This is a genomic window from Ferroplasma sp., from assembly GCF_031200575.1.
Lineage (GTDB): Archaea > Thermoplasmatota > Thermoplasmata > Thermoplasmatales > Thermoplasmataceae > Ferroplasma.
This window is the reverse complement of the sequence record NZ_CP133597.1, coordinates 688,581-746,251: the sequence shown is the minus strand read 5'-3', so window position 1 is coordinate 746,251 and position 57,671 is coordinate 688,581. Positions and strand designations below refer to the sequence as shown.

Below are 57,671 nucleotides of genomic sequence, written 5' to 3'. Positions count from 1 at the left end.
AAATCAATGCCTATTATTTTACTCATTTTTTATCACCTTTTTGAAACAATTACCTTTGATGTCCGTATGACATCCCCATTTAGTGTATAACCTTTCTGAACCTCTTCAAGGATAGTTCCGTCCTCTCCCTGATCCAGAACTCCCACGGCCTCTTCTATATTGGGATCATATTTATTTCCCTTTGCCTCAATTACATTCAGACCGTGTGCCTGAAGTACCTTAAGGAGCTGGGATTTAACAGGTTCCAGTTTCGGGTCATGGGCTATACCTGCATCCAGGGTGTCAAGAACAGGCAGGAGTTCTTTGATAAGTTCACTGCTTGCATTTTTCCTTATGTTACTGATCTCTTTCTCCTTGTATTTAGAATAATTTTCCATTTCAGTTCTCTGACGTACATAGAGGTTTTTGTAATCATTGAGATCGGCCATGGTACTATTGTACAGATCTTTATATTTTTTCATTTCTTCCCTGTCCTTCATTTTATTTCTCTTCCTTACCTGTTCTATATCGAATTCAAGGGGCCTGCTATATTCTTTATGGTTCATCATAAGTATATTTGTTCTTCTATATAAATATTTTCTATATAAATATTTACTTTTTTGGTATTATTTATTAAGAGGTACGCCCATAAAATGTTCGTACCCCCTATTATTTACAGGATGCCATAACCCCTTATCATGCATTACATTTATCCCATTATATGTTTCGCCTATATTGTGAACCTCAATATGTTCAGCATCCATGGCGTGTATAAAGCCCTCAACATCCTCATTATCAACGGTGAACAGAAGTTCATAATCCCCACCGAATGAAAGTGTTATATCCTCAACTGAAAAACCAGAAATCCTGGAGGCTTCTTCAACAGAATGCGCCACAGGAATTTTTTCCATATAAATCCTGAATCCAGTCCCAAAATCCCTGTGCATCTGGTAAATGGACGCATAAATGCCGTCGGATAAGTCCATCATAAATTTTGCCCCGTTTTTGCTTATTTTCTGTGCTTCTGAGATTCTGGGCTCGATATCCAGCATTTGCCTGATTCCATATTCTTTATCTGTTCCGTACTTATAATAAATATAACCAGAACCGGCTGAACCTAGTGAATTGGTAACGAACAGTTGCTGGCCAGGTCCTATGTACGACCTTCTTCTTATAAGATCTGGTACCTGCCTGCCAACTATTGTTCCTGAGGCAGTGAAATCATCACCTTCCTTGGTGTCTCCACCCAGTATTATTCCGCCATACCTGGAAAGCTCGTATTTGGCCCCACGGTAAAATTCTTCCAGATACTTGATATCGTATTCAGGTGAAACGGAAATTGATATGAGCATGCCCTCGGGTATTCCCGCCATAGCAGCTATGTCACTCAGATTTATGGCTGCAAAGAATTTTCCTGCCAGAAAGGGAGGAGTTCCATCTGGAAGATGGGTTGCACGTGTAATAAGATCAGTTGATAAAAGAAGATCTGTATCACCACATTTCAACACCGCACAGTCATCTATATCACGATCTTTGCCTGCGAGTATGTCTATAATTTCCCGTTCCCCGAGGTTCATTAGCTTCAATGAATTTGTTATAAATCCTGGCAATTTAAAGTTTGTTATTGCCTCAGCAGCTGCCTATATGAATTGGTGCCATGAGCTTTCAGCTTAAGTGTTAAATTGGAAAATATTTATACATGATAGACATGCTCTATCATAGGTGATGAAATTTATCAATGAACTGGATAATCTAAGGGATGAGATTTACCTCAATTCAAAGAAGATACTGGAATTGCTGGAAAAAAGGAGAGAGCTGGCCGGGAAAATAGGCGAGATTAAGAATTCCGAAAACATGGATATAAGGAATAGGGCTAGGGAAATAGATATACTGAAAACGCTTTCCCGGGACCCTTTCGAGGAATTCGTACTCAATGTTCTTTTCGAATTTTCCATACATTATGAGAAGAGAGGGACTGCGCAGGATATTAAATTTAATTATTCTGATTATGGAAATGGATTAAAGTACATAAAATACAGCGGCAACCACAGTAATCTTATTTTTCTCCTTTCAAAGATACTGAACCCGGGGTCCATAATAAAATGCATGGATGTAGTCATATCCAATATGATGGCACAGGCAGGGCACCACATTGTAGATTATATTGAAAAGCCAGACATAGTAATTAACCTCAATAGCGGGATTCCACAGGATATTGAAATAGCAACGGATTATATTTTGATATCAGAAAGATTTATGATAAATATAAACAGCATATACAAAATTGTAATCGAGTGATATGAGAATTCTTATAATAGGGTATGAGGGAAGACTTGGTAAAACACTGATGCAGATTTTTCCAGGTTCGGCAGGCGTCGATAGGGATAATATGGATAATCTAGAACAGGAACTTGGTAGGGCCCAAGTTGCCTTTCTCGCTGTACCACTGAAGGCAACTCTTGATATTATAAATATGTATCCAGACTACGGTGGATTTGTTGACCTGACATCTGTGAAATCCCCACTTAAGGCATTCTCTAAAAAAATAACAAGTATGCACCCCATGTTTGGCCCATCATCCTATATGACAAACAGAGACATAATCTTTATAAATGATATATCTCCGGCTGGATCGCTGGAGGCGATGTGTGATTTGTTTACAGGATATAACATGATATCGGTAACCGCTGATGAGCACGATAAACTTATGGCTGAGCTGCTGGTGAAACCGTATATACTATCATATATTGCAGATTCCCAAGAAATGAAGATGGAAACAAGTTCTCATAAAAAATTGCTTGAACTATCAGGAATAAAATATGCTGAAAATCAGGATATAATGCTGGATACTATAAAATTTAATAAAAATACACAGTCCATAATAGAGGAAGTAGAGGAAAAACTGCGCAATATTAAAAAGTTAATAGGTAATGGAAGATGATGATAGTCTTTTTAACAGGGCATCGTAATCCCCCTGGAAAAACATTCTGTCCTCAAGCTCGACCTGATACCTGTATTCCTCAAGATCAAGGGAATTATAATAATCAGCAAGCTTTGTAAAATCATGATCCAGGGAACCCTGAACTATGAGGTCCAGCAATTCCCTGTCATAACTATCATTATGCACTCCCCTCTCCCTGTTTCCACCTGTTGGATAGGAAAGCACAGGATAACGGGAACCAAGCTGTATTAGCAGCATTGCCAGTGAATACAGTCTTGGGGGTCTGTAAAGGCCTTTCTTCCAGAGCCTTTCAACAAGTGTGTTTTTCTGTATGTTCATTGGATTTATTGATATATCAGTTGAATATGGTGCCACAATTTCCACGGACTTTATTATATCTTCGATGGCCATTTTTTCCGAAATAAATGGTGGCTTGAACAGGAGGTATGTTCGCAACTCTATTTTTTCCCTGTTAAGAATTGTTGCAGCATCTATGAATTTTTTCAGCGTGCTTCCCTTATTTACGGAATATTTCATTATATAATCGTCGGCGCTTTCAAGACCTATGGCAATACGGAGATCCATTCCTGCCTTTTTGAATGGTTCAAGGGTTTCCGGCCTGATATATTCAGTTCTGGACTCCACAAGCAGTTTATCAACCTTATTCTTCATCCTTTCGATGAAATAATCCCTAACAGGGGGATGAACCTCATTAGGATCAAGAAAGCTTCCTGAGGTAAAAATTTTTAAGACCCTGGTATCCTCCAGTGAATCATACAGTGTATCTATCTGATGCATCAGATTTTCGTCCACAATCTCTGGGGATGTATCATTGAAATACCCACACATGGAGCATGCAGTAAATTTATACCATGCACAGCCGGTAGTCCTGAAGATACACACAACTGTCTTCTCCGGATACCCTCTCAGTCTATCAAGCTCCTTCCATATGGACACCGGTTTGTTAACATCGTTTTTCCGGTTATTCTCATGCATAAGACCTTTAATGTAAAGTGAATAATCTCTTACTACCATCCTATATAATATTGATAATACGTATATGAGTGTTATTATGATATTATAACTAAAGCGGTGTTTTAAAGACCAATGTAAAAAATTATATATTATCTTAAAATGAACCTAGAAGGGCTCGTAGTCTAGTGGTATGATGTCTCCCTGACACGGAGAAGGTCACCGGTCCGAATCCGGTCGGGCCCATTTTATGGATTGGCATTGTGTGGATAGATATTCCATGGATTTTTATTGCTTATAAAATATGGGAGATTTATTTTATCTGGCACATTCATCTTTAAATTTATTCATGAAGATGCATGGGTCACCGGAGCTATGGTAACAGGGGTGAATTTATATTTCGGTGTTCCAGTTTCATCGTCCAGTTCTGCGTCCACAACATAGTTTATGTCAGCATTATGCATATATGAAAATACAACTCCTGGGATCACATCTTCTGTAATTCTTGCTGATATTTCAAGCTGCCCAACCCGGGATTTCAAAAGTACCATGGAACCGTCACTCACGCCGTATTTTTTTGCATCGACAGGATTTATCCACAATGTAGGGACATACTTCTGCATACCCGGAATCCTGTTTATGACCTCGTCTGTGTTATACCTTGTAACAGTTCTTCCGGTAGAGAGTATAAGATCACTGCTTTCTTCCTTTGCAACAACAGGAATGAATTTTGCCTTTCCATCAGGAAGTGAGAACTTTTCACTGTACAGATGGAGTTCTCCATGTGGATATCTTGAATTTTTGGAGTAATCCTTTACATCATTAATATCTACCCCGGAATATATTTTGGAAACTTTTTTCATTTCTTCAAAGTTTGCTTCAGGGGAGGAATCAAAGGAAAAACCAGCTTTTTTGGCTATTCTTGCAATAATTTCACCGTCGGGCAATGCCTCACCAGGAGGATCAACTGCCTTGAATCTCCATTTCACAAGCCTGTCAAGGCTCGTAACCGAACCATCCTTTTCTGCCCATGCTGCGGCAGGGAATACTATATGGGCGTAATCTGTATTCTCTGTCATGAATATATCCTGGACGACAACCAGTTCCAGGGATTTAAGAAATTTCTCTATTCTAGCCTTATCTGGCAGGCTTCTTACGGGATTGTAGCCCATGAGAAACAGTGCCTTTATCTTTCCGTCATTTCCATAAAATGCCTCAGGTATATTTGTCCCCTTGCAAACAGGTGGCCTGAATCCCCATACTTTGGATAATTCCTCGCTATTTGCCTCATTCAATGGCCCGTTTGGGAACGTATCAGGTTTTATCAGGTCGCCGGAACTTTGAACGTTTGTCTGCCCCCTGTAAACTATAATCCCGGTTCCCTCCCTTCCAATGTTGCCGGTTAACAGCACAAGGTCTATATATGATTTTATACCCTTTGTGCCAGTTGACTGCGTCAGACCCAGGCCCCATGAAAAAATGGTCTTCCCACCAGAAACAAGGTCGGCAAATTGCCTTATGGTTTCTTTCGGGATTCCTGTTTTCTCCTCTGCAAGTTCAAGGGTATAGGATGAAACTGCAGCCTTATAGGATTCAAAATCATCTGTCCTTGCATTTATAAAATCATTGTTGATAAGGTTGTTCTGTATGAGGTAGTTCCCAACTGCATTGAAAAGGAAGATATCTGTCCGTGGTTTTATTTTTATATGTACGTCTGCAAAAACGTCAGTCCTAGTAGTTCTTGGGTCTATTACTATAATCCTGGCACCATTTTGCTTTGCCTCAACAAAATACTGTGATAGCACCGGATGGCTATCCGTAATCGATTCTCCGGCGATAACTATTACATCTGCCTTTGGGATTTCAGTTACAGATGTTGCACCTGCCCCTATTCCAACCATTTCCTTGAGTGCCTTTGCTGATGGGTCGTGGCAAACCCTGGCACAGGAATCCACATTGTTCGTCCCCAGGGCCCTTCCAAGTTTCTGGAACAGGTAAACTTCTTCAAGGGTATTCTGGCAACCCCCATAAAATGCCACTGAATCTGGGCCATACTTTGCCTGTATTTCTTTTATTTTTTTCACAACCAGATCTAATGCACTATCCCAGTCGGTTCTCTCCAGGTTGCCTTTATTTCTCACCAGCGGATAATAAATTCTGTCCCACATGGTTAGAGCTTCATGTGCCGCTGCTCCCTTACCGCATATATGGCCATGGCTAACCACATGTTCTGAAACAGGTTTTACAGCTGTAATGATGTGATTAACAGGTAACAACTCTAATCCGCATCCCACACCGCAAAAAGGGCATATAGATTTCATACTTAATTCAAACAACATCCATATTTAACCCTATACATTTTAATGAATATATTGAATAATTAATTCCAAGAGTATCTGGAATCAGAGGCGGCAGGTATCACGTTTTAGGTTCTCCACAACAGTACTTTGTCTTCCATGATTTATTACCCAGCATTGCCACATCATTATTCTATATTTTTATATTGAATGGTTGTTAATAGACATGTACAGTATTTTCAAGTATCAGTGTTCTGTACTGTTTGTACTAATTTTTTATTAATATCTCTGTATAATATATCTTAATCATACGTTTTAATTAACATGAGAATAATAAAAACATGGTGAATAAATGAACAAAAAATTATTAGTATTAATGGTTGTGCCTATTCTTGTGGCTATGGGAGGAACATTCGCTTTCTCTGCATTCTCCGGGAGTTCGAGCATAGCTGTTAACGGAACGGCAGGACATTTGGACTGGCAGAACAATGTTCATCTTGTTGGAACAAATGCAAACAACACTGTAATAACCGTGCAGGGACCTAACGGAATTACAACAACAATAGGACAGGGGGCTGATGTCCATAATAGCAACGGGAATTATAATCTGAACCTTGGAACAGCAAGCTATACAACAGCAACAAGCGGTGACGAATATGTTATAAATGTAACCAATTTTGCCCCAGGCGAATACGTTATACTAAAAGCTGTGATAACCAACACTGGAACTGTAGGAATCATAGTTACAGACCCACCAAGCCCACCACCTCCACCTCCACCCACATTAATGAATACAACACCTCCAAGCCACACGATGCCATCTACAGGAGTTTCAATGTATTCTTATAACAACACAACATCATCTGACAAACAGTATAACCCGAATGGACAGCCCATAACTGCTACCGGCGTATCTGAGACAAACTTCATGAGCGCCTTGAAGATGGATACTGGCTATGTATATAATGTGACTGAGGGAACAGGATTCGGAACATCTCTTAGCCCCGGTGGTACGGCAACAATGTATATATACTTGGGATTGGGGAATTCAAATGGAAAGGATGTCAACTATTACCAGGGATCAGATATTTCATTGAATATAGACCTGAATGTAATGTCTGATCCGTAAATTCTTTTTATATTTAAATTAACCTTATTTCTTTTACGATAATATATAAATGTCCCTTATAAATTATTTTATTAATAAAGATTCAATCTCTGATTTGACATTAAGGGTCTTTGCTGATAGTTCTTGGCAGATCATGGCACATGAATCCACATTATTTGCGCCCATTACCCTTCCAAGTTTCTAAAGCAGATTTTACCGCAATAATTATGTTATAAATCGGTAATAATATTCTGCATGATAATATTCCAGGTTAACAGAATTAGCACCAGATAATTACAGTATCTTTATTCCATACATTTTGTATTAATTATTTGTAAATATCTGTATTCCAGATAAAAGTATCCCACTTTTTAATTATTAATAAATAAATAGAATAATTAAGAATGGTGTATTTATGAATAAAAAGATATTGGTATTAATGGTTGTTCCGATTCTTGTGGCCATGGGAGGAACATTCGCTTTCTCTGCATTCTCAGGAAGTTCAAGTGTTGATGTTAATGGAACTGCCGGGCATATAGGCTGGCAGAACACGATTTATCTTGTAGGAACCAATGCAAGTAACACTGTTATCACAGTAGAGGGAGCCAATGGAGTTAAGAACATGGTAGGACAGACCTCGGAGAACTATAATGCCAGTGGGAATTACAGTATAAATCTTGGTACAGATACATATAACGCGGCTTTAAGTGGGGGTGAATACACCTTAAATATATCAAATTTGGCACCCAATGAATATGTTATATTAAAATCAGTCGTGAAGAATACCGGGACAGTAGGGATTATAGTTACTGGATCCTCAACCGGGCCCGTATCTATGAATTCATGTCCAAATACAAATAATTGGTGGTACAACAATTCGATGAACGGGAATTGTTGCGGAATGCAGGGTAATTACGGCAACGGATGGAGCGGCAATTCCGGGTATAATAATAATGGAATTACGCCGTGGTGGGGAATGCCCAGCTGTTGGAGTGGAAATAATAATAACCAATTCATGTCACATAATGTCCCGAGAAATGCATTCATGAAGGATCTTTACATGGATAATGGATATGTATACAACGTAACTGAGGCAAATGGGTTCGGAACATCACTCAGCCCGGGCGGCACAGCAACTATGTACATATATCTTGGACTGGGAGATTCAAATGGAAAGGATGTTAACTGCTGCCAGGAATCATCTGTTTCAATAAATATAGACCTGAATGTTGTATCTGACCCTTAAATTTTATTCTTAAATTAACCTTATTTCACTGACTCTAGGAAGCAGGTTTTTCTTATACATTATATTATAGAAAAATTCCAGCCCGGATTTGACATCATCAAGTGATACATTATATTCTTTTACATCTGCGCCTATTGTGCCCTTGATTACTTCGAGGCTTATATCTGAATTCTGGACCTCCCTCATGATCTTTACATCCACAGGCAGTATCTCATCCATATGTGACTCTGCATATTTTTTGCTCCTGTTGTATAAATTCTTGAACTTCAAAGCGTATTCCTCTCCTATCTCTGAGTTTATCACCACCGTTCCCATGGGCATGGGCTTATTTCCTGAGAGTTCTTTCCACATATCCCACATACTGGCCAGCCGGTGAGGCTCAACCCCCATTTTCCTTAGATCGTACATTGCCTTCAGTTCATGCACTGCAACCATAACCCCTCCCTCCTGAACCATTGCATTTACCTCATCAAGGACCCTGTGGACCACTACAAGTTTTTTATATCTGCCTATGAGCAATTTATAAAGATTGAAGGCGGTAGTATTTAAACCATGTACAATAATCTTTGAATCCATGATTTCATCCATATTCATATCTTTCATAGCCAGTACTGGCATCCCTGTTATTCCATCCACTGCCGAGGCGACTGCTGTTGAGAGGATGAAATAATCCCTCTGTATGTACGGATACAGTGCAGCTGAGGGCACGGAGATATCGACCTCTTTTTTAACAATTTTATCATTGACCTCCTGAACTGTAGGTATGAACTCAAATTCCAGTTTGAAATCATCGCTTTTCACCTTCCCTTCTATCATGGGTATAAATGGGTAAAGATCACCTGAATCTGCCAGAGCGCCTATACGTATAGTTTTCATAGATGAACATCTAGAAATATTATTTAAACAATTTTAAAAAATTATTTGAAGTAACATGAATTATTATCAAGTACCTGGTGATAACCGGACTATAATCCAGCTCCAATAAATCATCCGCATGATTTTTATATTTAATCGGATTATATATTTATGTTAAAAATAGCATTAACCCAGCTGAGGCCGGTTGCAGATAAGGACATCAGCCTCAGAAATATAGAGTATTATTCCGGCATTGCAGCCTCCAATTCTTCAGAGCTTATTGTATTCCCTGAGTATTATATGTTTTATTCACCGTACAGGGACGCGGTTATAAAGAACTCAGAGTCACTGAACGGCAATTATGTGAGAAGGCTTAAGGAAATCTCACAGAACAACAGGATCAGCATTATTGCTGGAATTAATGAGGTTTATGACGGGAACTATTACGACACAGCTGTATTCATACAGGATGGTGAGCTATCTAATTACTACAGAAAATCCCATTTATACGATGCTTTCGGATACAAGGAATCAGATATTTATACCTATGGGAACGGGCCATTTAAAATCTCGAGAGTGGGAGGCGTTAATTTCGGAATGTTAATCTGTTACGACATAAGGTTCCCTGAGGTTTTCAGGAATTATTCCATGAACGATGCAGATATAATTATACTTATCTCTGCATGGTTTGCAGGAACTATGAAAGAGGAGCAGTGGCTCTCTCTTGTTTCTGTTCGGGCTCTTGAGAACACAGTTTATCTTGCTACATCCAATATGGTCGGTGGGGGATTCACAGGGATATCTTCATTTACAGATCCTATAGGTGCTATCAGGGCCCGCGCTGCAGAGGATGAAGATATTGTATATGCCACGGTTGACCTTGAAAGAATTGCGGCTGTAAGGAAAAAAATGCCTGTTCTCAGGCAGAGAAGGCCTGAGCTTTATAAACTGTGACATACATGAGATATGTAATAATGAGGAGGGAAATTTCCAAATACCTGGTTTCAAAAATATCATGCGATCATCTATTTAAAAAGATAGAGGGCCTTGAAGACCAGGAAATCGTTCTTGATTTCCTTCTTGTATACTATGTGAGCAATGAATTCATTGATGCATATATAGCCAACCGGGCAATGTCCACAAAAATAATAATTGAAAAAAATATGCCAATGACCATGAAAAAACTACTGGATAATGCCTTTCTTAACTAATATGCCAGTTTTGAATCCGCAATGTGTGCAGCTACCATCTGGATTCAAACCTATAATTTCTGAGTTGAAGAGCTGCCTTTTAATCAGGAGCGCCCCGCATTCAGGGCAGTATGTATTTTCATAGTTCTGTTCCCTAACATTGCCAAGGTAAACATAATGCATGCCCATGTGCCTTGCAATGTCATAATGTTTTTTCAGTGTATCAAATGGGGTTGCAGGCAGGGACAGTTTATAATCCGGATGGTATCGCAAAAAGCTTATTGGAGTATATTCACCGCCTATGTCCTTTATTTTTGAAATCATTTTTTCTGCATCTTCAGTATTGTCCCCTATCTGGGGGATAACCAGGTCTGTTATTTCAGTGTGTATGCCATAATCCATGGAAGATTTTATAGTTTTATAAATTAAATCAGGGTGCAGTACAGATATGTATCTATTATAGAATTTTTCATCAGCATTTCCCTTGAAATCAACAGTCATGGCATCCAGGAATTCAGATGCCATTTGCATGGATTCTGGTGTTTCATAACCATTTGTCACGAATATATTGAAGATCCCATACCTGTGTGCCAGAATTCCCACATCACGGGCAAATTCCATAAAAATAGTGGGTTCATTATATGTATACGCTATGCCGTCCACATGCAATTTTCTTGCCTCTTTTACTATTTTCTCCGGAGTCATATATTCGCCTACAACAGTTTTTCTCTGGCTCATTTCGTAATTCTGGCAGTATTTGCAGGCGAAGTTACATCCAGATGTCCCAAAGGAAAGGATTCTGGAACCGGGATACATATGCAAAACAGGCTTCTTTTCTATAGGGTCTATGTTGTATCCAAAGGGATAATTGTAAACGTCGAGGTTTAAAACACCATTCCTGTATGTTCTTACCCCACAGAAGCCACTCTGACCCTCCTTTAAGTAACAGTATCTCTCACAGGCTGTGCACCTTATTCTGTCACCACTTCTTTCATATAAGCTGGCTTCCATATATATTTAATCGCATTCCTAATATATATACTATATCAAGTTCAGGTTCTCTGGCAATTACATATTCCTGGTTAAATTACTATTTATAGGCTATCATGGATGCGTAGCCTACAACCCTGCTATGGCCTGACCCATAATCACCGGAATTGCTATGATTCAGAAGTGCGATTTTCCCCTTCATCTGCCTGGTGACCATCATTAATATTGCAATTGCACCGTAGCCGCAGGCAGATATGCCGTATTTTTTCAGATCCTCATAATATTTTCTCACATTTAATTCTTCTATGTCCTTGATTATAATACTATCCAGTTCATTGTTCTTATCGTACTGATTATAATGGTTTAGATCTGAACTTATGAGCAGAAATGGTTTTTCCTCCAGCGTCTCTATGGTTTCTGCTATATTTCTGGCTACGGGCTGCCCCTGGTTTCCCAGAATTATGGGGGAAAATGAGAAATTAGAATTAAATATATACTGGAGAAACGGAATCTGAACCTCAATGGAATGCTCTATCATGTGGGCTTCCTTATCATCCCTTATAATATTTGATTTGAGAAGTATTTTACCTGAAAGTGCGGAATTGACCCTGGCGTATCCCATTGGAGTATTCCAGTACCCGTCCGGATAAATTGCTGGATAGGATGGGTACCCAGAATGATTGGGCCCTATAATTAAAAAATCCCGTTTCTTGCAATTTTTGATTATGTTGTAAGCATATGCTGCTGTTCTGCCCGAGTATATATAACCTGCGTGAGGGACTATGGCGCCTATTAATCTTTTGTAATTTATAACAGGAGGTTCTATGTCCATATAACTGGTTATATCGTTTTTTAGTTGTTTGTAATCATCCGGGTAAAATGCCCCGGCAACATAGGGGTCCCTGGTATTATCCATATATAAGGATTACTATGATTTATATAAATTTTATATAAAGGTTAGAAAATGTTATAAAAATGCATTTTAATGCAATAATCCTGTTACATGCACTAAAAATCTATATAGAAGAAATGCGTAGCATATTCAACCATGATGCAGGATGAATTCATTGAAAGTTTGAATGATGAGGATGGAAAGATTCTGGTAAATATCGCAAAGAGTGCCATAACTGAGAATGAAAAGGATCAGTGCAATATTCCTGAAAAGCTTCAAAACAAGGCGGGTGCCTTCGTAACACTTAGTGAAAATAAAAGCCTCAGGGGGTGCATAGGATATTTGAGGCCAGTAATGCCACTTGCAAAGGCAGTAGAAAAGGCAGCGTGGAATGCGGCATACCGTGACCCCCGGTTCAACCCCATGGGTAAGGACGAGATCGGGCGAATTTCTATAGAGGTAACAGTAATCGGTGAATTAAAAGAGGTGAAGTATGATGAAATTCGTTCTGCCACCCCGGGCAAATATGGCATTTACATAGAGAATGGAATATATTCAGGAACATTGCTTCCACAGGTAGCTATTGAAAATAGTATGAGCATGGAAGAATTTATAATGGAAACCTGCAGAAAAGCAGGGCTTGGAAAGAATTGCTATAAAAATTCCTCAATTTATGCCTACGGTGCAAAAATATTTAGATAAAAATTATAAAGGTAAGCCTAACTTACACAAAATTTATTTTTTCTGAATAAACATGTTCTGTTAATTTTCTAAGTTCCTCTGTTCCATAGAATACAGATTTCATGACAATAGCATCCCTATAAAATTTCTCCACACCGAAATCCTTGAAATACCCATATCCACCATGGGTATTAACTGAATATCTGGCTATCTCCACAAGATGCTCCATGGCAAAGTTAAATGTGTAGTATGGGTCAGTCCTGCCGTAAAGTGAATTTCTCAGAATAGATTCTACAGACCTGAATCTTGCCAGCCTGAATGAAACCGGCTCGAAATCCCTGAGCTGGTTGCCGAATGCCTTCCTCACATTTGTGTAGTCTATGGCCTTCTGAAGTGCTCCAGAAATCATGCCCAGCGCAATAGCTGATGCGGCACCGTATGATTTTTCCATTATCTCTGCTATTCTACTGTTTTTATCCAGTATCTGAATGCTGTTGTCAAGATGCAGGTCACCGAACCTCAACCCGCGGAATCCCATGAAATCTCTTGAATCTGACTTGAACGGACCGGAAATCATGGATGTGTTATCTGCGAATACAATAAGTTTCTCGGCATCCGACCCAAGTATGTTTTTCAGTGTTCCCTTTGCTTTCCCGGATTCAGATTCAACACTGCCGGTTTTATTGATAAAATCCACGGCAACGCCTATTTTTCCTGTAGATGCATCATTAAGCGTATCCTCTGCTGAAGTTCCTTTGACTGCAGGATAGTACATAGAATTTAAAATAAATATCTTCATTGCCACAGATGGGGAATATTTCGCTATCTCCTCCAGGATAATTTCATATGATGTTTCATCCAGCCCAGATCCTGAGTATTTATCCGGTATAGCAGACCCCAGAAATCCCTGGGATGCAATTAAGTCCGTTAGTTTTTCTGTTATTCCTTCTGTTTCTATTTTCTTTTCGTCCAGGTTTTTTTCACAGAATTCCACTACAGTCTCCCTGAGTATATTGTTTTCCTCTTCCATTTTATTCACCCTTTAATATGTATCTTGCAATGACGAGTTTCTCAATTTCGCTTGTGCCTTCCCAGATTTCCATGATTTTCGCATTTCTGAATATTCTCTGTATACTCTCATACAGTGATTTATTACCCAGTATTTCCATTGCCTCTTCAGCAGCATATACTGCAGTTTCGCTGCTGTATGCCTTTGCCATGCTTGTGAGTTCGGGCTTGGGCTTGAATTCAAACAGATATGATGCTGCATTGTATGTCATCTGCCTGGATGCCTCTATTCTGGTACCAACATCTGACAGCCTGAACATGGAATCCTCGTCCTTCACGTTATTTTCCTTTATATAGGATTTAATCTTATCAAAGGCCCCCCTGGCTATACCTATGGATTGTGCAGCAACATAAATTCTGCTTATGTTGAAAAACATCATGATATAATAAAAGCCCTTTCCCTCTTCACCTATAAGGTCATCCTCTGATAGCTCTATGTTATTGAACTGAAGTTCGGCAGTGTTGGTAGCCCTTACACCGAGCTTATCTTCCAGCTTTGTGGCACTGAAGCCCTTAGATTTTGTATTGAGAAGGAATGTGCTCAGCCCATGATGCGGATTTGAATCCTCTGATGTCCGTGCAAGTATGACCAGATAGTCAGCTATTGCGCCATTGGTTATGAACATCTTGGAACCATTGAGTATATACTTATTCCCCTGTTTCTTTGCTGTGGTCTTCAGGGCTGCAACATCGCTTCCTCCGGATGGCTCTGTTACACCAAGCCCGAGTATGTACTTTCCACGGTATACATCGTTCAGGATTTCCTTCTGCCTGTCATTGCCGAATAACATGATAACCTCACTGCCAAAATATGGAGTTGTGAGAGCTATGCCGAGACCAGCATCAACCCTGCAGAGTTCCTCTATGGCAATCAGCACCTTGGCAGGGTTCTGCATATCCACAATCCCAAGTGACAGTGATTTTTTGCGAAGGCCATCCGGATAGGATTCCTTTCTATCATATTCAGCAGCCACATCCTCAGTAAATTCTTTCAGGGCAAATTCCCTGATTTTCTCCCTATAATCTTCCAGTTCCTCAAACATATTTAAACACGCTCCAGTAACATTGAATATCCCTGCCCACCGCCAACACATAGTGTGGCTATGCCGAGATCTTTCTTTTTATCCTGCAGGGTTCTTCCCAAAGTGCCTGCAAGCCTGGCGCCAGTAGCCCCCAAGGGGTGCCCTACAGATATTCCACCACCGTGGATATTTACCTTTCCAAGATCAAGGTTGAATGAGTGTACTGCATTCAAAACCACAACTGCAAAGGCCTCGTTTATCTCCCAGTAGTCTATATCATCCGGCGAAAGCTTATTTCTTTTCAGAACCTTTTCGGTTGCCGGAACAGGTCCCTCACCCATTATGGTGGGATCAACCCCAGCTGCAGCAAAATCTACTATTCTGGCCAGAGGTTTTAATCCGTATTCTTTCACCTTCGATCCTGACATCAGCATAACCATGGATGCACCGTCATTCAATGATGATGAATTAGCAGCCGTTATTATGCCATTCTCCCTAAATGCAGGTTTTAGGGATTTTATCTGTTCAAGTGAAACATCTTTCCTTATTCCCACATCACGGTCAATTACCGTTCCGTTCACAGTAACCGGCATGAGTTCTCCCTGCATAAAACCGTCATCATATGCCTTTGCTGCCCGCTTATGTGAATTATATGAATATTCATCCATCTCATCTCTTGATATTTTTCTCAGTCCTGCAAGCTTCTCTGCTGTGAGTCCCATATTATAGGATACATTCATGTTGAATTTAGAATATTTTGGATTGACCATTAGTTCCATATTTGGCTTTATGAAGGGATTGTCTATGCCAAGTGGTACATGGGTCATGTGCTCCATTCCACCAGCAATTGCAATGCCTGCTTTTCCGGTCATTATTTCCATGGAGGCAATGCCGGTTGCATTCAATGATGAGGAGCATGCACGATCCAATGACATGGCCGGAACAGATACTGGCAAATCAGCAAGCAGTACAGGGTGCCTGCCTCCATATGTCCAGTTTTCTCCAGCCTGGAATGCACATCCAGTTATAACATCCTCTATCTCTGCGGGATTAATCTTCGTCTCCTTCACCGAGAGCTTGATCAATTCCGACAGCATTTTGTCCATTCTTAAATCATTGTAAACATCCTTTTCCGGGTCTCTGGGCCTTGCCCTTGAGAACGGAATTCTTCTATAATCAACTATATACACATCTTCCATATTTTTCACTCCAATTTTTTTCTTAGAACCTTCTTATCTATTTTTCCGGTTCCTGTTTTTTCAAATTCATCCACAAATATGTAATCATCAGGCAGCCAGAATTTGGCTATTCTCCCTGTTTCAACATATTTTTTCATTTCATTCTCTATGTCCTCCCTGCTGGCAGTTCCCTTTATGAACGCAACAGGGCGCTCCCCCCACTTTTCGTCAGGCTTCTTTGTAACTGCGACCTCCCCAACGCCAGGAACAGTGCTTATAAGGTCTTCAAGGACCATGGACGGTATGAATTCCCCTCCTGATTTAACTGCATCGCTTTCCCTATCAACGATTTTTACGTATCCATATTCATCCATTGTTGCAAGATCACCTGTATGCAGCCAGCCATCCTTCCATAATTTTGAAGTTTTTTCCTGATCTTTTATGTAACCCTGCGTTAGCCATGGTGCCCTGACAATTATTTCCCCAATCTCCTTATTGTTTTTTTCCACATCCTCTCCATCTGAGACAACACGCAGATCAACGAATGGTACAGGTATCCCGGTTTTTCTTCTGTATTCCTGTTTCTTTTCACTGCTGAAGTCCATAATATCGTTGCTATAATTGGCCAGTGTCAGGATGGGCCCGGTTTCAGACATTCCGTAACCTGTTACAACTGTCATGCCCAGCGATTCTGCAGTTTTTGCCAGACCCTCGTTCAGTGCGGCACCTCCAATCACTGATTTCAGTTTAAGCTTTCCAAGTACTTCAGGGCCACGTTTTGCCTGCAAAAGTAGATAAAGTATGGATGGCACCATGGCAGAATTTGTGACCTTTTCCCTCTCCATGGTTTCTATTATTCTGTCCCATTCATATTTTCCGGGAAGGACGTATTTTATTCCTCTCATAATGGTGAAATATGGTATTCCCCATGCGTGAACATGAAACATGGGAACAAGAGGTAGCATGACTGCTGTGCGTTTGAGGGCTATGGGCTCGTCTGATAATGCCACAGAGGAAGCCAGACTATGAAGCACCAGCTGTTTATGGGAGTAGTAAACGCCCTTTGGCAGGCCGGTAGTTCCAGATGTGTAGAATAATGTGGCCATACTATTTTCATCCGGCTCCACCTCTTTATACTCTGCATCCTCCAGCAGGCTATCCGCATAATATACATTATTGAGGTCGTACTTCTCATGCCCTTTTTCAGAATATACTATAAATCCTTTGATAAAGTCAAACATGTCCTTGTACTGCAGAATAAGTGGCATGAAATCAGCGTTGACCACCAGGTAGGAATCCTCAGAGTTTTTTACCGTATAATAAAGCACCTCGGGTGGATACCTTATATTGACCATATGAATTACCGCACCGATCATTGGGATTGAGTAGTAGCAGTACAGATAGTTTATGGTATCATAATCCAGAACGGCTATTCTATCTCCTGGTTTTACACCAATCTTCCGTAGATTTGCTGCAAAATTTTTTACATTCTTGGCGAATGATTTGTATGTCAGGGTATTATCCCTGTACACTATTTGCTGATCTCCATTTGACCGGACAGCACTGTCCAGAAGATTGTTTATAGTCAGCTTAAAGTCTACCATAGGTTATGATAATCAATTATATTATAAGTTTTCCCATTACAACGTTAACCTTGTTTTAAGAAGCAAATTAATTTACCATATAACATCAGATATTAAGAATATGCCTGTTCATACCAGGTAGATGTGACTATAATATATGATAAGAGCATTAACGGTATTATCAGTAAAGTATGAATGAAAAAGACTTTAAAGTTAAAAAATATGTATTGTCATGATTAAGCAGGTAGCAGTTATAGGCGCCGGAGTCATGGGCCATAGCATAGCAGAAGTTTTTGCGCTGAACGGATATGATGTGAATCTTGAGGATTTTTACCCAGAGGTAATAGAAAAAGCTAAGGCCGGGTTAAATAATAGCCTTGATAAGCTTGTTGCTTCCAAAAAGATAGATAATGCTGGTAAAAAATCTGCACTTGACCACATAAAATTTTTTAACAGCATCCAGGAGGCAGTTAAAAATGCAGATTTATCCATAGAGGTTGTTCCAGAAGTTTATGACATAAAAGTCAAAGTTTTGAAGGAGATATCCGAAAACACAGACAGGATTATAGCATCCAACACATCTAATATCAGGATAACTGAAATGGCAGGAGAGGTAAAAAATCCAGAAAGATTCCTTGGAATGCACTTTTTTAACCCACCAATACTGATGAAGCTGGTTGAGGTTATCAAGGGGGAGAAAACATCAATGGAATATGTCAATGAACTGTATGAGCTCTCCAAGAAAATAGGAAAAATACCTATTAAGGTCCTGAAAGATCAGGCAGGTTTCGTTGTAAACAGGATATCAGCCCCAGAAATGCTGCTGCTCTGCAATGCTTATGGAAATAAGGTGGCAAAGCCTGAGGCAATAGATAATTATTTCAAATCCCAGGGGCTTCCAATGGGCCCATATCAACTATTTGACTATGTTGGGCTTGATACTGTTGTTGATTCCCTGAAATACTATGGTAAGGAGCTTTCTCCTGATTACGGGAAATGCCATGCATTCGACAGCCTGATAGAGGCCAAAAAACTTGGAGCAAAGACCGGTGAGGGCATATATAAATGGGAAAACGGGAAGGCAGTTATACCACCTTCCGAGGAAAGCGACAAAATCAACCTGATGGACATGTTTGCACTGGAAATCAATGAGGCGACGAGGCTGATTGAGGATGGAGTTGCAACACCTGATGATATAGAGGCAGGAGTCAAATATGGTCTCAACAGGCCCTTCGGACCCATTACAGTTGCCAATGGATTGAGCAATGATGAGGTACTTGAAACACTGGACCGGCTGCAGAAACAGTACGGCCTTGAAGTATTCCAGCCATCAAATACACTGAAGGCACATAAACTGAGGGAAGCTTTCAATAAAAAATCTGAGGAGATAAAAAAAGAGGAAACTACAGGAATCCTGGATTATAAAATAGATGGAAAGGTAGGAATAATTACACTCATGAATGGAAAAAATAATCTCATGAGTTTTGAATTGCTAAAAGCACTGGATCATCAGCTTAACCTCATAGAGGAGAAAAATAATGTTAATGTTGTTATCATAAGGGGAAATGATAGGGCATTTTCAGCAGGCGCAGATCTGTCACAGTTTATTAGCAATCCTTTTATGTTCATGAAAATAGCAAGCACAGGGGAGCACATATTTGACAGGATAACTGGGATGAATAAAATTTTCATAGCTGAACTAAAGGGATATGTACTGGGAGGCGGATTTGAACTTGCACTGGCATGTGACATAAGAACTTCTGTCCCTGATTCTGTTATCGGATTTCCTGAAACTTCCCTGGGGCTTATCCCCGGATATGGAGGAAGCCAGAGGCTCCCCAATCTTATAGGCATTTCCCGTGCCATGGACATGATTCTGTCCAGCGAAAGGATTACTGGGCAGAAGGCCTATGAATACGGCATACTGACAAGGCTGTATACTGAAAATATTGAGGAAAACACCATGAAGCTGGCAAAGGAGCTTTCTGAAAAAATCTCACCGGCTTCAGTTTATGTTGCCAAACGCCTGATATACAGTACAGCAAAAATAAACCTTGACGAGGAAGCACTTTCCATGGGAATGCTATATGCTGGTAACGACCTGAAGGAGGGAGTAAGGGCATTCCTTGAGAAGAGGAAGCCGGATTACAAGGGAAATTAACCGCCCTTATTAACATCAATCGGTTTGCTGCCTTCCGGTTAAAAACAGCAATAATTAATATTTATAATTTTAATTCATATGCATGTCCCTACACCCTAATATATACAAAGGAAGAATCAATGATGATGCCGGGGCAGTAGAGCTCAAAATCAGGGAAAGCATAAAAGATTCGTCATTATTCTTCAGATTTTTTACAGGCAAAAGAATTCTTATTTCCTTTGATTTTTACAGGCATAATATAGAAAAAAATATTCTGGAAAGGCAAATTAACGGATCCCCGGATAATTATGCTGATTTCATTTATTATGCTGCCGCCAGGGAATACTCCATGCTTATATACACCAGAAAACACAGGAATAATATAAAAAAACCATCTAGATTCCAGGGAATCTTATCCAGTGATAAAAGAAGAATCCGCATGGCTACAGTATTTTTGCTTCCGGCAATCTTAAAATCCTTTCCACTACTATTTGAATTATCAATGAATTATTATAAGAATTTTTCACCTGATTCTGACTTCGCATCACTATTCATCTCAAAGGCAGGACATATTCAGGTTGACAGTGATACCTGCAGACGTTTTTTTATAGAGGTTGTGCGAACTGCCGAGCCTTCCGGACCATGGATAAGGAGGATGAGATCCCTCTCATATGAACTGTATGGTGATAGTATGGATTACATGGAGGTATTTGCACTTTACATAGCCTATGCTCTCTATAAAAAATCCGGTTCAAATATTTCCAGGGCCCTAAGATCAGCCTACTGTAATTCACCACTTGAGATATGCGGCATTGTCATGGAGAGACAGGAAGAAATAGAGAAATACCTATGGATTCAGCCCTGATTACCATCCATATTATATCGAGAGAGAATTTTCAGGGAATCGGCTATAACATCAACAGATTTATAGAAATCCCTGATATTAATAACCTCATTCTGCGTGTGTGACAGCCTCGTGTCACCGGGGCCATAGGTAATAACCGGTATGCGCCACAGGTTTCCCAGATTGTTCATATCCCCTGATCCACTCTTGAATATGAGTCTGGGCGACATATTATTTTTTGTTATTGCCTCCTTGAAGGATTTCACAAGAGGGCTTTTAATATCAGAAATATAAGGTTCTGTCCTGTTTTCAATATTGAATGAGTAATCTTCCACCAGTATGTTTTTCATGTCTGATTTTATTTCTGCTATCAGGTCATTTTCAGAAATTGATTTGGGATATCTTATATCAATATACATGGATGCATGTTCCGGAGTCATGTTATCATATTCGCCCCCCTGAAACCGTGTTATCCCGGCAGTAATAGAGTTGAAATCCTTATTTTTGCCGTATTTTGACCTCAGGGCAAGCCAGAAGTCCATGAGCGAGTCTATGGCATTTACCTCCATCCAGGCCGAACTGGCATGATGGGTTTCAGTTCTTTTATCAATTTTCAACAATATTCTGCCCTTGTAGCCTGCAGTTATGTTCATAGCACCTCCTGGTTCGCCGAATATGGCGTAATTATAGCCCGAGTAATTTTCCATTATGGTGTTTATTCCCTTACTGTCGCTCTCCTCCCCTGAGGCTGCAGATATGAGGATCTTTCCATTGAAACCATTATCCATTGCCCTTTTTGCACCGAGGATCAGTGCCAGAAGTGATGATTTGGCATCAACTGCACCCCTCCCATAAAAAAGGTCTCCATCCCTCCTCACAGGAAGGATTCCAGGGACAGTGTCCTCATGCCCGCAAATAAATACCGCTGGTTTACCATTTCCATTAACTGACACCACATTCAGCTGACTGTCTATCACAGGGTCCTGGAAACCCAGGTCATCCATGTAATCCCGGATCAGCCTGGAAACCTCTCCCTCACTTCCACTGGGCGAGTACACATTAAGCAGCTCAATAAGCATATCTTCAGGTTTCATTTTTTTGCCTCTGATATAAGGTAATCAGAAATATAATCAGGTATATTGATTCCGGTTACCGGAACGGTGTTTTTGAATTCAGTGTTGCCGTTTACCTCATTGACAAAGTATCCATCTCTGGACTCAAGGATGTCTATTCCATAAATGCCTGAACCAAGGGCATTATGCACCTTCTCCACTATATCTTCAATTTCGGGTGTAATTTTCAATGGCTCTGCCCTGCCTCCCAGTGCAGTGTTGGTCCTCCAGTCTTCCCCGGATCTGTACCTGTAAATTCCAGCAACGGCCCTGTCATTTACCAGAAATACCCTTAAATCCCTGTTAAAATCGTTTATGTACTCCTGTGTATAATTGACCTGGTATATAGGATACATATATTCCTTATATTCTGACACGTCCATGGCAGCATAGTAATCATTCAGGAGAGATATCATCCTGCCCCAGCTCCCGGTCACCGGTTTGGTTACCGCCCTCCCATTGAAATCTGATTTGAATGATTCGAGGAATTTTTCATTGGTAAATGAAACAAAAGTTTTAGGAATTCTGACCCCGTGCTGTGAAAGCACTGTAGATGTGAACATTTTGTTTCCGGTTATAATTGTGGAATGGAAATCATTCATAATTTTGTTTCCTGTAAACTCAACATATGCTGTGGAATGAAGGTTTCTGTAATATCCTGTACTTCTCTGCAGGGATATATCGCCGAAATCATAGTTCAATTTTTGCAGGTCCATATTAATGTCCTTCACGTTAAGGAGCTGAACATCAACATTTTTATCCTGCATTGATTTAAGTATTGCCCTTTCCTCCCACCGCATAATGTCAAATAGCATTGTAATTTTCATGATGGGACCTCCTTCCCTGCAGAAAGTATTACCTCCGACATGATAGAGGCAGCTTCCTTGAGTTCCTCATCAGATATTACATAGGGTGGCAGCATTCTCAGTATATTTATTCCTGAATACAGGGGAAGGACACCACGATTGATCAGTTCCATTAATACGGGCAGGAATTTTATCCTGAGTTCTATGGCATCCATTAATCCGAGTCCCCTTATTTCCTTAACTATCCTGGCATCGACAAGCCCTGATCTTAATTTATCTCTGAATATTTCTCCTTTTCTCGCAACATTTTCAATCATTGCACTGTCAAGCTGTTTAATCACAGCACTTCCGGCAGCCATAGCCAGTGGGTTTCCACCGGTTGTTGAAGATTGCTCGCCTTTTGATAGGTTATCCATGAATTCCGCCTTCCCTGCAGTAACAGATAGTGGCATACCACCACCTATGCCCTTTCCTATGGTTATAATATCAGGTTTAATGTTAAAATGCTCGTGTGCCCACATCTTCCCTGTTCTGCCCAGTCCGGATTGTATTTCATCAGCCACCAGAATGATGCCATTTTTTTCTGTTACGCCTCTAAGTTCCTGTACGTATTCTTTTGATGGGATATTTATACCACCCTCTCCCTGAACAGGTTCGAAGAACACAGCGGCGATATCAGGATCTTTCTCCAGTTTTTCCAGATCATCCATACTGTTATATCCTATGAATTCAACGTTCTTCATTAGCAATGGCTCAAACGCCTTTCTATATTTTTCTGAGTATGTGATTGATAGGGCTCCGGCTGTTTTACCATGGTATGAACTGGTCATTGCTATTATTTTATGTTTCCTAGATGATTTTATTACAGTTTTTATTGCTGCCTCTACAGCCTCGGCACCGGTATTGCCCAGGTAAAATTTATCCAGGCCAGATGGAACTATGCCGGTTAGGTCCTTTATGAATTCCTCCCTTGCAGGTGTGTATTCCGATGCATGTGCTATGGATATTGTATCGAACTGCTTGCATACGGCCTCCTTCACCGGCATATTGCCATATCCGAGAATTGCAACTCCGTAACCACCCATCATATCTATATAGCGTTTCCCATTGATATCATGGAGAATGGCACCACTGCCATTCAGAATATTCACAGGCAATCTCTGGTATGTATTTGCTATATGATCGTTTTCATAATTCATTATATATCACCGTTCCATTTTCCATATTATGGTAAGGGCTGGAAATTGTCACCTTCCTGACGCCCATTTCCAGTGCCTCTATGGAAGCCATCAGTTTTTTGTCCATTCCAGTCCCAATAAATTTAAGGATGCTTTTTATATAGGCTGTGTCCGCCCTTTCAATTATTTTATCCCCGTAGTAAAGGCCATTGACATTCGTAAGAAATGTCAGTGTATCTGCTTTTAAGGACCCTGCAATGTAGGCTGCAGCCCTGTCCGCATCAACATTAAGATAGCTGCCACTGCCCAGTGCTATAGGTGAAATAACAGGTATGTAGCCTGCCTGCATTATACTTTTTACAGGATCGGGATCAGCGGATTCTACCCTCCCTGTGTATCCTCCATCAATTACCATTTTTCTATTATTTTCGTTCAAAATTATCAATTTTTCCTTTCTCCTGGCCCTCAGGATGCCATTCAGGGTGACTGCCCGTATTCCGTGCTGATTAAGATTCAGAACTATTTTCTGATTGATCAGGTTCATCGCCATGGTAAATATTTCCAGTGTGCTTTTATCCGTATATCTGCTCCTTATTCCCTCCGGGGAGGTTACAAACCTGGGACGATAGTTGAAAGAATCCGCATGTGCATCAAGGTAGTTGCCCCCGCCATGCACTATTGCCACCGGGTCATCAACCTGTTCTATAATAGTATATAAATTATCATTTTCAAGGAATTTTTCCAGTATGCTTCCGCCAATTTTTATGATTTTCATATTTCACACCGGGAATAATGATGGGGCCATTAATGATTCATATTCAGGGAAACCATTCATGATGTTCATTGACTGTACTGCATTTCCTGCTGCACCCTTTATAAGATTGTCAATAGCTCCGAATGAAACAATCCTTTTAACGTACCTATCCAGGGCAAATCCTATATCCACAAAGTTTGAACCCACCACTGTTTTCGGGTCCGGATATTTATAATTGCTCTTCCTGTCCATAATTAGCCTTACAAATTTTTCATTTCCGTAGAATTTTTTAAGCAGTGCCCATAGAGATATTTCATCCTGATACGCATATATGCTCGATGTGGTGAGTATTCCCCTAACCATATTCACTGAATGGGCAGAAAGAGCAATTTTTACCTTCTTGCCTGATGCATATTCCAGCTCCTGCTCTATTTCAGGGGTATGCCTGTGGCCCACTGGTTTGTAAGCCCTGACAGAACCGAACCTTTCAGAAAATACCTTGGATTCATCCAGGCCGGATCCAGAGCCGGATGACCCAACCTTTGCATCAACATTTATAATATTGCTGTCAGTATCCAGTGAGAGAAACGGAGCAATGCTGTAAATTGAGGAAGATGCTATGCATCCCGGGGTTGCAATGAATTTGGCATTTTTGATCTCTTCCCTGTGGAGTTCTGGCATCCCGTAAACAAATTTTTTGATTATATCGGGATATCCATGATCATACCCGTACCACTGCCTGTAGAGGGTATGATCCTTTAATCTGAAATCTGCACTCATATCAATGATTTTCACGCCTGTTTCCACCAGATCAGGGACATATTTAATTGATGTCCCATGTGGAAGAGCAAGAAATATCAGATCCACCTTTCCTGCCATATCTACCGGAGAAATGTTCTCAAATTTCAGATCGGTCAGGCCGTAAAGGTCTGGATGGACTCTCGAAATTTTCTCCCCGGAATGGCTTGTAGAAGAAACAGAGACAATCTCAACGTTGTTATGGCCTACCAGTAGCCTGATAAGTTCCCCCCCAACGTATCCGGAACCGCCGACAATGCCAACTTTGAGCAATTTATTCTCCCCAGTCCTCACCCACATTTTCTGCGGGTTTAATTTCCACAGTTCCGGCGTTTATGGATGATATTTCATAGCTCATACCACATGACCCGCATTCAAGAAGTTCTCCAACCATTGAATCATCGGGCACGCTAATTTTTTCTCCGCATATTTTACACTTTGTTTCCATTTTTTGTCACCTTTTATTATATATTACAAACAAATAGTAATTATTTATTATTAATAAATATTTGTTTGTTATAATATTATTTTTGATATCTAAAGTTTGTTTTAAAACTATGATATCATTAACAGTTAATTATAACATAGTATTTAAAATCTACGAATATTGCAATTTTAGTATGAATTTCGTAATAATTACCGACCTATTTTTATGTTAGCATCATTGTTAAATATACATTTCATGTTATTGTTCATAATATATTTTTTAACCAGATAACATCAAAAAATTATTGTCAGTATGAAATTAATTTTTATAAGATTATTTTCTGAGATATGAATCAGTACCGTTAATCCAGTCGGATCTTATGGGGCTAAAAATATCAATATCCAGTGTGTCCTCAAGCGCTACTGCACTGTGTTTCGTATTTGATGGTATAATTAATACCTCTCCCGCTCCCACATCAATGTCCTTACCATCAACGGTTAGGCGTAACCTTCCTTTCATTATCCATGTTACCTGCTCATTTTCATGGGAGTGCTCTGGAACAACACTTCCCTTCTTTATATCTAACTGGGCAACCATTACACGGTTTCCATAAATCATCTGGCGGGAGAATGTATCAGATAGTTTCTCCCTCTTCACTGTATCCCATTTATACTTTCTAGCCTCTGCCATGCTAATACAAGACACTGCTGCATATATATTTTTGTACATATGCAGAAAATAGACCTATATGGATTTAACTGCGCCACCGTCTATCTGTATATTTGTCCCGCTGATGTATGAAGCAAGCCCAGAACACAGGAAGGCAACGAGATTGCCAATTTCCTCAGGATTCCCGAATCTCCCAAGTGGTATTTCAGCCCTGAGTTCTGCTTCAATTTCCTCTGTTTTTTTCCCGGAGTTTACTGACCTTTTTTCTATTATATTTTTCAGCCGCTGAGTGTAAAAATATCCCTGTGATATTGAATTTACAGTGATATTATATTTGCCAAATTCCATGGAAAGAGTTTTGCCTAGTGCAACAACAGCGGATCTTAATGAGTTTGATATGGCAAAATTCTGTAAGGGATTCTTGGTTGTCATTGATGTTATATAAACGATTCTGCCATCCCGGGATTTGATCATATCTTCAGCACACATACCGGACATTCTCACTGTGGATTTCAGAATCATTTCTATGTTATAGTCCCAATCTGAATCGTTCAGATCCATAAATGGATCAACCCTCGGGTCTCCATAATTCATCACAAGGAAATCTATCTTCCCGTATTTGTCATGCGCTGAATCCACAACCCGAACAAGATCGTCTTTCTTTGACAGGTCGGCTACTATGGCGTTTATTTCAGATCCTGATTCTTCCATAATTGCAGTTTTCAGTCTTTCAACCTTATCTCTGTTTCTGGAGAATGTGGTTATATTTGCACCGTATTTTGTAAGCACTGATATTACGCCCTTACCTATACCCGTACTGCCTGCACACACTATCCCATTTTTACCTCTGAGCCCCTCCATATAAATGTAATATAATGATCTAAATTAATATATCGAAAATAAAAATTACAAACAGGGAATTATACTTTTTAGATCATGGGCTGGAGGCCAACTGCTTTAGCCAGTAGGGATGTCATTTATTCAATTTCCAGTGCAACGACACGGGCCATTGATCCGCTTGCTCCGGCAATTTTCAGGGGTAATGCAATGATAAAGTATTCCTTGCCTGGCGTCAGCTGTTCCAGGTTGTTAAGGTCCTCAATGAAGGCCATGTCCCTGGCAAGAAGTGCCTTATGAACGCGAAAATCAGCATGGCTGTATGGATCTATACCCAGAGAATCGATTCCGATTAACCGGGGATGGTGGTCAATCAAAAAGTCCACTGCATCTTCCGAGAAACCAGGAAAATTATACTGGAACTCTATTGAATATGCACGTTTTTTTGACCACCCGGTATTAACAAGTATTATATTCCCATCGTATTCAGGTTTCCATATCTCTTCCAGGGCTGATCTGTGAATTTCTGTACCGTCAATACTGGGTATGATACAGTATCCTGATCCGATAATCTGGTTCAGTGGTATCTTATCCACGGTTCTTCCACCATCCACCATATGATATGGTGCATCTATATGTGTACCCGTGTGGGTCACGGATTCATACTTTTCAACGGCATAACCATCCCTGGCAAGCAGACCTATGGGGTCTACCCTTACCAGAGGATTTGTTGGCCAGCATGGCATGTTGGTTTTTATGTCGACAGAAAGGTCGATATAATTCTTTACCTTCATAATATTATAACATAATTAGATATTTATAAATTTCTTTAATTTTAATGAACGTTTTATTTTATCAATCAGAGCTGCCACGTAATTACACTGAAATACATTATGTTACCAATATTCATCTTTATATTTTCTTGTTGACCCATAAATGAAAATTTTTGGATTTTAATTTATTTTTGAGCATGGTTTGCTAAAACATGTCATAAACTATTAATATATCATAGGATTTATATTTCATGGATGGTAAAAATAATGATGAAAATTTAAAAAGAGAATACAGGAAAGACATAGGACTGTGGGGTGTTATTATGCTCGCCCTGGGTGGCATACTGGGACCGGCCATAGCCTACGCCCCTGTGTATACCCTGGCATATGCCGGCCCTGCAGGAATACTGGCATGGCCAATAGCCATGATCATGATAGTACCTATTGGCCTTGTATTCGCAGAGCTTGGAACTACGTATCCCAGGGCAGGCGGTGTTGCATATTACCCTTCCAGGACAAATGGACCGGTTGTAGGTGCACTGAATGGCTGGGCATCCATGGTAGGATATCTTTTTGTTGGACCTGTAATTGTCTTTGCAGTGGTGGAATATATGAGTTTTTACTATCCTCCTCTGTACAGCAATGGAACACTTACATATCTGGGCATAGCTGTGGCTGAAATCGTGCTGGTATTGGTATTTGCAGTCAATGTTATGAGAATAAAGCACATGGGAGAGATAAATCTCATTCTCACCATTATAACCCTGATACTTATAGGAATCGTGATTATTACACTGGCATTTTATTTTAAACCATCAAACCTGGTATCAAAAAGTGTGGGTGGATTTGCCCCCTATGGATTCACCGGGCTTTTCGGGGCAATAACCCTGACAGTTTTTGGATACGGAGGCTTCAGGCAGCCCATAGATTATTCTGAGGAGGTGAAGGACCCGGGGAAAAGCATTCCACTGGCAATAATAGCTGCACTACTTATTTCTGGATTTGTATTCACAATGGAGTCTCTTGTATTTGCCGGCGCGGTTAATTTTTCTGGTTTCGGAATTGCTTCAGGAGACTGGGCAGCATTCTTCCAGTACAGCTCACCTTATGCAACAATATCCAAGGTGCTGATACTCCCTGCCCTGGTAATAATAGCAATAATCGTTGCGCTTATTGCAACGTTCAAGGATGGAGTAATATATTATGGAAGCACAGCAAGAGTCGGGGAGGTATTATCCAGGGATGATAAATTTCTTCCGAAGTTGTTTAACAGAATGAGCTTACGTGGTGTGCCCATATATTCTATTATTCTGGTTCTAATAGTGACGGTGGTGCTTGTGGCCCTTGGAAAGTCCCTGGCCACTATCATTGGCATAATGGTTGACGGATTCCTCCTTTCATATGCCCCCGGAGCAGTCAGCCTGATGGTATTCAGAAAAACGGACCCGGATACAAAGAGGCCGTTCAGGGTTCCTGTTGCTGGAGTTCTGGCCCCCACCGCATTTATCATTGCAAATTTGCTTGTATACTGGTCAGGTTTCAGCTCAGTTGAAATAATAATACCACTTGACCTTGCAGGGATTCTTCTGATAATTGTTTATAACCATTACAATAAAATTGATTTGAAATATGCCATGTACGGAATATGGATGCCTGTCTACCTTGCTTTTGTATTATTTATGTCATATATAGGAAGCAGCTTCTTTGGTGGCATCAATCTCATTATATTCCCATATGATTCGCTGGTATTCATAGTGGTAACAGTTATTTTTTACTTTATCGGGGTCAGTACAGGCATAAGAGGCGTGGAATACATCAATAAAAAACTAACGGCTTCAGAAAAACAGACACCGGCAAATTAATATTGAATTTATTTTATAGAAAAACTTAAATTATAAATTCATATGTATTTTTATGACTGAAAGAATCAATAATATCGATATGGATCGGCTGAAGAACACAGATGAAAAAATAAGAAAAAATGGTGGGCATTTTACTGCAGAAAAACATATAGCCGGTGAGTTCCATTTTGATGGGAGCCCAATGTTTACAGCAGAACTAAAATCTGAAATTGCAACATTTACCATGGGAGCAGATGAACCGGGGGTTCTCGGAGGAATGGGAATACAACCAACTCCACTTAACTATCTTATGATGGGTGTAATGTCATGTTATGCCTCAACTGTCGCAATACAGGCTGCAAAAAAAGGTATAAAACTGGGTAAATTAAAGTTCACCGGACATCTTTATTACGATATAGGGCCTGTTGTGGAGGACTTAGATTTTCCCATAATCAAGGCCTTAAATATAGATGTGGAGGCAGATATGGACATAAAAGAGGTACTCAAACTTTCAGAAAGGGCCTGTCCGGCACTGTATGCAATTAGAAATCCCATTCAAACTGAAATTAAACAAATTTAATAATTATATTTTATAATGCCTGAAAACTATATTCTTGATGGAATCCATGAATACCATCCAGATAAAGGTCACTGCTATACTTATAACAATAAATTCTGCTGGAATGGCAGTGACAAGTATTCCGTAGTATGATAGCAATGAAATTACAAGTATATCCAGAATGCTGGAGATCAGTAAAATATTGGATGGCCTGGAACTAAAGAACCGCTTTCTTTCCCTTACCATATACACGGTGAACTGCCCGGAAAAGACAAGCATATCGAAGATAAATGTATGCAGCTGATTTATTCCCAGATGTGAGTACATCCCAATATAAAGGAATATGAATCCCTCTATAACAAGCATTGATGAGAGTATAACGGATGAAGAGATAAGAGACCTAACTTTCCATTGTTCTGGCTTTAGTGAATAACCTACATTATCAGTTGCAATCGACATGGTCACAAAATCATTTGCAAATATCAAAAGTATGACATCAAAGGGGGTTGTAACAAAGAATCGCACAACAAAGAATGATAGAGTGAGAAAGAATGCAACCTGAATTGTCTTCATAATTTTATTCAGGGTGTACGTCAGCATTCTCTGGTAAATTCTCCTCCCTGATTTTATTCCATCAACTATATCTGTAAGGCCGGGATGGGTTAAAACAACGCTCGCTGAGGCTTTCGCCACATCGGTAGCTGATGAGACAGCAACACCGAATTCTGCCTGCTTCAGGGCGGGGGAATCGTTTACACCATCTCCTGTCATTCCAACGATGTGGCCGGTCTTCTGCAGTGCCTTAACAATATAATATTTATCCTCAGGAAATACCTCGGCAAACACAGAGCAGTCTGATGATGAAACCGCATTATTCCTTGCACTGGTAGCATCGCATAATTTCCTGTCAAGCCCGATTTCACCCGCAACCTCCTCTGCAATAAGCCTGTTATCCCCGGTTATCATTACCGGTGACACATTTATTTCCTTGAGTTCGGAAATAAGCATTTTTGAATCCTTCCTGGGTGGATCGTATAATGGTATTATCCCTTTTATTTCAAGCTTATCAGTTCCAGCCGCAATGGCAATAATCCTGAAACCCTGTGACGAAAAATATTTCACGTCGTCAGTATAAGAATCCGGGACATTCTCTGAAAGCCCTGCTACCACCTGGGGCGCACCCTTAATTATTCTTGTCAGGACCCCATTTTCCTGTATTACAGCTTCTGTTCTCTTAATAGCAGGGTCAAATGGTACGAATTTCGTTCTAATGGAATAATCGGGCTTTATAGAGGTTGTTTCGGCATAATCCAGAATAGCATTGTCTATAGGGTCCTCGCTCTCCCTCTCCGACGCATATGATGCGTAGAGTATGAGTCCTGCCTTGTCTCCTGAGTAAACCTTCGGTTCACGGAGAGTCAGCTTGTCCTCTGTTATTGTTCCCGTCTTATCCATGCACAGCGTGTCCATGGATGCAGCATCCTCTATGGCAGAAAGCCTTGTGACTATTTCACCACGCCTGGACATATGCAGTGCGCCAAGTGCCATGGCAATTGTGAATGTAGCAGGAAGTGCAACAGGAATTGATGCTATAAGTACTACAAGGGCAAAGGGTATAACATCTGTGAGGCTTACGCCAGCATATATGGAATAGAATATCAGTGCAATAACAAGTATCACATCTATGGTTATCAGGTCCTTTACTATGCTCATTATAAGTTCTTCTATATGTGATTTTATTTTTGCGGTTTCAACAAGTTCCGTGGTTTTTCCGAAGTAGGTTTTTGCACCGGTTGATATAACCAGGCCATTGGCCTCACCCCGTTTAACTATGGAACTGGAATAGACTGTCCCATCTTTCTTCCTTGTAACTGAAAGAGATTCCCCTGTCAATGCAGACTGGTCGATTTCCAGCTCATTATCCATGATTTTTATATCAGCCGGTATAACATCGCCCAGCCTGAGATGGACAACATCCCCCGGAACAAGAAGCCTTGCAGGCATGGCCACCCATTTTTTATCACGCAAAACCCTTGCCTGGACTGAGAGTTTTTTCTTCAGCAACTCAACAGCATTATCGGCCTTTGACTCCTGTGTATATGATATAACTCCGTTGAATATGACCAGGAACAGTATTATAAGCGTATCATCATATTTGTGAAGGAAAAATGTTATTATAATTGTAACTTCCAGCATCCATGGAATTGGAGCCCAGAATTTTTTCAGGAATTTCAGGATATTACTCTGTTTTTTTTCGGCAACCTCATTGTACCCATATTTCTTTATCCTGTTTTCTGCCTCTTGGGTGGTGAGCCCATCCGGTGATGTGTTTAACTGCTTAAATGCTGATTCAAGGGTGCTGCTATCAGGTTCATTCATAAAATCATTAATTAATGTTCATATAAAATATAAATTTATTTAAAATTATAATAATTTTCAGTAAAATCCCTGGCTATTTAAATTATGCTTTCTGCCTGTCCTCCACCGATACCTTCTGTTGATGCTTAAGATTAGAAATGAATATTGTAGAATTATTTCCATATATTTTGAAAAGATATATGGCCGATGCGATAACAGGTATTATGAGTATGAAGAATGAATAGTCATATCCTATGAATCCAACTATATAGCCGAATACCAGTGGAATTATCATAAAAAGGATATTATTATATGCCATAAAGTATGAATTCGCTGCGCTTCTCTGTTCTACAGTTGTTCCTCTTGCAATCATAATAGTGGACATGGGAAATATTGACCCATGTGGAATACCAAGCAGCATCATTAGAAGCAGAAAATCTGTAAATGTTGAAAGAAATGGAAACATTGTAAGGGCAAACCCTGTAATTATTATGGAAATAATAAGAGGTATCTTTATATGTTTTAAGGGGTGCACGGTAAGCGCAATTCTGGTAAGGAATGAGACGGAAAAGAAATAGATATATGGAGAATAAGCAACTGCCCCTGAAACATGGAATTTGGATATTGCATAAAGTGTCAGAAAGATGCTCAACGCAGCAAATGGGACGTTATATGTTGTTATAGTGAGAATACTTGCCCTGAGTCCATCATTTTTCATGACGTTTGCCCTTGTTTCATTCTTTGTATTTGGGAATTTTATCATTGTAGAGACTATCAGGCCTGCAACAACAACAGGTATAAAGAACAGGAAGACGTCCCTGTAGCTTACAAAAGTGAGTATATAATCCTCTATGGTTGGGCCTAAAATAAGGCTGAGACTTAGCCCAACTGAATAAAGCGAGATTAATCTTTCACGATCTCTCTGATCTTTCAGAAGCGATGAAGAGGTTATGAGGTTCGGCATCATAATACCGTAGGCAAGTCCCGCCAGTGCCGAAATTATCCATACAGTTATGCCATCAGCAAAATAATAACCAACCAGCGCCACCAGGATTGCCACATTGGCACCTATGAACAGTTTTCTCCTGATTGTAGAGTTGAGCCTGGGGTTTATGTAAAATGTTACGGTGAAGGTAAACAGATATATTACTGCAGATATTATTCCCACAAGAAATCTTGAAAAACCAAGATCGATTTTTGCAAGAAGTGGCACAGTGGTGATTATCATATTGTTTGTTGCCCTCATCGAAAATGTCATTATTATTACTGTAATTGCCATATAAATGAAACTAATATTTTTCTTTTCCATGAATACCTGTTTAAGGATATTACAGAATAATATATAAATATTTATCTGAAAATTATATTTTAATAAAATGTTTATCAATAAATTATATATATGCTTATATGTATGAATGGAATTTCTGAATATGAAGAATATTCTTCTTCTGGACGGAGATGAGAGTTTCGGTTTTAGATTTGCAAAGGACTTTAGCGATATATATAAAATCCACCTGCTTTTTCCCAGAGAGGGATTTGAAAATTATTTAGAATCAATTATGGCACTCCCCGACAATTTTGATTATATAATAAATAACTTCAATGTACCATTTTATTCACCTAACAGGGTTTATATGAATATGTTGGACAGGATTCAGGAAATTATAAATTCCAGGTTCAGTAATGGAAAGAAGATACTGATCTCAACCCAGATGGTGTACGCTTCGTCGCCCGAACCGAAAACAGAGAAATCAATTACAGTTCCGGAAACAGAATTTGGAAAAATAATGCTGAAATCAGAAAAACTTGTAAAAGATAATGAACATTATATCATTATAAGAAGTGGCATGGTGTACGGAAAATGCACATATAACATATATACAGACATACTTACTGCCATACGGGGAAATATCCCGTTGAAACTTGATAACCAGGTAATATTAAATCCAGTACTGAACTCTGACCTATCCATGATAGTAGAGAGATCCATGGATAATATTGACAGGGATATCATTAATGTGGCCGGTGATGATGCAATAACATTGTACCAGTTCGGGAAACATCTTTACAATTCCATACATGATGATGAATGCCCATTTAAAGGGGTTAAAAACGGTGGTGACCTGAATTACTCCATGGACTCATCCAGGATCAGAAAAATGTACAAAATCAAGTTTACAGGATTGGAGGATATAGATTTTCTTAATTTTGTGAGATAAAGCGTTCGGGGGCCAGGTGAATTATTTGAGAAGTGCCCGCAAAAATGGTCTTACCGAGGAATAGCATATACTGTATCTGGCAACTGTACTCTGATGCCCCACCTTCACTGTTATAGCATCTGGATTCAATTTGAAGGCATCCTCATCCGTGGCATCATCACCTATAATGATTGCCTGCCTGTCTACATTTCTTACCATTTTAATTGCACTGCCCTTATTGACGCCGGGTATTCTCAATTCTATGATGTCTATGCCGGTGTACAGCTCCATATTATATCGCAGGGCAATTGATTTGACTGCTTCTTTTAGTGATTTTATGGTGCATTTGTCTGTAATATTCCCGGTGTGGAATAACACACCGCCAGATTTTCTGTAGATTCTGAGTCCCTGAAATTTATCCACCATGTTATAACTTTCCCTATAAATCTTCATTGAGATCTCTTCATATTTTTGAAAACCCGGGAGGGCAAGTGTTTCTCCATTTATATGGAATATGGCGCCATGAAGCCCGATTATATTATATTCACCGATAAAATTACTTATTTCCTTTAAATCCCTTCCAGTGACTATATAAGTTTCGTATACACGAGCAAATGACGAGAGCAGGTTCATCAACTCTCCATCGGCCTGGTTAAGCTCTGGATCCTTTACTATGGGAACAAGTGTCCCATCATAATCCAGGAAAATCTGTGGAACAATGTATTTCATGTCCCTGGCAATTTCAAAGAGTTTATTTTCATTCATTACCATAATTACTATCAGCAGCATTTATAATTCTTCTGTACCACCAGTTGCTATTTCTGGAAAGTATATGTTTCTTCATCTTTTCAAGCCTCAATCTACGCTCATCACTGCCCATCTCAAGGGCACGTACTATAGAATTAGCCAGCTCATTTATATTATTGGGATTCACGATTAATGCCCCCTTTAACCCATCTGCAGCACCGGCGAACTTTGAGAGTATAAGTATCCCCTTTCTTGTTGTTGCCACAAACTCCTTGCTCACAAGATTAAGCCCATCAACAAGAGGGGTAATAAGTGCAATATCAGCACTTGAATAAAGATTTAAAAGCGATTTGAAGGGTATCTTGCGGTACATATATACTATGGGTATCCATGTGGCCGTGCTGTAAAGACCGTTAACCCTTCCAATCTCCATCTCCAGGTGATTTTTGATATCATCATATTCCGGAATGCCGGCCCTGCTGGGAGTTACGTTCATCAGATATACAAATTTCCCCGAGAGATCATTTCTGTAGCTTAATACCTTGTCTATGGCCCTGACCCTCTGAATGAGACCTTTGGTGTAATCCATCCTGTCTATTGAAAATATGATGGGGACCCTTTTAGTATGGTGCAATCCGTGTTTTCCTGTCAGCGGGGTGTAAATTTTTGTATCTATGCCCAGTGGTACAGAAAGCGTCCTTAGATGGCTTACAAGCTTAATATTACTATATTTCAGTGTATTGCGGAAATTTTTTTCATAAAGACGGGTATGAAATGTTACCATATTTGCCTTTGACACACTCCTTGCCAGGAATTTGCCCTCAGGGATAATGCTGAAAAACTCTGGCGATACCCAGGGGATATGCCAGGAAAAAATGATATTATTATTTACTCCCATATTGCGAAGTATTGACGGTACCATCATTAGCTGGTAATCGTGGACCCAGATGGTTGTTTTACCATCAACTTTTTCCATAATGGCCCTTGCAAATTTTTCATTAGCAATATAATAATATTTGAAACCGGTGTCATCCATCTGTATATTATTCCTGAAATAATGAAAAAGTGGCCATAATACCCTGTTTGAATAGCTGTTGTAAAATCCTAGTTTCTCCCTGGCGGTCAGGTATATACGCCTGATGGTATACCTCCCTACATCCTCCTCCTTATGTTCCAGGTCATTTTTACTATCACCCCAGCAGATCCAGGTTCCGCCATACTTTTTAAGAACACTATCCATTGCAGTTGCTACACCTCCCACGTTTGGTACCCTGATATCTTTCCCTCCCTGGGACCGGTATGAAAATGGTGCCCTGCTGGTAACAATAAGAAGCCGATCCATGAAAATATAATACCTGATATTTAAAAAGCTTATTTATTGAATTTTGACCCCTTTTTTCCTCATAGCCCTGTTCAATTTAACAGCGGCTCTTATAACGCCAAGGTGTGTAATTGCCTGCGGAAAGTTTCCCAGCATTTCACTGCTATCGGTGAAATTTAATTCTTCTGAAAACAGCATAAGATGGTTGGAGTATGATAGTAAATTTTCAAAAGTTTGCTTTGCATCCTTTAAACGGCCCATAAGGATTAAATCCTCGATGTACCAGAAGGAAAGCAAAAGAAATCCATTGTCCTTTCCCTTCAAACCATCATCATTTTTGTACCTGATAAAAATGCCATCCTCATTCCTTAGTTCTTTCTCAACTTTTTCCATGGTTGAGATGAATTTCGGGTCGGTGGCTTTTATAAATCCGGTCAGGGGCATTCTTAAAATTGACCCATCTACCTCATCACTGCCGTAATACTGTGTGAATGCATTTACATCCGGATTATATCCCTTCTCCATGATCTCAGACCTGATTTCCCTTCTGACTCTCATCCATTCACGGTAGGGAGCACTGTAACCAAGTGACTTTCCCATGAGAATGGCCCTGTGGAATGCTGTCCATGAAATAAATTTAGAATAGAGGTAATGTTTCGGTTCTGATCTGAATTCCCATATGCTGGAATCTGGAAGGTGCCACATATTCTTTAAAGTGCCCAGTATTTCTATAATAAAATCCCACAGATACGTTGTAACCAGGCCACCTGCCTCATAAAACCGGAACACTGCATCTACAATTGAGCCATACTGGTCTATCTGTAGCTGATCTGAGGCTTTATTTCCTATTCTTACAGGGCGTGAATCCATATATCCTGAAAAATTTATTTCCATTTCATTGGTATCATCCATGGAATTAATCTGATATATGGTCCTAACCCGTGAATCTTTCTGGACAATTGCCATTAAGTCGTAAAGAAATTTTGAAGCCTCATCTTTCAGACCGATAAGAGATAGGGATTCTATTACATATGCCGTATCACGTATCCACGTATAACGGTAATCCCAGTTCCGCTCACCGCCGATTATTTCAGGCAAGCTGGTAGTGGGGGCCGCGACCATCATCCCTGTTGGCTCATAGAAAAGACCTTTTAGCGTAAGTGCTGATCTCAGTACATAGTCGTAATAAAGCCCGCTGTAATTTATTTTACCTGTCCATGACCTCCAGTAATTCCGGCTTTCCTCAAGTCTGTCATATGAACTGTACTGTTCAACGTTGCCTATTTGCCTGACACCGCTCAATATTACCATCCACTGGTATGTCCCTTTCTTCAGGGTTAAATTATTATAAACGTTGCTCTTTCCTTTTATAAGTTTCAAATTTGTGGAAATTCCCAACGTTTTACCCTTTGATGAAAAAAGGTATCCATATCTATTCTCATGTATTTTTATGTGATCTACGCCGAAGTTAAAATCTGGCTTTAAATCTACAGCAATATCAATATCAGAATTTGGAGCTTCAATGAATCTATGTATTTCCGGGAAATTTATGGTACTGTATACTGAAACCGGGAGAAAATCTGTAAGCCTTAGAACTACTTTATTGGAATTTATGAATTCAGTAATAAGTATATTGGTAAATTCCTCATAATACTGATTCACGTTGCATGCAGAGATCGGCTTTGTTTTAAGGTACCCGCCCTTATGTGCATCCAGAATAGAGTCAAAAACTGGGTTTGAGTTAAAATCTGGAAAACATGCCCAGTCTATGGTGCCATCCAATCCCACCAGGGCAGCGGTTCTGTTATTGACGATAAATCCGTGATCTTTTATTTTTAGGTAATCTGAACTGTATGTATTTTTTATATTATGTAAACCTCTGTATGAACCCATTGAAAATAAAGCATTATAATATATAAAGAGTTTTTGAAGTACGCAATAAATTATGATATCCTGTAATTAGTTCCCATATATTCTTATTGTTCCTTAACATTTAACTTACCTCCCTTTTCTTCATATGCCATGGCAGGTGTTACAACCGGCCTTCCATCTATGGATAAAGACATATGCCTTCTACTATAATTATAGTAATATATTGCCTCCTCCCATGTGGAGAAGTAAGGCTTCAATGGCTTTACTGTACCATTCAACCTATCTAATTTTCCATTTGTCTGTGGATGGTCCACTCTTGCTAATATATGCTTTATTCCATTGTTATCAAGGTATTTCTGGAACTTATTATGGTCTCCAGGCATGCCATTCTTTCCATTCGAAAAGAACTGTGTACCACGGTCTGTTAATATTTCTAATGGCTTGCCGTATAATTCTATTGCATGCACTAATACCTCTATTGTATTGTCTATTGTTTCCTCTTCATATACTCCAAATCCCACTATGACCCTTGAAGCATCATCCTCTATGATGATTAACTTCTCATCATCAATGTACTTAGACAAGTCAATATGCCATAGTGTGTTGCTGTGCTTCCTCTCATGCTTTACATACTTCCTCTGCTTTTTCCCGTTCATGCTCTGGCCTACCGTATTATATTTAAACAATACCATGTATATAATATTGGGATACTTTAATTCCTGATTCAATAAGGTAGTTCTCTATTGCCATAGGCCCTGACAATGGATGGGTATTTCTTATACCTATTATGAGTTCCTCAGTATATTCATCTATTGCCTTTGTCTTCCTTCCAGGAATGTATAATTCTGTTTTACCGTAGTTGATGTAATTGTAATAGACCCTGTTGATATATCCTGTACTTACCCTGTATATTGTTGCTAATTCAGCAGATGATACTCCTTTCTTTTTCTGATTTATTATGTATTTTAATTTCTTATTGTTTAACTTCACCCTGGGTTGACCATTTCTATCTATATTTAAATGGTCTTTAAATAGGAACTCAATTCGGGATAACATAAAAGTAAGTTATATGTTTAAATTTGTACAAAAATATTGGGGAATTGTTTTATTCGGCCTCGAGCTTTGCTTTTAGTTCTCTCATTTTAGCGGTTTCTTTTACAGTGAATGTGAGAATAATAGCCACTACCACCATAATAGTATCAAATAGGTACGAGATTTTCCATGACGAAATTCCGGCAAGATCAAGCATGATGGTGGGTCCAAAAGCTAATGCAAGTGCAATAAAACTGTATTGTAATCCGAGTGCCCGTCCTAAAACAGCTTTCCCAAAATATTCAGCTGTATAAGAGAAGAATGGTGGGAAGTATAGCAGTATACCAAAAAACCCTATAGCTGTTATAGGCAATATTATATCTGATGACACCCCTGGATCTATGAAAGTAAGTGGTATTGTCGCTATAAGACTGACAATAACTCCTATTTTCATTATTAGCAATTTATTATATCTCATTGTCAGTATACCGCTTACCACAGCGCCGAGGAATCCGGAAAAATATGTTATGGTTGTAAAAAGTCCAAGGGTTGATGTTGAGTATAATAGATAGTCAGAAAAATATGTGGGTAATACTTCGGAGTAGCTAGCCCATACGAGATTCATAACACCTATTCCAAGAATTAGCCCAAGATTTTCCTTACTGCTAAATAGATATTCGAAAGCCTGCTTAAATGTTATAGAATTGGACCCCTTTATCTTTTTATTTATTGAATCTAGTGGGATGTGTTTTTTTATTGCTATATCAAGATCTTCCTGAGATATTAACCCGGATTGCATTTCATCCTTGTAAATAGTTTGCAGTTCCCCCATTGTTATGAATCTTGACTGTTCTGGCCTATCGTAGATGAAAATTATCCATAGTATAATTAATGGAATTGAAAATAGAGCAAACAGCAGGAAAACGTCATGAAAGTTATTATGGAAAAATAATAGTAGCGGTATCGCAACCGCGGGTGCCAGGAAAGTAAAAAAGGGTGATGCGGAGTTTGTTACTCCAGCGCCAAGCCCTCTCTCATGTTTGCCAAACCAATTTCCAGTCAATTTATACACTACCGTATTCGTGAAAGACTCGAAAACACCAAAGATTATAATTGCTGAAGCAAGTTCGAGGTATGTGGAGGACAAACCAATACCAACTGTTACCACAGTGAATGCTATTAATGGGAATAGCCCTCCATATCGGGCTCCAATCTTGTCAACTATGTTTCCCCCTACAAAACCCATGATAATGCCTGGCCCGCCAGCAAATATACCTAATAGCAAACCTGTTTGATATAACGACAGATGCAGTTGCTTACTTATTGTTGGCATTAGTACTGCTGTTTTAATTAACTCAAACAACAGAAAACCAAAAAGAAGAAAGGTTAACGCATCCACAACCCATCTTTGTCCTTTCATAGAGAAGTAATAAATAACGATATTTAAATATGTTGAATTAAAAATGAATAAATTGCCTTAGTTTATCGTTATATGAAAATAATAAGTATAAAAATCCTGAGCGATACTATTGGATAAACTAACCCCCTATATGAAGATTAATTGCATAATTTATCTCCTTTTATTAACTCAGGAAAGTTCGTAATTATCTAATACTATATCCTTCTCATAGCTCCACACATCCGATTTACATTTAAATACCAAGTCATTCTTCAAATACATGGGAATTGTTGTGTTAACAGGTTATGAATAAAATCAATACTATAATGATTCACAAACTTATTTATAATAAAATGTGTTACAAACATATGAAATTAAGCTATAAAAAACTTAAAATGCCACTGATAAGCCCCTTTACAACAAGTTTTGGAACAGATAGGGACAAGGATGTTTATGTATTTATTCTTGAAAATAATGGCATTACAGCATATTCTGAATGCGTTACCGATGAAAACCCGTTTTATGGTCCAGAGGACAATTATACGGCTTTCCATATCATTAAAAATTATCTTGCACCTATTGTAAAAGAACTTCCTGATCCCGGGGAATTCAACACTAAATCGAAGTTTATAAAGGGAAACAATATGGCAAAGGCTGCTATGGAGATGCTTCTGTATGATTATTATGCAAAACTGGACGGTAGACCCCTAAGTAAATATATGGGTAAAACCAGGGGCTATGCAGATGTGGGCATCTCCCTGGGCATGGATGACATCAATATAACACTCAAAAAAATACAGGATGCACTGGACAGAGGATATAAGAGAATAAAAGTAAAAATTATGAAGGGAAAAGAGGTGGAAATTCTAAGTGCCGTTCGTGATAGCTTCCCGGAAATAGTGCTTAGTGCTGATGCGAACAGTGACTACACTGAAAAGGATTTTGGCCTTGTTAAGAAAATAGACAGATATGATCTGGTGTATCTGGAACAGCCACTTTACCATGACGATATTATTTACCATTCAAGGCTGGCAAAGGAAATGTCAACACCAATATGCCTTGATGAATCAATAACATCTCCAGAAAAGGCACAGAAAGCATTTGAAATGGGAGCCTGCAGGGTTATAAATATCAAGGAAGGCCGTTTGGGCGGTATCGAAAATTCCTTGAAAGTAATGAATATTGTAAAATCCTTCAATGGGCATGTTTGGATTGGTGGAATGCTTGAAACCGGAATTGGAAGGGCATTTAACGTCTCTGTGGCATCACTTGAGGATATCAACTATCCCGGAGACACATCACCAAACGATAAGTATTTTACACATGATATTGTGAAAAATCCATTCAGGATGGTTGATGGAACCATAAAACCAAATGAAGGCAATGGCATAGGAGTAGAAATTGATAATGAATATTTAATAAAGTATACAGTAGAGGAGGGTGTTTTATAATGGACAACGTAATAGAATATTTCGAGAAACAAAAAGATGACATCATTTCAGACCTGAAATCTATTATTGAAATAGAAAGCCCTTCCACAGATAAAGAAAGTTTGGATGCATTTGCTTCCTTTATGAAGGGGTATATAAAACAGCAGCTCGGGCTCGACGCTGAACTTCTTGACTCCCCTGACGCCGGTAAAGGTTTACGTCTGCGCATTAAAGGAAAGCTGGAAAAACAGGTTCTCCTGTTATGCCATTATGATACGGTATTCTCTAAAGGAACTATAAAAAATAGGCCTTTCAGAATAGCTGATGGAAAGGCCTATGGCCCAGGAGTTTTTGATATGAAAACCGGGATAGTCCAGACAATTTATGCACTGAAAGCACTTATCAAAAACAATGAACTGCTTCATACTGTTGTTTTATTGATTACCTCTGATGAAGAAATTGAATCAAAATCATCAAAAGATAACATAATAGGTGAGGCAAAAAAGTCATTATATACTCTTGTAATGGAGCCGTCTCTCAATGGGGCATTGAAAACTGAGAGAAGCGGTGTTGGAACTATTACTGTTAAGGTTTACGGAAAAGCATCCCATGCCGGGCTGGACCCTGAAAGTGGTGCAAATGCAATATATGAACTTGCATATATGATTCCTGAAATTATAAAGTTGAATGATAAGAATATGGGTACATCATTAAACCTTGATGTTATCAGTGGTGGAGACAGGTCTAATGTTATTCCAGATTTCTGCCAGGGCATCATGGATATACGCTACCGTATTCCTGAGGAGTCGGATAGGGTTATAAGGGAACTCAAAGACATGCCTGTAAAAATTCAGGGAACAAAAAGGGAAATAGAATACACGCTCAGACCGCCGATGATAAAAACAGCAGAATCTGAAGAATTATATGAAAGAATAAAAAAACTGGGAGCTGAAAATGGTATTAATATATCTCAGGCCTCGGTAGCAGGTGGCAGCGATGGAAACTTCTGTTCCTATTACTGCCCTGTTATAGATGGGCTGGGTGCCGTTGGTGATGGGGCACACTCTGAAAATGAGTATGTGTTTATAGATAAAATTCCGGAAAGGACAGCCCTGTTGTATTTGATCCTGAAAAACATAAATTGAAATTAGACGTATTTATAATATTTTTTCCATAATTTCAGTATCGACCCATTTCCCATTTATAATTCCCTGCTCATGCAGTATGCCCACTGAGGAAAATCCCCTAGAAAGATACAGTTTTTTTGCTATTTCATTTCCATGTATCATTGTAAGCACCATTTTATGGAATCCATTATTTACCGCTGTAATTATTCCCTGGTCCAGCAGGAATGTGCCGGTGCCTGTACCCCTCATATCTCTTTTAACGTAAATTGAGATGTCCACAACAAATTTATAAGCTTCACGCTGGCTAAATGGATTAAAAGATAACCACCCGGAAACTTTGCCGTATAACTCCACCACCATAACCGGATATCTTTCTTCCCGGTTGAGTAACCATTTCCTTACGAATTCATCATCTCTTGGTTTGGTTTCCAGAGTTGCATTGCTATCCGCTATACCCTGATTCCATATTTCTGCAACTATGCCTGCATCAGATAAATTTGCAATCCTGCAGATTCTGGCAACATCCATAAAATTCTGAGTTAACAGTGTTATTTAGTTTTTTGTACCTTATTAAGATCGGATATAAATGGCCTAATCATTAACTTCCTGTATTATGCCCCTTATGCTTTTGTTTATCTTATTCCACAGCTCACTTCTCTTCTCCATATACTTTATTTCATTTCTGGTTAGTTTCAGTTTGGGTATAAACTCTGGTATGATATAATTTTCGTAATCTTTTAAAACAAGGGATTCCATAATACTTTCCATAACTATTATTTTGTTGTTTATGCTAAATTTAAAAGGTTTTACCCTGGAAAATTTGCTAAGCATATATGATGTGTAGGAAATATACGGTGACTCTGTATGCAGGATTCCAATATCCCTGAAACTATAGTTAGCAGATATTATGGCATCCCTGAAATTTAAAATCCTGTTAAAAATTTTCTCACCTGGTGCCTTCCTGTATTTCAAGGAATCAAAATGGTCAGATGGGAATGCAACAATTCCTCCGCTTTCTATCATTCTGGCAAGTAGGTCGATATCCTCGTATTCCCTGAGGTTACGCCACCCTCCGGTTTTATCCAGCAGATCCCGAGGGATTATCATGACATCCGAAAGTACAACCTTTTTTTCCCATTTAATAAGAAAATTATGTATTATATCAGATATTTCCGGCCCGTAACTTACATTTGGGTTAAATACGATCAGAAAGTCGCCAGTGCTTCTTAAATAAGCAAGCTGTTTTCCAGCTCCATAGGTTGAAAATTCTTCATTGATAAATTTTATATTCTCTGATTTAAATTTCACAGGATCATGTGTTGATACAACAAGCTCATAGGGGTATCCTATTTCCTCAGCTATATTTATGATGCTTTCCACTGATTTTTTAACATTTTCAGTTATCTCATCAGCTACAGCACAGAAGGATATTTTTATTCCCCGTGAATAGGATACAGGCATGTTTTTAATTTCATATGATTCCATATTACAGGTTAGATAATTGTATGTTAGATTAAAGCTTATTGGTTGGTATGCCAGTCACCGGTTTAATACGCTGTTTACGCTAGGTAGTTTTCTTCTTCAACTGACGCATGCTACTTACCGCCAATATGCTGAAAGACCGGTTACAAATAAATTTAAATAATGTTATATTATTATAACTCTGGAGATTTATGAGCCTTAATGTCAGGACGTTGATACGTTTATCAGACCATGAAGTTGAGAATGATATTGCATCGAAGGTTTACATCAATGTTCCAAAAAAGGTTCTGGAGATGTATCCGGTAAAGGTTGGGTGCGTTTTAAATGGAGAAGTTGAGCAGATCAAGAAATTCATAGATGAAAACGAATCACTCAACCCACAGATAAGAACTGGCGCAAAAAATTACAGCCAGATTATCGGAAACCGCGTAAAAATGATATTCTACAGTGGGCAGGCCGGTGAGGATCATGATTACCTCTTCTTTCCAAAACAATTTGCAATAAAACTCACGTCCTATGCGATTTTCCCCAATGATTACATAATTAAAATGAATTTTGAAAATATATCATGTGGGTGGAAGCATATTAAACTTTACAGCGAGACGTCTGTAAATTTTGATGATACGGAGCAGTATTATGACTGAAAACAGAATTGACCATGCAAGTTCCTTAATTAAGAAGGCCATGGATATGGAATCTTCCGGAAACAGGGAGGAGGCTGCAAAATTATACAGAGATGCTTATAAAGAGGTAATGGAAATTGCTGCACATTCCTCCGGAAAAATCAGGGAAAAAAGATTGCACCAGGCAGAAAGCCTGAAGAAGATCTATGAATCCATAGGAGGCAAATACGTAGAAAAGGATAGAATCGGGGAGGGGAAAAAAATACTTGAGCAGTTAAATATAGAAGCACCCGAAATACCCAGGGTTACTTTTCAGGACGTTGCCGGACTGGAAAACGTAAAGAACGAGATAATGTCAAAAATAATATATCCGATGAGATACAAAGAGCTTTCACAGGAATATAATATAGAATTCAGTGGTGGGATGCTACTCTACGGGCCCCCGGGAACAGGAAAAACGTTTATTGTCAAGGCCATAGCCAATGAGGTAAAGGCTAATTTTATAAATGTAAACCCATCCACATTGTATAGCCAGTGGTTCGGCCAGTTTGAGAAGAATATTTCCCTGCTTTTCCATGCAGCTTACCTGCTCTCCCCATCAATACTTTTCTTCGATGAGATTGATACACTGGTGCCGAAAAGATCAGGGTCAGAATCTGATGCTGCCAGGAGGGGCGTATCGCAGCTTCTGACTGAGGTGGGTGGGCTCACATCCCAGAAAGACAGGAACATCTTCATAATAGCTGCCACGAACAACCCGTGGGGAATAGATGAGGCCATAATGAGGCCTGGAAGGTTTGATGTCAAGATATACGTTCCACCCCCTGATTATGAATCCCGAAAAAAATTGTTCCAGCTAAAACTATCTGAAATCAAGCATCTTGGTGAAATCGATTACGATGGGCTCGCAGCCAGAACAGAAAGGTATTCTGGTGCAGACATTGAATTTATCTGCAAGAAGGCCGTTCAGAATGTGTTTATGGAGGTAATAAAAACAGGGAACAGGGCAGATGTTACAACAGAGGATCTACTTGAGGTCATATCCCAGATAAAACCATCAATAGACATAGGGCTTCTAAAGAAATATCAGGATTACATTTTGAGCAACTGAAACCTGGTTATCCAGAATGACGATAAATCCTAATATTCCATGGTTATAAAAATTTTATTCCCGGGGCAATAAAACCTGAGGTTTGAAGAGTACCCTGTATAATTGCTGCCTGGTTTCACACCGAAATGTTTATTACAGGGTAAATACTATAAATATTATGTCCATTTTGCCTAAAAAAAAGCACCAGCTCACAAAGGAGGAGCAGCTTGAGGAGACTAAAGTAAAAATTAAGGATTTACAGATGAACCTAAAGAGGGCCATAAGGGCGCTTCTCAAAAGGGCACAGTCCCTGGAAGAAAGCAGGAAGGCTGCAGAGGAGAGAAACTATGCAGATATAGAACATGGACTCTCAAAGCAGATTAATGATGTGAGATCATTTATCACATATTTTGACAGAACCAACATACTTCTGGATTCTATTTCATCCCAGCTTGATATGTTCAATGATGCTGGCAAGGCAATGGATCTTATAGCAAACAGTGAGGTTATATTCCAGGCACTGAAAATTACACCTGACCAGCAGGCCACCTATATGAAATCCCTGACAAGCATAAAGGATATAGCAGACAGCAACCTGAACTCCATCAATGATCAGGTGGAACAAATAAATGAAAACCTTGGATTCAACGAAGGTGCAGAATCACCAATTTCAGAGGATCAGCTTCTTACGAATTTCCTGAAAAGAACTGCATCAAGGCCAAAAACAGAGGATCAGAAGGTGGATGAAATAGACAAGGAACTGGAAAAAAGAAACACAGAAAGTGAGTCTCAGAAATGAGTTTTAGATTATTATGGTACATAGAAAGAGAAGGGAAGAATACCTCTTTTTTGACCTTGCAGTATTTAAGCAACAGAGAAACAGGGATGAGTTTAAACAGTTAATTGGCCGGATTAGGCGGAATTGATAGGGGACATAAGTGACTGTCCTTTTTTCTTCGTTATCATATAATTTTTTTCATCCTGTATGCATTTGTGGACCCTTCATAGCTTATTGTGTAATATCCTGGAAGGAATTCAAAAATGCTATAACCATGTTTCTTATAGAAATTAATGGCACCCGTATTTTTTTCCCTGACCTCAAGAAATACCTCTCTGTAGCCTCTCCTGGCAGCTTCTGCCTCCATTGCTTCTATCAAAAGTGAGCCCAGGCCCCTGCCATGCTGTTCTGGAATTATACCTATACTTTCTATATCAACAGATCTTGAGTCCAGTGGCTCTATTGTCGCATATCCATATATAGATGAACCATCTTCAATAACCATGGTAAAACTATGAGGGCTTTTGAGCATCATTTTAAGCATATAATTACTGTATGCACCTTCCCCAAAGGCTTTTTTTTCAACTATGGATATGGAACTAAAGTCCCTATCCGAATAAAACCTTACATGCATGTTAATCATATTGCAGATAGATATATAATTTGACTGCAAGGTCACATGGTTTCTTCCATATATTCAGAAATTCCATTATACAGTTTTATTGGAAGTTCCTGTAACTTGGTGTCCTTGTCAATTATTGCCTTAAGGGATTCGCTTATCATGGGATCAAGCACGAGAACCTCATGGGGTTTTATTATGTCTATTACCGGTAATATATATGTCCTGAACAGTGATTCTATCATAAAGTCAAATGTAACAATGCCATTAAATTCTGTCCTCTCGAACAGGTTAAGGAATGTTTCCTTTTCCTTTGTCCTTAGTGGTATTATATTTATCATGGATACATTGCTGGCCCTTTCCATAACAGACCTGTATTTGTTTTTATAGAATTCCCTATCATCAAAGTTTTCAGGGTCATCCCCGTGTATCCCGTTGAAGTTTATTATTAGTTTGTCAGCCCTATCACCATTAAGATTCAGCACTGTGAAGTCATCAACAGTAAAAAGCATATTTATATCCTGGTAATCAAGGTCGTCATACTCAAGCCCACCCTGAACAAAATCATCCCTGCTTACGTACGTACAATCCTCTATTATATCAACATTAAAAAGAAAATCTATTGCATTATTCCTCAATTTATCCAGTTCATCCATGGTATCACCAAACAGATCTTATAAACGCCACGGGGGTGATTCGAACACCCGATCCACAAGGGAACCAGCTCTCAAGGCTGGCGCCGTACCACTGGGCCACCGTGGCATTAAAAATTATTTGCGAAGCCTTCCATTGGATCTTATGGATGGCCTGCTTTTATCACTTCCAAGCCTCCCGTGCCCAAGTCCCCTGTTTTTATAAGCTGCGGATGTTAAACCCCTGTATGCCCTTCCCTTATTCTGGGGTTCTACAATCCATGAAATTTTAGGATCATTGTATATTGCCGGCGTTGCCTTGTCTACCAGTATTACCTCGTAGTATTTGTAAAGCCCATCCTCACCTACATAGTAGGAGTTCAAAACCTCTGTATTAGGGTATTTATCTGCAACCCTCTCCTCTGCTATAACCTGGATATTCTTTTTAAGAGTCATCTTTGTATATGCAAGCCTTCTGGGTCTTCTGCCACCCATTATCTTTGGCTTGTGCTGTCCGCCTCTTCTAACCCTGGCCCTTACAACTAGGTATCCTTCCTTTGCCTTGTACCCAACATTTCTTGCCTTGTCAAGTCTGGTGGGGCGCTCTACTCTTTCAATGGCATTTCCCCTTCTCCAGCCAATCATTCTTTCCTTTTGAAGACCGTATATGCTTGATTTTTTGAGGTGTTTCCATTCATCCCTTATTAAACTGTATGAAGTTTCCATATTATTCACTTTAGTTGGTACTCTATTTATAAATAATATTTATAGATTTTTATTCCAGATGCCATAAAAATCAATACATAAACTATGGTTTATTGCACTGGCATTTAACAATAAAATCAAAATAGTAAGGGAATATATGGTATTGTTGAAAGGATCTGTTATAAGAAAGAGATACATACTGGTATTATGGGAATCCGATGCCGAAAAAAATGACAGGTATATATATAACTGTTATCAGGTAAAAAGAAAATACAGAAACAACAATTTTTCCATATTGATGTGTAACCAGATGAATAAAAAAACCGTTTGTGACATAATAGAAAAAAAGGGTGGGAAGATAATAACTGTAAGCGGAACCATAAAAAAATGCAAGTCCTGTATGGACAGCATTGTTAATAATCCGGTGCATCCATGAAATGGCAATTATTTTGTATCCAGTATTGAGGAGATTAATGAATACATCTTCTTATCTTTCCTTTTTATAATATTGTAAAACCACATATTTCTCGAAATTGTTGATATGGAAGTATGTGATATGGAGGCCATGCGCCCAGCAAACATGGTATTATTGAAAATTTCTGCATTCTTCTTCCTCATTCCGAGCTTTTTTATGTATGACGGGAAATTGTATTTTACATAATGGCTGTTCTTTGCCTTAACCACCAGTGAGATGCCGGCTGTTACCTCCTTAGCGTAGTTATCCAGCGAGAAATCCCTGAACCTGTTGCCATAGTAAACATCTGCCATGGATAGGAGGTCGTATGCATTTGCCAGGTCCTCTGTATCGCTGTACTCGTATCCTATATTTTCATTTATCCATTTCATGTAAAAATCTGTATCCTCATCCATTCTGGACAATGAACGAACCAGTGAGTCATAGTCTGATGTCCGGAATGTGTCTGATGTGAGGTAATATATGGATTCTGATGTATCCCTGCTATTGGTGCCATAATCATGTTCATGAACTTTGTACAGGTAAAGGTCATTAATCATGGCCCTGATGTCCGGTTCATTTGATTTTATAATATCATCTATTTGCATATCGGTTATTGCTATTTTTTCATTTCCTGCTATTTTCTTTAAAACCTGTTCAACTGAATGCCTGAAGTTTTTATAATTGACCTCATTTTTTCTTCTATAAGGAGTCATTTCAATGTCCAGTGAGCGGGATATTATTTCCCTGGCATTGTTTTTTGCCTTGAATGCATAATAATCATTCATGGTTATTACAACGGGATTTTTTGTATTTTTAATTATGTCAAGCAATTCTGATATTCCACCAGAGTCGCCACCCGTTGATTTATTTCTTGATTCAAAGATATTGTCTGCCTCATCAATCAGTATAAGTTTATCCGGCATCTTCGTATTTTCATCAAATAGGTCCCTGTACTCGGAGGCCATTAGAGCCACCTTTTTCATATTTTCCCTATTTCTCTGTTCGGACGCGTTCATCTCTATGATGCCAAGACCGGCATAATTTGCCAGTGCATAGGCAGTGCTGGTTTTTCCGATGCCCTGCTGCCCCCAGAGTATTAAGGCCTTTTTTGTTTCGGAGTGGTTAATCCAGGAATTAATCCACGAAATCATTGCCTCCCTTGCCTCGTTACTGAGTATCAGCGCATTTATATCCCCAGGCCTGTAATCATCAGCAAATGACATTAGTGTACCCGCGTTCCCGGGGCCATTTCCCTGTCAGGCTTTAAGAGGGAAACGCCATTATCATCTTCCACAGCCAGAAGCATACCCTGGCTCTCCAGGCCCATAAATTTGGCCGGCTCCAGATTGTTCAGGATAATTAGCTGTTTTCCCATCATCTCCTCCGGCGTATAGTAATTTGATATGCTGGAAATGATCTGCTTCTTTTCTTCTCCAAGATCAACTATTATTTTCAATAAATTTCTTGATTTTTCTACCTTTTCACATTCAACTACCCTGCCTACCCTGATATCAAGTTTATGGAACTCATCTATGCTTATCTCTTCCATAACCTGTATTTTAGCGATTAAATATAAACTTATTCATTACGGAATGTCTTTTTAAAGGAAAATGGATTTAATGCCTTTATGAATTCGATTACCTGCCTGAGGGTTATCTGCCTGATTAGAATGGCAAATGCCAGGAAGATGACAATGGATGCAGCGGCCACAGGCAGGAAAAGTATAATCCTGTATACTGGTATATAATAGGTAACACCATACAGGAATATAAACTGGGCGGATGCCGGCAGAAGTTGATAAAATATTGTTATATTTGGCTTCATGGATTCTGCCCTCATGACAATGAGGCGGTAGGCAACTGTTTCAAATAGCATTGCCAAAAATGTACTTACAGCACCACCCAGCACTCCCAGTGAGAGAAATGTAATGCCGAATACTGATGGTGGAATGAGCAACAGATCAAATATTATATTTATGATAAGTGCAATGACGGTTATTTCCCCAATTCTCCTGGTGAGTCCGCGGGCCACCAGGCTCGAGGAATATGCAGCGTTAATGGCAACCAGATATGCGGAAATGGAGAGGAATATAAGGATATCTGAATATGGTATGAGAGAAGCGGACCACAAATTTGCCACATAAACTCTCAGTTCTATGAAAATAATGACTGCAGGGAGGATAAATAGTGATATTATCCTCTCAAATGAGGAGACGTCGCCCTTGAATTTTTCGTGATCAGAGCTGCGCATGAGAAGCGGTATAAAAAATACACTGATGGTTCCGGCAAATGTGGTAATTGGACCGGTTATTTTCTGCAGGCTTGCAAATGCCCCTGTTGCAACTGCATGCCAGTAAAATTCTATGAGAACCTTGTCTATGTTCCCGCTCACGCTTCCTATTATTGAGGCAAGTGCAAGCGGATATGCTATTTTTGTATATGCCCTGAAAAGTTTCATTGATGGCCTGCTGAATTTCCAGGGTCGCCCGAACATGAATGATATTATAAAGTACAGGAAGTATGAAAAGCTGTAAATTATTGCCATGATTACGGCGGCACTTACAGTATTGTAACCGGGTATTTTCAGAAAGTATACAGCTCCCAGAATAATGAAAAGAGAGTTTCTCACTATTGCCTCCGTAATCTGTGGTATGGACATACGGGCGGATTTCATTTTTGAGTTAAAGTATATATTTGGTACATCCTTCAATCTGTTAAAGAAGAAATATGGTAGCAGAAGTATAATTGTATATATCTCCACATTGCTCTGGAAGCCCCTGTGGAGTACATCAAGCCACACAAAAAGGGAAAGCAGCACAATGGAAACTGTAATAAATGTTTGAACTGCCCTTACAGTCAGGAAGGTTCCGTTGCACTGGCCCTCCTCATATTCCCCTGAGGAAAGAAATCTAAGATGGGCAGTCCCATAGCCCAGATCTCCTACTATGCTCAGGACACCTATAAAGGCCAGGGAAAAACTGAGGAAGCCCCATGCCTCCAATCCTACAAACCTTATAATAAAGAAGAGGCCTATATAACCGAAAAGGGAATTTATAATCTGCCCGAAAATGAGCAGTGGGGACTTTTTAGCAATCACTTAAACTGCATATAAATTCCATCGAATAAACTTTATGAATTTATTTTATCCAGTAATTCTATTAATGCTGTCTCATATTTTTCTGCAACCTTTCCGTCGGTATCAAGGTATTCCTTTGAAAGTACAGATGGTTTTGGCATTATGAGCCTTGTGCTTTTGCCGTGCTGGATCAGGACAACTTTGCACGGTATAAACGCGCCTATGTCCTCATTGTCATGTATGAGGTCAACAGCAGCTGGAGGATAACAAACATCAAGTATATAATATGGGTCAATTGATTTATCCATCTTTGTAAATACCTCTTTCACATCCACATATGAAAGTATAAGCCAGTTAGCCTCCTTTAGCAATTTATGTACCTTTCCAAAAATCTCTTCGGCATCCGCATTGAATGTTTTTTCATATGAATACATGTTTGTATATTACAGAAAAATATTTAAACTTCATTTAGCAGATTTATTTATTTCTGGTTCCTCCATGATCATGTACTGAAGCTTCTTTCCCTGTTTAATATATTTATATACTGTGCTTCCAGTGTCACTGTTGAGCCTGAGTTTAATCATCCCCTTTGATGAGCTTCTTGCAGAAAGTATGGATATCCCATCAACGTAGAGCTTGACAGGCCGGTTCCTGGACCCAACATCTATGAACAGTGTTTTATTTTTAATCTCTATTATGGCATCCTGCATTACATTTGCATCATCGGACAGGGTATCCACATCAATCTTCAGTCCGTAGGATTTTTCCAGCCCGTTTACTGTTTCACCCTTCCTGCCTATGAGCTTAGGTATCTTGGCATCAGGAACTTTTATGGTTACCCTTCCCTCTGACATTACCTGAACATCAACATGATCTGTATCAAGAAGCTGCATCATATCATCCCTTATCTTGGCCGCAGCAAGTGCGAATAGTGGGTTCTGACCTGTTTTTTCATCTCCCACAGGTATCACAACAACCTGGTCACCGAAAGTATAAATCTCAGCAACAGGTTTGTTTTTCAGAAAATCTCTTATAACTATCACCGGCCTTGCCAGGTCTTCCTGATTCAGCCCGTAAGGAATCTTGATTTCATAATCTGTGGTGAGAACCTGTGCAACCTTTCCACCTTCTATGAAAAGGACTGTATCCACCACCTGCGGTATAAGGCCAAGTTCTATCCTGCCTACGAAACGCTGAATAGCATCCACCGCACGTGTCGAATGGACCACACCTATCATTCCAACTCCAGCAAGCCTCAAGTCTGAATAAACCTTGAAATCTGAGGTTACCCTCATTTCATCAAAAACTGTGTAGTCTTCCCGGACCAGCAGAAGGATATCCCCGGTTTTCTCCATATCTCCTTCCAGTGTTGTATACTGGGTGATATTATCGTTAACCTGCAAATCCCTCGGCTTTTCCATGGTTTTGACAATTTTGTTTTTTGAGGCGTAATATTCAGCCAGTGCGGTAACAAATGTACTCTTTCCAGCACCGGGAGAACCTGAAACAAGTATTCCATATGCCTTATTCTGAAGGCGGTCCATAATCTTCTTGTCCAGTTTATAGTCCTCAATTGAGGTTTTTACAACAGGCCTTACAGCAGTAATTTCCATTATATCCGAGAATGGGGGTCTTGTTATGACTATTCTAAGGTTTTTGAGCTGTATAACTGTGGCACCGAACATGTCCATTTCAATAAATGACTGGTCCTCGAATTTTCCACGCTGTACTATATTATATGCAATTTTTTCCAGCTCATCATAGGATACAATATAATCAAGTTCCTTCAGTACGACCTCCCCTGGTTTTCCTGTTTTTATGAGTGGTTTCATCCCTGCCTTTAAATGCACGGATGATGTATATTCATCAAAAAATTCCTGAATATCCTTGACGTCTTTTTCCTCGCCTTTTATATATACAACGTTGATTCCCTTTATTGAGGCAATTATACTCTGGATGTGATCCCCTGTTACCAGTGTTGCATTATTATCCAGTGCTATATTCCTTATTATGTTATCAATTTCACCGCTGTGTGCATTTTTTATCTGCCATTCCATAGGGCGGTTTCCCATAAAATCTATGTATATTTTGCCGGTATTGGATAGCTCCCTGAGCTTTTTGAGTTCCTCCAGGGCAGTAAAGCCTATGGACCTTCCTTCATTTGCCTGATGCTCTATTTCTGCTATCATAGCTTCCGAGAGAATGACCCTTACATCACTTTTTCCGGCTATGTATTCCCTGAATTTCCCACTGACTATTACAGATGTATCTGGTACGTAATCCACATTAGATAATTGTCTATTATTATTTAAATAATTTTAATTTTTAAGAAACCTTTATTTTCAATGATTTTAGAATGTTTATGGTTATACAGGAAAATAATGGCATTGAAAAATTATTTAATGCATCTGTTATTCAAGGTATAATGGAAAAAACTGAAATTAGCGTGAATGAGTACAGGGTATTGGATTATATAAAGGATAAGAAAGATGTGCCTGAGGACTCATTTAATGCCGGCCTGGATGATCGGATTAAATCCAGTGCTGTATCATATCTTGAGTTCAAGGGGCTAATTGATGTAAATAAAGACAACTATAGTACATATTCCGTGAGCGACGAGGGCCGTAAATATATTGATCATGGATTTCCAGAGGAGAGGCTTTACAGGCTGTTGATGCAGAAGAATAAATGCACCCTTGAAGAACTGAAAAATGATCTCGGCAGTGATTATAAGATAGCAATGGCAAACATAACTAGGATGGGCATAAAGCCCGTAAATGGAACACTGGAATTCGTGGAGGGACCATTCCTTGAAGAATTTAAATCCAGAAGGGAAGCACTTTCCGGGATTGAAAATGGAGATAAAATTGGAGATGAAATGCTGGAGATGTTCATGCACAGGGGGCTTGTTACAAGGCACAGGGCAACAAGGCGGATAATAAACATAAATGAACAGGGCAGGGCTGCCCTGGCGGGATACGAACAAAATGATTATCTGGAGGTATTGACTCCCGAAATAATCTCCTCAGGCGAATGGAAAAACAGGAAATTCAGGCCATATGACCTCAATTCACGTGTAGAGCAAATCAACGGTGCAGGGCTGCATCCACTGACGTATTTAATAGAGAATGTGAGGAAAATATTTCTGGAGATGGGTTTCACGGAAATGCATGGCCACTTTATAGAGTATACAGGATGGAACATGGATATGTTATTTATTCCTCAAGACCACCCGGCCAGAGACCTGCAGGATACCTTTTATGTAAACACCGGCAGGGAATTTGAATTTGAAAACCCTGAGATACTGGATATGGTGAAAAAAGTTCATGAAAAGGGTTACGGTAAGTACAGTGGATGGGATTATAAATGGTCAGAGGATGAGGCGAGAAAGCTTATTCTCAGAACACATACTACTGTTAATACAGTTAGATACCTGTACAATCACAGGGACAGCCCACAATTCGTATTTTCTATAGAGAAGGTTTTCAGGCATGAGAGTGTTGACTGGAAACATCTTTCAGAGCTGTATCAGATAGAGGGAGCAGTTTACGGGTCAAACGTCAATCTGTCTACACTCAAATGGCTTTTGAGGGAATTTTATTCAAGGCTCGGATTTGATAATATCAGGTTGATACCCTCATATTACCCATACACTGAACCAAGCATGGACGTAGCAGTGGATATAAACGGCAGGGAGGTAGAACTGGGGGGATCGGGAATATTCAGGCCAGAGGTTACAAGGCCCATGGGTCTCAGGTCACCTGTACTGGCGTTCGGCCTGGGGCTGGAAAGGCTTGCAATGTTATACTATGGCCTGAATGACATCCGTGAAATATACAACAGCGATCTGGACTGGCTAAAAAATTATAAAATAAAATTTTAAATTTACGAAACTGTGGCTTCCTCTAATTTATTTTGCGATGGCAGGAGTGGAAGCATTATTATGGATATTACTGAAAATACCAGCATAATAATCAGGGACGTGT

General features: G+C 39.4%; 57 protein-coding genes, 2 tRNA genes and 1 pseudogene (2 of these 60 cut by a window edge). 20 read left to right on the top strand and 40 right to left on the bottom strand.

Going from position 1 to position 57,671, the window contains the following annotated elements:
• The 3 genes in view from dnaK to RE471_RS04170 are tightly spaced (at most 60 nt apart) and all read right to left on the bottom strand, a layout consistent with a single transcriptional unit that may run on beyond the window.
• Positions 1-26: the 5' end (the start) of a molecular chaperone DnaK gene (gene dnaK, locus RE471_RS04180; RefSeq protein ID WP_309215535.1), read on the bottom strand. 1,852 nt of this gene lie to the left of the window's left edge; the window shows 26 of its 1,878 coding nt (coding positions 1-26); the start codon lies at positions 24-26; its stop codon lies off the left edge, out of view.
• 6 nt (positions 27-32) lie between these two features.
• The gene (locus tag RE471_RS04175) at positions 33-545 is read right to left on the bottom strand and encodes a nucleotide exchange factor GrpE (protein WP_309215534.1); all 513 of its coding nucleotides are present in this window, start codon (positions 543-545) and stop codon (positions 33-35) included.
• Positions 546-605: 60 nt separating this feature from the next.
• Positions 606-1,556: a thiamine-phosphate kinase gene (locus RE471_RS04170; protein ID WP_309215737.1), complete on the bottom strand. Its 951-nt coding sequence runs from the start codon at positions 1,554-1,556 to the stop codon at positions 606-608.
• Positions 1,557-1,704: 148 nt separating this feature from the next.
• On the opposite strand from RE471_RS04170, the gene RE471_RS04165 reads away from it, so the two are divergent.
• Positions 1,705-2,277, top strand: coding sequence for a chorismate mutase (locus RE471_RS04165; protein ID WP_309215533.1), 573 nt, complete (start codon positions 1,705-1,707; stop codon positions 2,275-2,277).
• A 1-nt stretch (position 2,278) separates the two neighbouring features.
• Positions 2,279-2,920, top strand: a complete 642-nt coding sequence (locus RE471_RS04160) for a hypothetical protein (RefSeq protein WP_309215532.1) — start codon at positions 2,279-2,281, stop codon at positions 2,918-2,920.
• Here the strand turns inward: RE471_RS04160 and RE471_RS04155 are convergent.
• Positions 2,900-3,955: an archaeosine biosynthesis radical SAM protein RaSEA gene (locus tag RE471_RS04155; RefSeq protein WP_309215530.1), complete on the bottom strand. Its 1,056-nt coding sequence runs from the start codon at positions 3,953-3,955 to the stop codon at positions 2,900-2,902. The two genes, RE471_RS04160 and RE471_RS04155, sit on opposite strands and share 21 nt — an antisense overlap.
• A gap of 111 nt (positions 3,956-4,066) precedes the next feature.
• Here RE471_RS04155 and RE471_RS04150 point away from each other — a divergent pair.
• A tRNA-Val gene (locus RE471_RS04150) sits at positions 4,067-4,138 on the top strand.
• A 101-nt stretch (positions 4,139-4,239) separates the two neighbouring features.
• Here RE471_RS04150 and fdhF read toward each other — a convergent pair.
• Positions 4,240-6,213: a formate dehydrogenase subunit alpha gene (fdhF, locus tag RE471_RS04145; RefSeq protein WP_309215529.1), complete on the bottom strand. Its 1,974-nt coding sequence runs from the start codon at positions 6,211-6,213 to the stop codon at positions 4,240-4,242.
• A gap of 328 nt (positions 6,214-6,541) precedes the next feature.
• On the opposite strand from fdhF, the gene RE471_RS04140 reads away from it, so the two are divergent.
• Both RE471_RS04140 and RE471_RS04135 read left to right on the top strand, forming a co-directional pair.
• Positions 6,542-7,318, top strand: coding sequence for a hypothetical protein (locus tag RE471_RS04140; RefSeq protein WP_309215528.1), 777 nt, complete (start codon positions 6,542-6,544; stop codon positions 7,316-7,318).
• Between the two features lie 394 nt (positions 7,319-7,712).
• Positions 7,713-8,543: a hypothetical protein gene (locus RE471_RS04135; RefSeq protein ID WP_309215527.1), complete on the top strand. Its 831-nt coding sequence runs from the start codon at positions 7,713-7,715 to the stop codon at positions 8,541-8,543.
• A 9-nt stretch (positions 8,544-8,552) separates the two neighbouring features.
• On the opposite strand, the gene RE471_RS04130 is transcribed toward RE471_RS04135, so the two are convergent.
• Positions 8,553-9,419 carry an MqnA/MqnD/SBP family protein gene (locus RE471_RS04130; RefSeq protein WP_309215526.1) on the bottom strand — a complete coding sequence of 289 codons (867 nt, stop codon included), beginning with the start codon at positions 9,417-9,419 and terminating at the stop codon, positions 8,553-8,555.
• Positions 9,420-9,569: 150 nt separating this feature from the next.
• Between RE471_RS04130 and RE471_RS04125 the strand changes: the two genes are divergently transcribed.
• Together RE471_RS04125 and RE471_RS04120 are read left to right on the top strand one after the other, a co-directional pair.
• Positions 9,570-10,352, top strand: coding sequence for a carbon-nitrogen hydrolase family protein (locus RE471_RS04125; protein WP_309215525.1), 783 nt, complete (start codon positions 9,570-9,572; stop codon positions 10,350-10,352).
• Positions 10,353-10,357: 5 nt separating this feature from the next.
• Complete coding sequence (locus RE471_RS04120) at positions 10,358-10,609, top strand: hypothetical protein (RefSeq protein ID WP_309215524.1); 252 nt, start codon at positions 10,358-10,360, stop codon at positions 10,607-10,609.
• Here RE471_RS04120 and amrS read toward each other — a convergent pair.
• The gene (amrS, locus tag RE471_RS04115) at positions 10,583-11,599 is read right to left on the bottom strand and encodes an AmmeMemoRadiSam system radical SAM enzyme (RefSeq protein WP_309215523.1); all 1,017 of its coding nucleotides are present in this window, start codon (positions 11,597-11,599) and stop codon (positions 10,583-10,585) included. The two genes, RE471_RS04120 and amrS, sit on opposite strands and share 27 nt — an antisense overlap.
• A 79-nt stretch (positions 11,600-11,678) precedes the next feature.
• Positions 11,679-12,494, bottom strand: a complete 816-nt coding sequence (locus tag RE471_RS04110) for an MEMO1 family protein (protein WP_309215522.1) — start codon at positions 12,492-12,494, stop codon at positions 11,679-11,681.
• A gap of 132 nt (positions 12,495-12,626) precedes the next feature.
• Here RE471_RS04110 and amrA point away from each other — a divergent pair, with 132 nt between their 5' ends.
• Positions 12,627-13,172 carry an AmmeMemoRadiSam system protein A gene (gene amrA / locus RE471_RS04105; protein WP_309215521.1) on the top strand — a complete coding sequence of 182 codons (546 nt, stop codon included), beginning with the start codon at positions 12,627-12,629 and terminating at the stop codon, positions 13,170-13,172.
• Between the two features lie 22 nt (positions 13,173-13,194).
• Here the strand turns inward: amrA and RE471_RS04100 are convergent, their stop codons facing one another.
• The 4 genes from RE471_RS04100 to RE471_RS04085 are packed head-to-tail and all read right to left on the bottom strand — an operon-like array spanning position 13,195 to position 18,023.
• Positions 13,195-14,181 carry an acyl-CoA dehydrogenase family protein gene (locus RE471_RS04100; protein ID WP_309215520.1) on the bottom strand — a complete coding sequence of 329 codons (987 nt, stop codon included), beginning with the start codon at positions 14,179-14,181 and terminating at the stop codon, positions 13,195-13,197.
• Between the two features lies 1 nt (position 14,182).
• Positions 14,183-15,262: an acyl-CoA dehydrogenase family protein gene (locus RE471_RS04095; protein WP_309215519.1), complete on the bottom strand. Its 1,080-nt coding sequence runs from the start codon at positions 15,260-15,262 to the stop codon at positions 14,183-14,185.
• Between the two features lie 2 nt (positions 15,263-15,264).
• Positions 15,265-16,440, bottom strand: a complete 1,176-nt coding sequence (locus tag RE471_RS04090; RefSeq protein WP_309215518.1) for an acetyl-CoA C-acetyltransferase — start codon at positions 16,438-16,440, stop codon at positions 15,265-15,267.
• 5 nt (positions 16,441-16,445) lie between these two features.
• On the bottom strand, positions 16,446-18,023 hold the full coding sequence (locus RE471_RS04085; protein WP_309215516.1) for a long-chain-fatty-acid--CoA ligase: 1,578 nt from the start codon (positions 18,021-18,023) through the stop codon (positions 16,446-16,448).
• Positions 18,024-18,234: 211 nt separating this feature from the next.
• On the opposite strand from RE471_RS04085, the gene RE471_RS04080 reads away from it, so the two are divergent.
• Both RE471_RS04080 and RE471_RS04075 read left to right on the top strand, forming a co-directional pair.
• Positions 18,235-20,163 (top strand): 3-hydroxyacyl-CoA dehydrogenase NAD-binding domain-containing protein, encoded by a 1,929-nt coding sequence (locus RE471_RS04080; RefSeq protein WP_309215515.1) that lies wholly within the window; start codon positions 18,235-18,237, stop codon positions 20,161-20,163.
• 82 nt (positions 20,164-20,245) lie between these two features.
• Positions 20,246-21,007 carry a hypothetical protein gene (locus tag RE471_RS04075; RefSeq protein ID WP_309215514.1) on the top strand — a complete coding sequence of 254 codons (762 nt, stop codon included), beginning with the start codon at positions 20,246-20,248 and terminating at the stop codon, positions 21,005-21,007.
• Here the strand turns inward: RE471_RS04075 and RE471_RS04070 are convergent.
• The 9 genes from RE471_RS04070 to RE471_RS04030 all read right to left on the bottom strand — a co-directional run bounded on the left by RE471_RS04070 (position 20,998) and on the right by RE471_RS04030 (position 28,361).
• A complete protein-coding gene (locus RE471_RS04070) occupies positions 20,998-22,080 on the bottom strand; it encodes a M20/M25/M40 family metallo-hydrolase (RefSeq protein WP_309215513.1) in 1,083 nt (360 codons plus the stop codon). The two genes, RE471_RS04075 and RE471_RS04070, sit on opposite strands and share 10 nt — an antisense overlap.
• Positions 22,077-22,925: a RimK family alpha-L-glutamate ligase gene (locus tag RE471_RS04065; protein ID WP_309215512.1), complete on the bottom strand. Its 849-nt coding sequence runs from the start codon at positions 22,923-22,925 to the stop codon at positions 22,077-22,079. Before RE471_RS04065 ends, RE471_RS04070 begins: the two co-directional genes overlap by 4 nt.
• Positions 22,922-24,103 carry an aminotransferase class III-fold pyridoxal phosphate-dependent enzyme gene (locus RE471_RS04060; RefSeq protein WP_309215511.1) on the bottom strand — a complete coding sequence of 394 codons (1,182 nt, stop codon included), beginning with the start codon at positions 24,101-24,103 and terminating at the stop codon, positions 22,922-22,924. The genes RE471_RS04065 and RE471_RS04060 overlap by 4 nt, the downstream gene beginning before the upstream one ends.
• Positions 24,093-24,857 carry a [LysW]-aminoadipate/[LysW]-glutamate kinase gene (locus RE471_RS04055; RefSeq protein ID WP_309215510.1) on the bottom strand — a complete coding sequence of 255 codons (765 nt, stop codon included), beginning with the start codon at positions 24,855-24,857 and terminating at the stop codon, positions 24,093-24,095. The genes RE471_RS04060 and RE471_RS04055 overlap by 11 nt, the downstream gene beginning before the upstream one ends.
• Positions 24,858-24,860: 3 nt before the next feature.
• Positions 24,861-25,934, bottom strand: a complete 1,074-nt coding sequence (gene argC, locus RE471_RS04050) for an N-acetyl-gamma-glutamyl-phosphate reductase (protein WP_375379262.1) — start codon at positions 25,932-25,934, stop codon at positions 24,861-24,863.
• The gene (gene lysW/argW, locus RE471_RS04045; protein WP_298275350.1) at positions 25,909-26,082 is read right to left on the bottom strand and encodes an alpha-aminoadipate/glutamate carrier protein LysW; all 174 of its coding nucleotides are present in this window, start codon (positions 26,080-26,082) and stop codon (positions 25,909-25,911) included. The genes argC and lysW/argW overlap by 26 nt, the downstream gene beginning before the upstream one ends.
• A gap of 312 nt (positions 26,083-26,394) precedes the next feature.
• Positions 26,395-26,751, bottom strand: coding sequence for a cupin domain-containing protein (locus tag RE471_RS04040; protein ID WP_309215508.1), 357 nt, complete (start codon positions 26,749-26,751; stop codon positions 26,395-26,397).
• 54 nt (positions 26,752-26,805) lie between these two features.
• Entirely contained in the window at positions 26,806-27,591 is a 786-nt protein-coding gene (locus tag RE471_RS04035; protein WP_309215507.1) for an SDR family oxidoreductase, read from the bottom strand.
• Positions 27,592-27,707: 116 nt separating this feature from the next.
• Positions 27,708-28,361 carry a cyclase family protein gene (locus RE471_RS04030; protein WP_309215506.1) on the bottom strand — a complete coding sequence of 218 codons (654 nt, stop codon included), beginning with the start codon at positions 28,359-28,361 and terminating at the stop codon, positions 27,708-27,710.
• A gap of 230 nt (positions 28,362-28,591) precedes the next feature.
• Here RE471_RS04030 and RE471_RS04025 point away from each other — a divergent pair, with 230 nt between their 5' ends.
• Together RE471_RS04025 and RE471_RS04020 are read left to right on the top strand one after the other, a co-directional pair.
• Entirely contained in the window at positions 28,592-30,202 is a 1,611-nt protein-coding gene (locus tag RE471_RS04025) for an APC family permease (RefSeq protein WP_309215504.1), read from the top strand.
• Between the two features lie 52 nt (positions 30,203-30,254).
• The gene (locus tag RE471_RS04020) at positions 30,255-30,761 is read left to right on the top strand and encodes an OsmC family protein (protein ID WP_309215503.1); all 507 of its coding nucleotides are present in this window, start codon (positions 30,255-30,257) and stop codon (positions 30,759-30,761) included.
• A 3-nt stretch (positions 30,762-30,764) separates the two neighbouring features.
• Here the strand turns inward: RE471_RS04020 and RE471_RS04015 are convergent, their stop codons facing one another.
• Together RE471_RS04015 and RE471_RS04010 are read right to left on the bottom strand one after the other, a co-directional pair.
• Positions 30,765-33,119 carry a plasma-membrane proton-efflux P-type ATPase gene (locus RE471_RS04015; protein WP_309215502.1) on the bottom strand — a complete coding sequence of 785 codons (2,355 nt, stop codon included), beginning with the start codon at positions 33,117-33,119 and terminating at the stop codon, positions 30,765-30,767.
• Between the two features lie 82 nt (positions 33,120-33,201).
• Positions 33,202-34,377 (bottom strand): MFS transporter, encoded by a 1,176-nt coding sequence (locus RE471_RS04010; protein WP_309215501.1) that lies wholly within the window; start codon positions 34,375-34,377, stop codon positions 33,202-33,204.
• 151 nt (positions 34,378-34,528) lie between these two features.
• Here RE471_RS04010 and RE471_RS04005 point away from each other — a divergent pair, with 151 nt between their 5' ends.
• Positions 34,529-35,317, top strand: coding sequence for a sugar nucleotide-binding protein (locus RE471_RS04005; protein ID WP_309215500.1), 789 nt, complete (start codon positions 34,529-34,531; stop codon positions 35,315-35,317).
• Between the two features lie 21 nt (positions 35,318-35,338).
• Here RE471_RS04005 and otsB read toward each other — a convergent pair whose 3' ends face one another.
• The 5 genes and pseudogenes from otsB to RE471_RS03980 all read right to left on the bottom strand — a co-directional run bounded on the left by otsB (position 35,339) and on the right by RE471_RS03980 (position 41,688).
• Positions 35,339-36,061, bottom strand: a complete 723-nt coding sequence (otsB, locus tag RE471_RS04000; protein ID WP_309215499.1) for a trehalose-phosphatase — start codon at positions 36,059-36,061, stop codon at positions 35,339-35,341.
• Positions 36,054-37,385: a trehalose-6-phosphate synthase gene (locus RE471_RS03995; protein ID WP_309215498.1), complete on the bottom strand. Its 1,332-nt coding sequence runs from the start codon at positions 37,383-37,385 to the stop codon at positions 36,054-36,056. The genes otsB and RE471_RS03995 overlap by 8 nt, the downstream gene beginning before the upstream one ends.
• Positions 37,386-37,418: 33 nt before the next feature.
• The gene (locus tag RE471_RS03990) at positions 37,419-39,257 is read right to left on the bottom strand and encodes a glycoside hydrolase family 15 protein (protein WP_309215497.1); all 1,839 of its coding nucleotides are present in this window, start codon (positions 39,255-39,257) and stop codon (positions 37,419-37,421) included.
• Between the two features lie 83 nt (positions 39,258-39,340).
• Positions 39,341-40,226: pseudogene (locus RE471_RS03985) on the bottom strand (DDE-type integrase/transposase/recombinase).
• Between the two features lie 115 nt (positions 40,227-40,341).
• The gene (locus RE471_RS03980; RefSeq protein WP_309215496.1) at positions 40,342-41,688 is read right to left on the bottom strand and encodes an MFS transporter; all 1,347 of its coding nucleotides are present in this window, start codon (positions 41,686-41,688) and stop codon (positions 40,342-40,344) included.
• Between the two features lie 347 nt (positions 41,689-42,035).
• Here RE471_RS03980 and menC point away from each other — a divergent pair, with 347 nt between their 5' ends.
• Positions 42,036-43,118 (top strand): o-succinylbenzoate synthase, encoded by a 1,083-nt coding sequence (gene menC / locus RE471_RS03975; RefSeq protein ID WP_309215495.1) that lies wholly within the window; start codon positions 42,036-42,038, stop codon positions 43,116-43,118.
• Entirely contained in the window at positions 43,118-44,242 is a 1,125-nt protein-coding gene (locus RE471_RS03970) for a M20 family metallopeptidase (RefSeq protein ID WP_309215494.1), read from the top strand. The genes menC and RE471_RS03970 overlap by 1 nt, the downstream gene beginning before the upstream one ends.
• A 12-nt stretch (positions 44,243-44,254) precedes the next feature.
• Here RE471_RS03970 and RE471_RS03965 read toward each other — a convergent pair whose 3' ends face one another.
• Positions 44,255-44,752 carry an N-acetyltransferase family protein gene (locus tag RE471_RS03965; RefSeq protein ID WP_309215493.1) on the bottom strand — a complete coding sequence of 166 codons (498 nt, stop codon included), beginning with the start codon at positions 44,750-44,752 and terminating at the stop codon, positions 44,255-44,257.
• Positions 44,753-44,815: 63 nt separating this feature from the next.
• Positions 44,816-45,709, bottom strand: a complete 894-nt coding sequence (locus RE471_RS03960) for a hypothetical protein (RefSeq protein ID WP_309215492.1) — start codon at positions 45,707-45,709, stop codon at positions 44,816-44,818.
• Positions 45,710-45,897: 188 nt separating this feature from the next.
• Here RE471_RS03960 and RE471_RS03955 point away from each other — a divergent pair, with 188 nt between their 5' ends.
• The 3 genes from RE471_RS03955 (at position 45,898) to RE471_RS03945 (ending at position 48,218) form a co-directional block, all read left to right on the top strand.
• Complete coding sequence (locus tag RE471_RS03955) at positions 45,898-46,350, top strand: hypothetical protein (protein WP_309215491.1); 453 nt, start codon at positions 45,898-45,900, stop codon at positions 46,348-46,350.
• Positions 46,343-47,440: an AAA family ATPase gene (locus tag RE471_RS03950; RefSeq protein WP_309215490.1), complete on the top strand. Its 1,098-nt coding sequence runs from the start codon at positions 46,343-46,345 to the stop codon at positions 47,438-47,440. The genes RE471_RS03955 and RE471_RS03950 overlap by 8 nt, the downstream gene beginning before the upstream one ends.
• Positions 47,441-47,597: 157 nt before the next feature.
• Positions 47,598-48,218, top strand: coding sequence for a hypothetical protein (locus RE471_RS03945; protein WP_309215489.1), 621 nt, complete (start codon positions 47,598-47,600; stop codon positions 48,216-48,218).
• A gap of 163 nt (positions 48,219-48,381) precedes the next feature.
• On the opposite strand, the gene RE471_RS03940 is transcribed toward RE471_RS03945, so the two are convergent.
• From RE471_RS03940 to RE471_RS03925, 4 genes are all read right to left on the bottom strand, one after another.
• Positions 48,382-48,840 (bottom strand): GNAT family N-acetyltransferase, encoded by a 459-nt coding sequence (locus RE471_RS03940; protein WP_309215488.1) that lies wholly within the window; start codon positions 48,838-48,840, stop codon positions 48,382-48,384.
• A 32-nt stretch (positions 48,841-48,872) separates the two neighbouring features.
• Positions 48,873-49,472, bottom strand: coding sequence for a hypothetical protein (locus tag RE471_RS03935; protein ID WP_309215486.1), 600 nt, complete (start codon positions 49,470-49,472; stop codon positions 48,873-48,875).
• Positions 49,473-49,497: 25 nt separating this feature from the next.
• Positions 49,498-49,578: transfer RNA gene (locus tag RE471_RS03930), tRNA-Ser, on the bottom strand.
• Between the two features lie 8 nt (positions 49,579-49,586).
• Entirely contained in the window at positions 49,587-50,174 is a 588-nt protein-coding gene (locus RE471_RS03925; protein ID WP_309215485.1) for a 50S ribosomal protein L15e, read from the bottom strand.
• A gap of 136 nt (positions 50,175-50,310) precedes the next feature.
• Between RE471_RS03925 and RE471_RS03920 the strand changes: the two genes are divergently transcribed.
• Positions 50,311-50,589 (top strand): hypothetical protein, encoded by a 279-nt coding sequence (locus tag RE471_RS03920; RefSeq protein ID WP_309215484.1) that lies wholly within the window; start codon positions 50,311-50,313, stop codon positions 50,587-50,589.
• An 8-nt stretch (positions 50,590-50,597) separates the two neighbouring features.
• On the opposite strand, the gene RE471_RS03915 is transcribed toward RE471_RS03920, so the two are convergent.
• The 5 genes from RE471_RS03915 to RE471_RS03895 are packed head-to-tail and all read right to left on the bottom strand — an operon-like array spanning position 50,598 to position 55,970.
• The gene (locus RE471_RS03915; RefSeq protein WP_309215483.1) at positions 50,598-51,833 is read right to left on the bottom strand and encodes a replication factor C large subunit; all 1,236 of its coding nucleotides are present in this window, start codon (positions 51,831-51,833) and stop codon (positions 50,598-50,600) included.
• Positions 51,833-52,159, bottom strand: coding sequence for a methionine--tRNA ligase subunit beta (gene metG, locus RE471_RS03910; protein WP_309215482.1), 327 nt, complete (start codon positions 52,157-52,159; stop codon positions 51,833-51,835). The genes RE471_RS03915 and metG overlap by 1 nt, the downstream gene beginning before the upstream one ends.
• Before the next feature lie 29 nt (positions 52,160-52,188).
• The gene (locus RE471_RS03905) at positions 52,189-53,706 is read right to left on the bottom strand and encodes an oligosaccharide flippase family protein (RefSeq protein WP_309215481.1); all 1,518 of its coding nucleotides are present in this window, start codon (positions 53,704-53,706) and stop codon (positions 52,189-52,191) included.
• A gap of 32 nt (positions 53,707-53,738) precedes the next feature.
• Positions 53,739-54,119, bottom strand: coding sequence for a DUF302 domain-containing protein (locus RE471_RS03900; RefSeq protein WP_309215480.1), 381 nt, complete (start codon positions 54,117-54,119; stop codon positions 53,739-53,741).
• Between the two features lie 30 nt (positions 54,120-54,149).
• Complete coding sequence (locus RE471_RS03895; protein WP_309215479.1) at positions 54,150-55,970, bottom strand: PINc/VapC family ATPase; 1,821 nt, start codon at positions 55,968-55,970, stop codon at positions 54,150-54,152.
• Between the two features lie 140 nt (positions 55,971-56,110).
• On the opposite strand from RE471_RS03895, the gene RE471_RS03890 reads away from it, so the two are divergent.
• Positions 56,111-57,568, top strand: coding sequence for a phenylalanine--tRNA ligase subunit alpha (locus RE471_RS03890; protein WP_309215477.1), 1,458 nt, complete (start codon positions 56,111-56,113; stop codon positions 57,566-57,568).
• 2 nt (positions 57,569-57,570) lie between these two features.
• Here the strand turns inward: RE471_RS03890 and RE471_RS03885 are convergent, their stop codons facing one another.
• Positions 57,571-57,671: the 3' portion of an MFS transporter gene (locus RE471_RS03885; RefSeq protein WP_309215476.1), read on the bottom strand. It continues 1,132 nt past the right edge of the window; the window shows 101 of its 1,233 coding nt (coding positions 1,133-1,233); its start codon lies beyond the right edge, outside the window — the gene reads right to left on this strand; the stop codon is at positions 57,571-57,573.

Coding starts and splice junctions, on each gene's coding strand:
- RE471_RS04175 (WP_309215534.1), bottom strand. CDS start 545: ATGAACCATAAAGAATATAGCAGGCCCCTTGAATTCGATATAGAACAG.
- RE471_RS04170 (WP_309215737.1), bottom strand. CDS start 1,556: ATGAACCTCGGGGAACGGGAAATTATAGACATACTCGCAGGCAAAGAT.
- RE471_RS04165 (WP_309215533.1), top strand. CDS start 1,705: ATGAAATTTATCAATGAACTGGATAATCTAAGGGATGAGATTTACCTC.
- RE471_RS04160 (WP_309215532.1), top strand. CDS start 2,279: ATGAGAATTCTTATAATAGGGTATGAGGGAAGACTTGGTAAAACACTG.
- RE471_RS04155 (WP_309215530.1), bottom strand. CDS start 3,955: ATGGTAGTAAGAGATTATTCACTTTACATTAAAGGTCTTATGCATGAG.
- fdhF (WP_309215529.1), bottom strand. CDS start 6,213: ATGAAATCTATATGCCCTTTTTGCGGTGTGGGATGCGGATTAGAGTTG.
- RE471_RS04140 (WP_309215528.1), top strand. CDS start 6,542: ATGAACAAAAAATTATTAGTATTAATGGTTGTGCCTATTCTTGTGGCT.
- RE471_RS04135 (WP_309215527.1), top strand. CDS start 7,713: ATGAATAAAAAGATATTGGTATTAATGGTTGTTCCGATTCTTGTGGCC.
- RE471_RS04130 (WP_309215526.1), bottom strand. CDS start 9,419: ATGAAAACTATACGTATAGGCGCTCTGGCAGATTCAGGTGATCTTTAC.
- RE471_RS04125 (WP_309215525.1), top strand. CDS start 9,570: ATGTTAAAAATAGCATTAACCCAGCTGAGGCCGGTTGCAGATAAGGAC.
- RE471_RS04120 (WP_309215524.1), top strand. CDS start 10,358: ATGAGATATGTAATAATGAGGAGGGAAATTTCCAAATACCTGGTTTCA.
- amrS (WP_309215523.1), bottom strand. CDS start 11,599: ATGGAAGCCAGCTTATATGAAAGAAGTGGTGACAGAATAAGGTGCACA.
- RE471_RS04110 (WP_309215522.1), bottom strand. CDS start 12,494: ATGGATAATACCAGGGACCCCTATGTTGCCGGGGCATTTTACCCGGAT.
- amrA (WP_309215521.1), top strand. CDS start 12,627: ATGATGCAGGATGAATTCATTGAAAGTTTGAATGATGAGGATGGAAAG.
- RE471_RS04100 (WP_309215520.1), bottom strand. CDS start 14,181: ATGGAAGAGGAAAACAATATACTCAGGGAGACTGTAGTGGAATTCTGT.
- RE471_RS04095 (WP_309215519.1), bottom strand. CDS start 15,262: ATGTTTGAGGAACTGGAAGATTATAGGGAGAAAATCAGGGAATTTGCC.
- RE471_RS04090 (WP_309215518.1), bottom strand. CDS start 16,440: ATGGAAGATGTGTATATAGTTGATTATAGAAGAATTCCGTTCTCAAGG.
- RE471_RS04085 (WP_309215516.1), bottom strand. CDS start 18,023: ATGGTAGACTTTAAGCTGACTATAAACAATCTTCTGGACAGTGCTGTC.
- RE471_RS04080 (WP_309215515.1), top strand. CDS start 18,235: ATGATTAAGCAGGTAGCAGTTATAGGCGCCGGAGTCATGGGCCATAGC.
- RE471_RS04075 (WP_309215514.1), top strand. CDS start 20,246: ATGTCCCTACACCCTAATATATACAAAGGAAGAATCAATGATGATGCC.
- RE471_RS04070 (WP_309215513.1), bottom strand. CDS start 22,080: ATGAAACCTGAAGATATGCTTATTGAGCTGCTTAATGTGTACTCGCCC.
- RE471_RS04065 (WP_309215512.1), bottom strand. CDS start 22,925: ATGAAAATTACAATGCTATTTGACATTATGCGGTGGGAGGAAAGGGCA.
- RE471_RS04060 (WP_309215511.1), bottom strand. CDS start 24,103: ATGAATTATGAAAACGATCATATAGCAAATACATACCAGAGATTGCCT.
- RE471_RS04055 (WP_309215510.1), bottom strand. CDS start 24,857: ATGAAAATCATAAAAATTGGCGGAAGCATACTGGAAAAATTCCTTGAA.
- argC (WP_375379262.1), bottom strand. CDS start 25,934: ATGTGGGTGAGGACTGGGGAGAATAAATTGCTCAAAGTTGGCATTGTC.
- lysW/argW (WP_298275350.1), bottom strand. CDS start 26,082: ATGGAAACAAAGTGTAAAATATGCGGAGAAAAAATTAGCGTGCCCGAT.
- RE471_RS04040 (WP_309215508.1), bottom strand. CDS start 26,751: ATGGCAGAGGCTAGAAAGTATAAATGGGATACAGTGAAGAGGGAGAAA.
- RE471_RS04035 (WP_309215507.1), bottom strand. CDS start 27,591: ATGGAGGGGCTCAGAGGTAAAAATGGGATAGTGTGTGCAGGCAGTACG.
- RE471_RS04030 (WP_309215506.1), bottom strand. CDS start 28,361: ATGAAGGTAAAGAATTATATCGACCTTTCTGTCGACATAAAAACCAAC.
- RE471_RS04025 (WP_309215504.1), top strand. CDS start 28,592: ATGGATGGTAAAAATAATGATGAAAATTTAAAAAGAGAATACAGGAAA.
- RE471_RS04020 (WP_309215503.1), top strand. CDS start 30,255: ATGACTGAAAGAATCAATAATATCGATATGGATCGGCTGAAGAACACA.
- RE471_RS04015 (WP_309215502.1), bottom strand. CDS start 33,119: ATGAATGAACCTGATAGCAGCACCCTTGAATCAGCATTTAAGCAGTTA.
- RE471_RS04010 (WP_309215501.1), bottom strand. CDS start 34,377: ATGGCAATTACAGTAATAATAATGACATTTTCGATGAGGGCAACAAAC.
- RE471_RS04005 (WP_309215500.1), top strand. CDS start 34,529: ATGAAGAATATTCTTCTTCTGGACGGAGATGAGAGTTTCGGTTTTAGA.
- otsB (WP_309215499.1), bottom strand. CDS start 36,061: ATGAATGAAAATAAACTCTTTGAAATTGCCAGGGACATGAAATACATT.
- RE471_RS03995 (WP_309215498.1), bottom strand. CDS start 37,385: ATGGATCGGCTTCTTATTGTTACCAGCAGGGCACCATTTTCATACCGG.
- RE471_RS03990 (WP_309215497.1), bottom strand. CDS start 39,257: ATGGGTTCATACAGAGGTTTACATAATATAAAAAATACATACAGTTCA.
- RE471_RS03980 (WP_309215496.1), bottom strand. CDS start 41,688: ATGAAAGGACAAAGATGGGTTGTGGATGCGTTAACCTTTCTTCTTTTT.
- menC (WP_309215495.1), top strand. CDS start 42,036: ATGAAATTAAGCTATAAAAAACTTAAAATGCCACTGATAAGCCCCTTT.
- RE471_RS03970 (WP_309215494.1), top strand. CDS start 43,118: ATGGACAACGTAATAGAATATTTCGAGAAACAAAAAGATGACATCATT.
- RE471_RS03965 (WP_309215493.1), bottom strand. CDS start 44,752: ATGGATGTTGCCAGAATCTGCAGGATTGCAAATTTATCTGATGCAGGC.
- RE471_RS03960 (WP_309215492.1), bottom strand. CDS start 45,709: ATGGAATCATATGAAATTAAAAACATGCCTGTATCCTATTCACGGGGA.
- RE471_RS03955 (WP_309215491.1), top strand. CDS start 45,898: ATGAGCCTTAATGTCAGGACGTTGATACGTTTATCAGACCATGAAGTT.
- RE471_RS03950 (WP_309215490.1), top strand. CDS start 46,343: ATGACTGAAAACAGAATTGACCATGCAAGTTCCTTAATTAAGAAGGCC.
- RE471_RS03945 (WP_309215489.1), top strand. CDS start 47,598: ATGTCCATTTTGCCTAAAAAAAAGCACCAGCTCACAAAGGAGGAGCAG.
- RE471_RS03940 (WP_309215488.1), bottom strand. CDS start 48,840: ATGATTAACATGCATGTAAGGTTTTATTCGGATAGGGACTTTAGTTCC.
- RE471_RS03935 (WP_309215486.1), bottom strand. CDS start 49,472: ATGGATGAACTGGATAAATTGAGGAATAATGCAATAGATTTTCTTTTT.
- RE471_RS03925 (WP_309215485.1), bottom strand. CDS start 50,174: ATGGAAACTTCATACAGTTTAATAAGGGATGAATGGAAACACCTCAAA.
- RE471_RS03920 (WP_309215484.1), top strand. CDS start 50,311: ATGGTATTGTTGAAAGGATCTGTTATAAGAAAGAGATACATACTGGTA.
- RE471_RS03915 (WP_309215483.1), bottom strand. CDS start 51,833: ATGTCATTTGCTGATGATTACAGGCCTGGGGATATAAATGCGCTGATA.
- metG (WP_309215482.1), bottom strand. CDS start 52,159: ATGGAAGAGATAAGCATAGATGAGTTCCATAAACTTGATATCAGGGTA.
- RE471_RS03900 (WP_309215480.1), bottom strand. CDS start 54,119: ATGTATTCATATGAAAAAACATTCAATGCGGATGCCGAAGAGATTTTT.
- RE471_RS03890 (WP_309215477.1), top strand. CDS start 56,111: ATGGAAAAAACTGAAATTAGCGTGAATGAGTACAGGGTATTGGATTAT.